General features: G+C 55.3%; 41 protein-coding genes and 1 pseudogene (1 of these 42 running past the window's edge). 19 read left to right on the top strand and 23 right to left on the bottom strand.

Annotated elements, in window-relative coordinates:
• Both PT279_RS00210 and mscL read right to left on the bottom strand, forming a co-directional pair.
• Window positions 1-246: the 5' end (the start) of a helix-turn-helix domain-containing protein gene (locus PT279_RS00210; RefSeq protein ID WP_277164326.1), read on the bottom strand. 747 nt of this gene lie to the left of the window's left edge; 246 of the gene's 993 nt are visible here — the first part of the coding sequence; its start codon is at window positions 244-246; its stop codon lies beyond the left edge, outside the window.
• Between the two features lie 130 nt (window positions 247-376).
• Window positions 377-847: a large conductance mechanosensitive channel protein MscL gene (gene mscL, locus PT279_RS00205; protein WP_277164324.1), complete on the bottom strand. Its 471-nt coding sequence runs from the start codon at window positions 845-847 to the stop codon at window positions 377-379.
• Between the two features lie 373 nt (window positions 848-1,220).
• Between mscL and gdhA the strand changes: the two genes are divergently transcribed.
• The 8 genes from gdhA (at window position 1,221) to PT279_RS00165 (ending at window position 8,014) form a co-directional block, all read left to right on the top strand.
• The gene (gene gdhA / locus PT279_RS00200; RefSeq protein ID WP_277164322.1) at window positions 1,221-2,567 is read left to right on the top strand and encodes an NADP-specific glutamate dehydrogenase; all 1,347 of its coding nucleotides are present in this window, start codon (window positions 1,221-1,223) and stop codon (window positions 2,565-2,567) included.
• Window positions 2,568-2,897: 330 nt separating this feature from the next.
• Window positions 2,898-3,380, top strand: a complete 483-nt coding sequence (locus tag PT279_RS00195; RefSeq protein WP_277164320.1) for a hypothetical protein — start codon at window positions 2,898-2,900, stop codon at window positions 3,378-3,380.
• Window positions 3,380-3,685, top strand: coding sequence for a hypothetical protein (locus PT279_RS00190; protein ID WP_277164318.1), 306 nt, complete (start codon window positions 3,380-3,382; stop codon window positions 3,683-3,685). The genes PT279_RS00195 and PT279_RS00190 overlap by 1 nt, the downstream gene beginning before the upstream one ends.
• Window positions 3,686-3,725: 40 nt before the next feature.
• Window positions 3,726-3,977: a hypothetical protein gene (locus tag PT279_RS00185; RefSeq protein WP_277164316.1), complete on the top strand. Its 252-nt coding sequence runs from the start codon at window positions 3,726-3,728 to the stop codon at window positions 3,975-3,977.
• Between the two features lie 76 nt (window positions 3,978-4,053).
• Window positions 4,054-5,235 (top strand): hypothetical protein, encoded by a 1,182-nt coding sequence (locus PT279_RS00180; RefSeq protein ID WP_277164314.1) that lies wholly within the window; start codon window positions 4,054-4,056, stop codon window positions 5,233-5,235.
• A gap of 153 nt (window positions 5,236-5,388) precedes the next feature.
• The gene (locus PT279_RS00175; RefSeq protein WP_277164312.1) at window positions 5,389-6,057 is read left to right on the top strand and encodes a hypothetical protein; all 669 of its coding nucleotides are present in this window, start codon (window positions 5,389-5,391) and stop codon (window positions 6,055-6,057) included.
• Window positions 6,058-6,092: 35 nt separating this feature from the next.
• Window positions 6,093-6,764 (top strand): hypothetical protein, encoded by a 672-nt coding sequence (locus PT279_RS00170; RefSeq protein ID WP_277164310.1) that lies wholly within the window; start codon window positions 6,093-6,095, stop codon window positions 6,762-6,764.
• A 455-nt stretch (window positions 6,765-7,219) separates the two neighbouring features.
• Window positions 7,220-8,014 (top strand): hypothetical protein, encoded by a 795-nt coding sequence (locus tag PT279_RS00165; RefSeq protein ID WP_277164308.1) that lies wholly within the window; start codon window positions 7,220-7,222, stop codon window positions 8,012-8,014.
• Window positions 8,015-8,090: 76 nt separating this feature from the next.
• Here the strand turns inward: PT279_RS00165 and PT279_RS00160 are convergent, their stop codons facing one another.
• The 9 genes from PT279_RS00160 to dnaA form a co-directional block, all read right to left on the bottom strand.
• On the bottom strand, window positions 8,091-9,197 hold the full coding sequence (locus PT279_RS00160) for a VanZ family protein (protein WP_277164306.1): 1,107 nt from the start codon (window positions 9,195-9,197) through the stop codon (window positions 8,091-8,093).
• A 52-nt stretch (window positions 9,198-9,249) separates the two neighbouring features.
• The gene (gene lepB, locus PT279_RS00155) at window positions 9,250-9,972 is read right to left on the bottom strand and encodes a signal peptidase I (protein WP_277164304.1); all 723 of its coding nucleotides are present in this window, start codon (window positions 9,970-9,972) and stop codon (window positions 9,250-9,252) included.
• Window positions 9,973-10,007: 35 nt separating this feature from the next.
• Complete coding sequence (locus PT279_RS00150; RefSeq protein WP_277165168.1) at window positions 10,008-10,565, bottom strand: DUF3566 domain-containing protein; 558 nt, start codon at window positions 10,563-10,565, stop codon at window positions 10,008-10,010.
• Window positions 10,566-10,788: 223 nt separating this feature from the next.
• Complete coding sequence (gyrA, locus tag PT279_RS00145; protein WP_277164302.1) at window positions 10,789-13,512, bottom strand: DNA gyrase subunit A; 2,724 nt, start codon at window positions 13,510-13,512, stop codon at window positions 10,789-10,791.
• A gap of 69 nt (window positions 13,513-13,581) precedes the next feature.
• The gene (gyrB, locus tag PT279_RS00140) at window positions 13,582-15,624 is read right to left on the bottom strand and encodes a DNA topoisomerase (ATP-hydrolyzing) subunit B (protein ID WP_277165166.1); all 2,043 of its coding nucleotides are present in this window, start codon (window positions 15,622-15,624) and stop codon (window positions 13,582-13,584) included.
• Window positions 15,625-16,092: 468 nt separating this feature from the next.
• On the bottom strand, window positions 16,093-16,596 hold the full coding sequence (locus tag PT279_RS00135; RefSeq protein WP_277164300.1) for a DUF721 domain-containing protein: 504 nt from the start codon (window positions 16,594-16,596) through the stop codon (window positions 16,093-16,095).
• Window positions 16,593-17,804 (bottom strand): DNA replication/repair protein RecF, encoded by a 1,212-nt coding sequence (locus PT279_RS00130; RefSeq protein ID WP_277164298.1) that lies wholly within the window; start codon window positions 17,802-17,804, stop codon window positions 16,593-16,595. Before PT279_RS00130 ends, PT279_RS00135 begins: the two co-directional genes overlap by 4 nt.
• A gap of 111 nt (window positions 17,805-17,915) precedes the next feature.
• Window positions 17,916-19,037: a DNA polymerase III subunit beta gene (gene dnaN / locus PT279_RS00125; protein WP_277164296.1), complete on the bottom strand. Its 1,122-nt coding sequence runs from the start codon at window positions 19,035-19,037 to the stop codon at window positions 17,916-17,918.
• Window positions 19,038-19,720: 683 nt separating this feature from the next.
• Window positions 19,721-21,790: a chromosomal replication initiator protein DnaA gene (gene dnaA, locus PT279_RS00120; protein WP_277164294.1), complete on the bottom strand. Its 2,070-nt coding sequence runs from the start codon at window positions 21,788-21,790 to the stop codon at window positions 19,721-19,723.
• A gap of 408 nt (window positions 21,791-22,198) precedes the next feature.
• On the opposite strand from dnaA, the gene rpmH reads away from it, so the two are divergent.
• The 8 genes from rpmH (at window position 22,199) to PT279_RS00080 (ending at window position 29,494) form a co-directional block, all read left to right on the top strand.
• The gene (gene rpmH, locus PT279_RS00115) at window positions 22,199-22,333 is read left to right on the top strand and encodes a 50S ribosomal protein L34 (RefSeq protein ID WP_277145976.1); all 135 of its coding nucleotides are present in this window, start codon (window positions 22,199-22,201) and stop codon (window positions 22,331-22,333) included.
• An 18-nt stretch (window positions 22,334-22,351) separates the two neighbouring features.
• Window positions 22,352-22,867: a ribonuclease P protein component gene (gene rnpA, locus PT279_RS00110; protein ID WP_277164292.1), complete on the top strand. Its 516-nt coding sequence runs from the start codon at window positions 22,352-22,354 to the stop codon at window positions 22,865-22,867.
• A 248-nt stretch (window positions 22,868-23,115) separates the two neighbouring features.
• Entirely contained in the window at window positions 23,116-23,406 is a 291-nt protein-coding gene (gene yidD / locus PT279_RS00105) for a membrane protein insertion efficiency factor YidD (protein ID WP_277165164.1), read from the top strand.
• Window positions 23,406-24,428 carry a membrane protein insertase YidC gene (gene yidC, locus PT279_RS00100; RefSeq protein ID WP_277164289.1) on the top strand — a complete coding sequence of 341 codons (1,023 nt, stop codon included), beginning with the start codon at window positions 23,406-23,408 and terminating at the stop codon, window positions 24,426-24,428. Before yidD ends, yidC begins: the two co-directional genes overlap by 1 nt.
• Before the next feature lie 99 nt (window positions 24,429-24,527).
• Window positions 24,528-25,166: a R3H domain-containing nucleic acid-binding protein gene (locus tag PT279_RS00095; RefSeq protein WP_277164287.1), complete on the top strand. Its 639-nt coding sequence runs from the start codon at window positions 24,528-24,530 to the stop codon at window positions 25,164-25,166.
• A gap of 463 nt (window positions 25,167-25,629) precedes the next feature.
• Window positions 25,630-26,316, top strand: a complete 687-nt coding sequence (gene rsmG, locus PT279_RS00090) for a 16S rRNA (guanine(527)-N(7))-methyltransferase RsmG (RefSeq protein ID WP_277164285.1) — start codon at window positions 25,630-25,632, stop codon at window positions 26,314-26,316.
• Window positions 26,317-27,024: 708 nt separating this feature from the next.
• Window positions 27,025-27,972, top strand: coding sequence for a ParA family protein (locus tag PT279_RS00085; RefSeq protein ID WP_277165162.1), 948 nt, complete (start codon window positions 27,025-27,027; stop codon window positions 27,970-27,972).
• A 1-nt stretch (window position 27,973) separates the two neighbouring features.
• A complete protein-coding gene (locus PT279_RS00080) occupies window positions 27,974-29,494 on the top strand; it encodes a ParB/RepB/Spo0J family partition protein (protein WP_277164283.1) in 1,521 nt (506 codons plus the stop codon).
• Window positions 29,495-30,022: 528 nt separating this feature from the next.
• Here PT279_RS00080 and trxB read toward each other — a convergent pair.
• The 3 genes from trxB to PT279_RS00065 all read right to left on the bottom strand — a co-directional run bounded on the left by trxB (window position 30,023) and on the right by PT279_RS00065 (window position 33,865).
• Window positions 30,023-31,066, bottom strand: coding sequence for a thioredoxin-disulfide reductase (gene trxB / locus PT279_RS00075; protein ID WP_277164281.1), 1,044 nt, complete (start codon window positions 31,064-31,066; stop codon window positions 30,023-30,025).
• A 357-nt stretch (window positions 31,067-31,423) separates the two neighbouring features.
• The gene (locus PT279_RS00070; protein WP_277165160.1) at window positions 31,424-32,494 is read right to left on the bottom strand and encodes a class E sortase; all 1,071 of its coding nucleotides are present in this window, start codon (window positions 32,492-32,494) and stop codon (window positions 31,424-31,426) included.
• 561 nt (window positions 32,495-33,055) lie between these two features.
• Window positions 33,056-33,865: a DUF881 domain-containing protein gene (locus PT279_RS00065; RefSeq protein WP_277164279.1), complete on the bottom strand. Its 810-nt coding sequence runs from the start codon at window positions 33,863-33,865 to the stop codon at window positions 33,056-33,058.
• A gap of 86 nt (window positions 33,866-33,951) precedes the next feature.
• Between PT279_RS00065 and crgA the strand changes: the two genes are divergently transcribed.
• On the top strand, window positions 33,952-34,470 hold the full coding sequence (crgA, locus tag PT279_RS00060; protein WP_277164277.1) for a cell division protein CrgA: 519 nt from the start codon (window positions 33,952-33,954) through the stop codon (window positions 34,468-34,470).
• A gap of 809 nt (window positions 34,471-35,279) precedes the next feature.
• Here crgA and PT279_RS00055 read toward each other — a convergent pair.
• The gene (locus PT279_RS00055) at window positions 35,280-41,081 is read right to left on the bottom strand and encodes a BspA family leucine-rich repeat surface protein (protein ID WP_277164275.1); all 5,802 of its coding nucleotides are present in this window, start codon (window positions 41,079-41,081) and stop codon (window positions 35,280-35,282) included.
• A 437-nt stretch (window positions 41,082-41,518) separates the two neighbouring features.
• Between PT279_RS00055 and PT279_RS00050 the strand changes: the two genes are divergently transcribed.
• Both PT279_RS00050 and PT279_RS00045 read left to right on the top strand, forming a co-directional pair.
• A complete protein-coding gene (locus tag PT279_RS00050) occupies window positions 41,519-43,552 on the top strand; it encodes a hypothetical protein (RefSeq protein WP_277164273.1) in 2,034 nt (677 codons plus the stop codon).
• A 185-nt stretch (window positions 43,553-43,737) separates the two neighbouring features.
• A complete protein-coding gene (locus PT279_RS00045) occupies window positions 43,738-44,847 on the top strand; it encodes a class C sortase (protein ID WP_277164271.1) in 1,110 nt (369 codons plus the stop codon).
• Between the two features lie 244 nt (window positions 44,848-45,091).
• Here PT279_RS00045 and pknB read toward each other — a convergent pair whose 3' ends face one another.
• The 8 genes and pseudogenes from pknB to PT279_RS00005 form a co-directional block, all read right to left on the bottom strand.
• Window positions 45,092-47,173 carry a Stk1 family PASTA domain-containing Ser/Thr kinase gene (pknB, locus tag PT279_RS00040; protein ID WP_277164269.1) on the bottom strand — a complete coding sequence of 694 codons (2,082 nt, stop codon included), beginning with the start codon at window positions 47,171-47,173 and terminating at the stop codon, window positions 45,092-45,094.
• 758 nt (window positions 47,174-47,931) lie between these two features.
• Window positions 47,932-48,831 (bottom strand): annotated as a pseudogene (locus tag PT279_RS00035) (serine/threonine-protein kinase); the annotation flags it as partial.
• Entirely contained in the window at window positions 48,828-50,297 is a 1,470-nt protein-coding gene (locus PT279_RS00030) for a penicillin-binding protein 2 (RefSeq protein WP_277164267.1), read from the bottom strand. The pseudogene PT279_RS00035 and the gene PT279_RS00030, both read right to left, overlap by 4 nt.
• Window positions 50,294-51,958, bottom strand: a complete 1,665-nt coding sequence (locus tag PT279_RS00025) for an FtsW/RodA/SpoVE family cell cycle protein (protein ID WP_277164266.1) — start codon at window positions 51,956-51,958, stop codon at window positions 50,294-50,296. Before PT279_RS00025 ends, PT279_RS00030 begins: the two co-directional genes overlap by 4 nt.
• Window positions 51,955-54,030 (bottom strand): PP2C family serine/threonine-protein phosphatase, encoded by a 2,076-nt coding sequence (locus PT279_RS00020; RefSeq protein ID WP_277164264.1) that lies wholly within the window; start codon window positions 54,028-54,030, stop codon window positions 51,955-51,957. The genes PT279_RS00025 and PT279_RS00020 overlap by 4 nt, the downstream gene beginning before the upstream one ends.
• 7 nt (window positions 54,031-54,037) lie before the next feature.
• A complete protein-coding gene (locus tag PT279_RS00015) occupies window positions 54,038-54,601 on the bottom strand; it encodes an FHA domain-containing protein (RefSeq protein ID WP_277164262.1) in 564 nt (187 codons plus the stop codon).
• Window positions 54,602-54,626: 25 nt separating this feature from the next.
• Entirely contained in the window at window positions 54,627-55,328 is a 702-nt protein-coding gene (locus tag PT279_RS00010) for a DUF3662 and FHA domain-containing protein (RefSeq protein ID WP_277164261.1), read from the bottom strand.
• A 229-nt stretch (window positions 55,329-55,557) separates the two neighbouring features.
• Window positions 55,558-57,671, bottom strand: a 2,114-nt coding sequence (locus tag PT279_RS00005) for a BspA family leucine-rich repeat surface protein (protein ID WP_277164259.1), incomplete at its 5' end; no start/stop codon positions are given.

The following is a 57,671-nucleotide window of genomic DNA, read 5'->3' as shown; positions in this document are numbered from 1 at the left end:
GGTGGTATGGGAGAAGGTGACTTCCGGAAAAACGGAGGAACGAGCCGGAACTTTTCCGCGTTCGCCGGCGATGCGGATATGCCCGCTACCCACGGAATCAGCGGTGTCGCCGTAATTAACAGGCTGACCTGAAGACGAGTAATCGGCGACATTCGCGGTATTGTTGCGCAACGCATCCGTACCTTGCCTCACGGAACGCACATTATCAGGCCTTCCGTTCATCAGCGAATCGTTACGAACAAACATACTTGAACCCTACCGTCCCTTACTCAATGACCAAGTCACACCCGTGCAACCAAGCATAGTAACAAATCGGGCTAATGTAACCCCCAGCGGCCAAAGATTATCGTATTACAAAAAATATCGTATCGCAAACCTACTGTTTTTCGGTTTCGGCCGCATCGCCCTTCTCGATCTGGTCTGTGCCATTGTTGCCAGCCTTGATATCCTTGAGCTCCGCGGAAATCTCCTTCAACAGGTCGACGGTCTGCTGGTCGGTACTGATCTCCTTCTTCTCTTCCTCGTCGTCTTTCTTCTTGAAGATCGACTCCGACATGTCACGGAACTTGTTAATCGGCACGAGGATGCAGAAATAGACGGCGACCGCAATCATCAGGAAGTTGAGAAGCGCGCCCAGAATTGCGCCGAACGAGATGGTGGAGTGGTTGAAGGTGACGGTCAGCAGGTTGTTCATGTTCGGCTTGCCGAAGATCATGGCGATCAGCGGATTGATGAGATTGTTGACGATCGAGTTGACCACGGCGGTCACCGCGGCGCCCATAACCACGCCGACCGCCATGTCGATCATGTTGCCGCGCGAGATGAATTTCTTGAACCCTTTGAACATGCTGCCCTCCCGGTATGTCGTAGCGTTCCTACTAAACCAAACAACCGGCAAAGCACTCCATACATTCCCGACACCCGCTCCTTCGCCCGGCGCCTCCACCACGAATCCGCGATAAATAAGCCACTGAGCACGGCTTACCGGCCCATTTATGGCACAATGAAATTTTCAGGCCACTCACCACCCATCAGCAGCTTTTTTATGGCGGATTCCCTGTTTCGCGCCCAGATGAGCGGGTTGGCAGTGGCCACATTATGTTTCCGTTTCGTAAACGACGCCTAAAAAAGATGCCCAGTTTTTTGAACATGCCCTTCCACCACTCCCGGCGGATTCTTACAATAAAAACCGGCAATATTCACTCAACAATGGAGTATCAATGCTGACCAATGACTATGTCAAGCGCGTATATGCGCAGGTTGAAAAGCGTGATGGCGACCAGCCCGAGTTCCTGCAGGCCGTCCGCGAGGTCTTCGAGACTTTGGAACCGGTTGTCGAAAAACACCCGGAATATGAGAAGAATGGTATCCTCGAGCGCTTGGTCGAGCCTGAGCGCGCCATCAAGTTCCGCGTCGCCTGGGTTGACGACGAGGGCAAGGTGCAGGTCAACCGTGGTTATCGCATCCAGTTCAACTCCGCCATCGGACCCTACAAGGGCGGCCTTCGCCTGCACCCGACTGTCACCGAATCCGTCATCAAGTTCCTCGGCTTCGAACAGGTGCTGAAGAACTCGCTGACCGGTCTGCCCATGGGCGGCGCCAAGGGCGGTTCCGACTTCGACCCGCGCGGCCGCAGCGACGGTGAGGTCATGCGCTTCTGCCAGGCCTTCATGACCGAGCTGCAGCGTCACATTGGCCAGTTCACCGACGTTCCCGCCGGCGATATCAACGTGGGCGCGCGCGAGATCGGCTACATGTTCGGCCAGTACAAGCGCATCCGCAACGAGTATTCTGGCGTCCTGACCGGCAAGGGTCTTGAGTTCGGCGGCTCGCTCGCCCGCACCGAAGCGACCGGTTACGGCCTCTGCTATTACACCGCCGCCGCGCTGCGCACCTTGAAGAATGATTCGTTCGAGGGCAAGACCGTCGTGATCTCCGGCTCCGGCAACGTCGCCATCTTCGCCATCGAAAAGGCGCAGGAAATGGGCGCGAAGGTCGTCACCTGCTCCGATTCCAACGGCTATGTCTACGATCCGAACGGCATTCAGCTCGACGTGGTCAAGGACATCAAGCTCGGCCACCGCGGCCGCATCAAGGAATATGCCGACCGTGTGGCCGGTGCCGAATACCACGAAGGCAGCAAGGGCGTCTGGACCGTTCCGTGCGACATCGCGCTGCCCTGCGCCACCCAGAACGAGGTCGACGGCGAATCCGCGGCCGCGCTGGTGAAGAACGGTTGCAAGGTCGTCTGCGAAGGTGCGAACATGCCATCCACGCCTGAAGCGATTTCGACGTACCAGAAGGCCGGCCTGCTCTACGGCCCCGCCAAGGCCTCCAATGCCGGCGGTGTCGCGGTTTCCGGCCTTGAGATGAGCCAGAACTCGTATCGTCTTTCCTGGACCTTCGAAGAGGTCGACAACAAGCTCAAGGACATCATGGAGAACATCGTCACCAACTCCCTGGCCGCCGCCAAGGAGTACGGCCACGAAGGTGACTTGATGCTCGGCGCCAACGCCGCCGGCTTCGTCAAGGTCGCCAACGCCATGGTCGCCCAAGGCGTTTGCTGAATCCATCCTCCTGTCAAACCGAACCACTCGGCTCGATGACTCTGAGCACATTCGCTCAAGCATAAATACGAAACCCGCCGCTGGCCTCACACCAGTCGACGGGTTTCATATTTTCACCGTCAAAGCAGTGCACCTAACGCGTCTCAAGATGCATCTTTCCGACGCCGCCGCCAGCAAAATGCACTTAAACATCAGCAAGGCGTATTTTCCCCGCACTACCATCGCTAAAGCGCCCTTTGTATAAATAATCATTAAGCAATATTTTCTATTTATATATGATATAAATATACCGAAGAGTTTCTTCTGGCGATTTAGTATCTGGGGAGCAACATGGCATATTCCGATACAATCAACGATAAACTGGCCACGCTCGAACGACGAGGCCAGAAGGTGGAGGCCCGACGCCGGCAAGCCGAACAAAGCCTGTCGGCTTGCCAAGACATCCGCAGCCATCTCCAACAACAACGGCAAGAGTTCGAAGACCGCCAAGATTACAGACGCGCGGCACTCTGCGGCTTGCGAGAGGATGCCCCGCAATGCCGCGGAACCGAGCTTTTCCTCGATATGATGACCAACCGGATTCAGGGAAGCCCCTACATCAATATCGCCGACAGCTACGACGAAACCCTGCGCCACGTCGATAGCCAAGTCGAAGAGCAGGAACTGCAAATCAAGGATTGCAATCGCCAGATGGACGATATCGAAGAAGACAAAACCTACTACAAGAAAAAGCTGAAACGAGCCAAAGAGGAGGAGCAGGAAATGGCGAGAGAGCAGCAAAGGCTTGAAACACCAAAGGAAGGAGACCGGTGATGGCAGAGGATCCGAATCTGGTAATTGACGATAGCTACGTCTACAAGGTCGGCAATTCATGCAAAAGCAATGGAGGATCCGTAGATGCTCTCTTCGGAAACTATTTGGATATTCTGCAATTAGTCGCTGATGAAGGCGTGCCCTCAGGCCAATTCCATGATGCAATCCTGGCCTTCAAGAACGTGGCCTCAAGCCTGCATGGCAACAGCCAATCTCCACGCCTGCAGTCTATTGGAGAGTCCTTCTCAACCACTATCGGCAATTTCATCGGTCAAGTCAAGAATGACGACCAGCCACTTTACTGATTATTGAACGCAAGGATGAAAAACGGGTAAACCAATATCGATGAGCATCAGCACTATGGATGATGCCATCAAACAACTTCGCATACTCGCCAACGATTGCACTCCTTACAACGCGGCTGGCAAACAGGGTGGAGGCGAGGTAATCGACACCATACACGGTGTAGACCAATCGTATAGCACCATGATTCAGCAAATGGGAAACCTGTTCTCGAGCACCGCCAACTTCCTGCAAAAAGCCCGAGACTCATACAAAAGCAGCGACGACAAAGCCTCCTGGCAGTTCAAAGGCTGACGCAGATCACCAATACAAGCGCGCTTAGCAGCCACGATAAAAACATCCGCAAAACGATATAACAGAGACGAGAACCATGGTAACCAGGGACTTTCGCGAAAGCACGAAACAAAAATATCTACAGGATGTCAGCAAGGTATGCTCCGACCAGGGAAGTAGATGGGACAACTTCTGGGATGGTGTCGATAAATTCTCTGCCATCGGCTGGCTTATCAACGAAGGCATCAAAGTCTTTCAAGGCCAAGACGCCTATGAACGCCAACTGATAGATATCAACAACACCACCCGCAAACAAATCCAACAGATTTGGACCCGCGTCAACAACGACGCCAGCGGCTACATGACGAAGTTCGCGGCAACAGGCGCTGACATCAACGGCTTCACCGCTCAGCTCAAGGCCCTTACCGACACCGTGAGTTCAGGAGGCTCATTCACAGCCGCCAACATCAACGGCAAACTCAAAGCCGGAATCGACGGATATCTCAGCATCGACAAATATCTCGCGGAAATAGCGGGAAACGGGCTTGATGTGAACGCCGCAACGAAAGATCCGCACGTAGCTGTCGAAGCATTCAAAGCCATCGCGCAGTTTGCGCTCGACCATTCGCCGAGCCTCAAAGCCAATGAAACATGGACCATGAATCTCGGCGGGGGACTGCTAATAATAATCGGCTTTCATGTTTCCGACTACAACGGAGGCAAAGGCACCATAACCCTCGATATCCCGGATGACGCTTTTGAAAACGAAAAACTCCAGCTTAAAGACATGCTCTCTTTCAGCAAAGATGGCATCAAAATCGATAAAGACGGCAACCTAGATACCAATGGGTGGGTGAGCGACAACAAAGGTGATAATCCTTACGATTTTAAAACAAAAATCATTACTGAATCATGGCACAAGACCGAGAATGGTCAGACCGAAAGCTTCACCCTCAAATTCAACACGGAAACACACGAACTCACTATAACTTCAGCCGTTGAAGACCAGCTACCCAATGGCACTGCCAGCACAGATATCACGAACCACCAAAGATTTCCAATGGCATATTCCGCCAAATACCCCTTCTGCACCCGTTACAGTAACCGACCCTGTAGTGATGAAAGCCCTGGATCGAATCAAAGCAGCATTGGCAAACTTACGCGTGCCTGCCCCAGTGGTAGTCTATGTCGTTTATCTTCTCAGCCATTTGTTGACTCCACAAATGGCAACGGTCATCATCAACATGTCCAAGGCCGCGCTCATGGCATATCTTCTTAAACTTCTCATCGAACTCGGCATACTCGCGTTCGCGAAATAAACACAAATTGATGTTCATTAGCATTCTGAAACATATCTATTTCATTGATAGAAGACAGCCAATTTTGTTATATCCATCGTTCCGAACGAAATGCAATTAGAAAGAACGGCATCATGCATACAAAAACACGACTTAAATCAACCATCATCTTGATGATTACGGTTTTGTGCTTATCTGTTTCTCTTGCCGGATGTGGCACCAGCACGCCAAGCACGAAAAACCCGACCACACAATCACAGAACACAACACCCAGGGACGAAGATGCCGGCAAAGGTAAAACCAAAACTATCACCTACGACAAATTCTTCGTCAAACACTACCTCTTCGACAATGCCAACGATTCCCCAACACACGTAGCCAAAGTATTCAAGGAGCAGCATGACGATTATACCGACGCATACGCCACACCGGACGGCGATGTCGTCACCACCGCGACCGAGAAACAGCTGGAAGCCAACATCAAGGAATACCAGAAAGAACGAAAAGAATTCGGGCAAGCCTTCAACAAAGACGCCAACAACAAGCACAACGGCTACCACTTCCAGATCAGCAAAGACGGCAGAACATTCTCCCTATGGTGCGACAACAAACTCACCCGCAACAACTATGTCATGACTCTCGGCAGCATACCCAAAATCAACGGAGGACTTTATTACCTGAACGGCGGCACTGGCCCTTGGGACATGCAGATCAACATCTACAACTGCCACAGCGGACAACTCATGCAGCAATACCCTTGGTCACAGAGCCCTGATTACCAACCCCAAGACTACGGAGCCTGAATCCCACAGATTCCATCTATAAAAGAGCAGCACACATGAACACCGAAACGGGCGTCACGCCCAAAGCAGATACCAATATAACCATCCTCGACGGAGCCATGGCGATACCACTGCCGGACAACTATGAACAACGCCCACCCATCCGGACCGGCGACAAGGGGGTGGCCGATTACCTAGCGATATACGACAAACTGGAAGCCAGCGGAGTGCCAAGCGAACCAAACGGCAAACCCGATGGCAAGACCATCCGACTCATGCTCGACGCACTATCGAAAATCACCATCCTGCGCTGCAAGACGGATACGGCCTACGTCATCGCCCAGCCAAGCGAACGGACTTGGCAAAAAGACACCGACGCCAGACTCGCCGCCCTGCGCCAGACACTCATCGAAAAGAACCCGGACGCATCAATCATCCAGTACGCCACCAAACACTACAGCAATCTCACAGAAGACGGCACATACCACGGCAACGACATCGGCATGCTTGGTTACCTTACCAATCCCGAAACAACTGATTCTCGATACAACGTCACGATTATCCTGCCCGCACACGGCAAAGAGGCGATAATCTCCATGACCTCCTCCACCGAACACCTGCTCGCCCGAGCCATGGAATTCAACCACATCGCCGACTCCATACAGCTCATCGAACCAGACCCGCCAGCCAACCCCGAACCGGAACCATCCGAGGACACCACGAAATGACAAGCAGACACCTCCGTACGCTTCGAATTGTGATAACTCCCATCACGACCGCACTCGCCGCCACCCTGCCACTGGCCGCCTGCGGCAAAGGGAAACGGCTGGCACAACCTATAAACCACCACATCTTTGGCGACTAAACACCGACCATCAGAAACGAGCGAAAACACCCAAAAATCACAGCTGTTGATTGCATATCGGTGCGCAGAGAGGAACGCAACGTGTATAGAACACCAGAAACCGAAGACGCTGAACACCCGAATGAGCACTACGGGAACGATCCAACTTCGTCTTATTTCGCATACCTAACTTCGATAACCAACAAAAGAGTCAACCGATTTCACAGTAACGCGGGGTGGATTCTACTCGTTGCCGGATGTCTCATATTCGTAACGAGTTTCTCTATATCGCTCACTGCAAGCCTCGCTCCCATTCTCGAGCTTTTGGCTTTTCTGTGCATGCTGGAAGCGATTCCTTTCGCATGTTTTGGAATAGTAGAGATAAGGCGGGCCGAGAAGAAAACCGAAAGAAACGCATTATGGCGCTCGATGATGGCCAACCTTGCTACCGCCCTCGGATGCGCATCATTTCTTTTATTGCCGCCGATCATATTCTATTTTCCTTTATATAGTTCGTGGCACTTTTTGGTCACGGCGATAGGGTTCATCCCTGCTCTTTTCGCGAAAATCTCGCAACGCAAAGTCGACGATAAGGCCGAACAATCTTTAAACGAAGAAAAGGCGCTGTTGCAAAACAACGCACCGACAATGCCAAAAATACCGGCAAAAGCTGAATCGGCTTCGTCAAGATTGCGTTTCAAAGATGAATCTGCGGGCGTTGGCCTTAGGCCTGATGAGCTGGATTCCAAAACACAACACAAACATTTCGGCCGCCGACGTTTGCTGCTTTACATCGTTATTTTTTCCTTATTGGCAATTTTTCTTGTGAGTGTTTGGGAAGCGATAGCAGAATTGCAATATTTTTCACCGGTACTATGGGTAGTCTCAATCACACAATGCATACTTATCATATTGACTTTTACTGGTTGTTTTCGAATATATCTGCGCCCAGATTATAGTTGGCTTCGTGCCATAAAAGGTACGATGTACCTTTCCGTCCTATTCAGCGTCCTGTCCATTCTGGTAGCCGTATTGCTGCGCAGGTTTGTTCCGCAAACAATATGTGCAACGGCATTGACACTATTTAGCATTTTTCTCTACGAATGGCTGGTAGCCAACACGGAACGGTACTAAAGCCAAGTACTAAAAACCACGGAGTCCCGCCACGACTGACCGAACCTGCGGTTCTCAACCAGAATCACGTTCACATTCACATCGGCATTTCGCGGTAATCGCCCTCATTCCAATCGCGACCGGGGATGAGGTCGTAGGGCATCTGACGGGCGAAAACCCAGAAGATGACGAGCACGATCAGGACGATGACGCCGAGCTGACGGGTGGGAGCCGCAAAAAGCATCGTGGTGAGCATCAATACCAGCAACCGGACGACATAAAAGGCAACGCGCGCACCACCGTGGCGCTCCTTGGTCTCGCAACTCATGTGCGTGAACATGCCGCCAAGCGTCTGCCCGCGGTGCGTCACCGGAATGAGCACCTCGAAAATGACGAACGAAAGCAGGGTGAAGAACTGCGCCAGCCCGTCAGATACGCCGGTGCCGAAAGCGTGGCCGAGGAACATATATGTGCCGTTGGGAAGGTATCTCGAGGATTTCTGGAAAAGATAGATCGAGCCCAGCGTCAGCGATCCATCGACAACGATGATAAATACCAGATCGAGCATCAGCGCAACGGCGCGGTGGACCAGCCCCGGCTTCTCGATGACCTCGCTCCGGTCCTCGATCTCGCGCACCGGCACCAGAGCCCCGTAAATCCAGGCGATGAAGCAACCGATAATCGCGCCCAGCGTGTTGGTCAGGAGGTCGTCAACGTCGAATTGCCTATAGGCGCACGGATAGATGCCCCAAACGCCTGTAAGCTGTGAGGTTTCGATAAACAGGGATACCAGGAATCCGACGGGAATCACCGCGTAGAACTTCCAGCGGGCCCAACGGGAAAGCGCGAAACCGAGCGGAATGAAGAAGATAACATTGAGCGCCAGTTGCAGCACCGCACCCTTGCCGCCTGTCGACAGGTCGGTCATGAATTGCATTACATGAAGTTGTGGCCTGTGCGCGTGGGTCAGGCAGTATTTCGCCGGGTCGTCGGGCATGGGGTAAAGCGTGAAGGTGACCAGCCCGAGCGCGTAGAGCACGCACAGATACGCCGCGAGCACCGCGCTGGAACGCAGGCGGTGGTAGCGGTGGTACATACCCGCCAGAATCGGCAGAGTCAGTACGGCCGAGAGAATCGGCCAAATGGTCATCGCGAGGATGAACGAGGTGCTGAAGGTCCTGATGTAGGCAATCACATCGGCCACTTTAGCGGAGGCGGCTTACGAAATCCTGCCAACTCGAAACGAATCCCGCAACTTACGAGTGCGCCGCCCCGCCTACTTTCGTGAAGACCTCATGATGCGCATGGACCACGCCGAACCTGCTAATAGGCATAAAGGTGAGCATGGCGACACCCCTTATCCGGTCTAGCGGAACGAGGCCATGGTTGCCGTCGTCGGCATGGTAGCGGGAATCCGCGGAGTTCGCACGGTTGTCGCCGAGCACGAAGACGTTGCCGGGTGTCACCTTTGTTTTGAAGGCGAAATTGCTTGGCGCAACCCCGGCCTTGAGGTACGAGGACTCGTTGATCGGCACGCCATTGACCGTCACCGGAGCCCCGCTGCCCTCGCAGGCCACAGTATCTCCGGGCAAACCAATCAATCTTTTGACCAGATCATTGGAAGCGAAAACATTTTTGGAATTCAGCCAATTCGCCGGGTCCTTGAATACCACGACGTCTCCACGCCTGAGTTTCAGCACGGGCTTGGCAAGACGGTTGGTGACGATATGATCGCCGATATTAAGTGACGTTTCCATGGAGCCGGAAGGCACGACGTAAAGGCCGATGACGAATATGCGCAGAAGGCTTACGATGATAACCGCGACAAGGCAGTATAAAAGAACCGAAATGATATCCTGAACCGTCAGGCGTCCGGAAGTGTCCTTCGCATGGGCTGGACCGACTTTCTTCTTGTCTTTGGAAGCATCATTGCCAGCTGCATGTCGTTTTGATTTGCTCGTTGACCGTGTTTTCCGCATTTGGTCTCGTCCCATAATCACTTCATTGCGCGTTGTCAGTCATCGCCGAGGGTAACGTGCACACCCCCCACGAGCTGGCTGATTACATTGTAAAGAGCCGCGATGATGACCGCGAACAACGTCGCGACCACGACTTCGACGATGGAGAGAATCGTGACCGCGCTCAGCACGGTACCCAGCGAAAAAATGCTGGCCAGGTTGAAGCCGCCGGTGTCAAGGCCGGTAGAAGAGACGATCTGTGTGACCTGGTCGAAGACGCCGACCACATTCAAAAGCCCCCAGATAAGCGCGACCGCAACGATTTGGATGATGCCGGCAGCCACGGAAAGCAGGAGCGTCACCTTGGCGACGGACCATGCGTCGACGCGGGTGAGCGAAAGGCTCATGCGGCGTGCGCGCGGGGTGCGCTTACGAGGAAGCCCGCTTTTGTTAGCCGCCTTGTTGTTCAACGGCCACGGAGCGCCTTCCGACTTGGGACCGGAGCCCTCTCCGAGAACGGAACGGGCAACGCGGGGTGAGCGTTCGGATTCTGCGGCACCGGTACTTGCGTTCCGTGCCTGACGAAGCTGATTATCGTCAACGTTTTCGTTCATCATTACTCCTTGACCCACCACGCAGAATGCTCAAAATCGCCTGTTTCCGCGCAAAAGAACCTGCTAAGAGGCTATCAGTCTTCGGGGACGAAAAACAGTGTGAATTTTCTTGACAAATTTATCATCATCACAACAAACGCTGCGGCCGCCAATACCTCATTGGTACCAGCGGCCGCAGCATTGTCTGTCGTCCTGTTGAACGACTCAGCTATTTACTTGAGCATCACTCGGTTGTCTCGTCACTGTTGTCGGCGGACGAAGCCGAATCATCGCTCGCTGGGGTGACGGTAGCGGAATCGGCGGAATCAGAAGCATTAGCGTTATCGGTGCCTTCGCTATTCTCCGCGTTGTCTTCGTCCTCGTCATCGTCCGTATCTGTATTACGTGCGATGGAGAGGATCTCGTCGCCCTTGTCGGGCTTGGCAAGCGTCACACCTTGCGTATTACGACCGGTGCGCTTGACCTCGTTGACATCGGAGCGAATGACCTTGCCGGACTTCATGATGGCAAGGACCTGGTCGGAGTCGGCCACGATGACCGCACCCACCAGTTCGCCGCGGCCCTCGTTCATCTGCAGCGCCTTGACGCCAAAGCCGTTGCGTCCCTGGAGGCGGTACTGACTGATGGAGGTGCGCTTGGCGAAGCCCTCGTTGGTGACCACCAGGAGGCTCAACTCGTCTTCCATGTCGGCGCGGACCACGTCCATCGCCAGAAGCTCGTCGCCCTCGCGGAACTTCATGCCCTGCACGCCGGCGGTCTGGCGGCCCATTGGGCGCAGCTGCTCGTCGTCGGCTTTGAATTTCAGGCTCATGCCGTGCTTGGAGACGAAGATGATGTCATCATCTGCGTTGCACAACGTTGCGCCAATCAGCTCATCGGCTGGTTCGCCGGTTTCCGGATCCTCCATCAGGCGCACGGCAATGAGGCCGCCCTGACGGGTGGAATCGTACTGTGCCAACGGAGTCTTCTTGACCTTGCCGGAGCGGGTCGCGAGCACCAGGTACTTGGCGACTTCGTAATCGGGGATGGAAAGCACGGCCTGGATGCTCTCGTCGGGGGAGAGCTGCAGCAGGTTGGCCACATGCTGGCCCTTGGAATCGCGGGAACCTTCTGGCAGCTCGTAGGCCTTGAGCCTGAAGACGCGGCCGCGGTTGGTGAAGAAGAGAATCCAGTTGTGCGTGGAGGTGAGGAAGAAGTGGTCGACCACATCATCCTGACGCAGCTTGGCACCCTTGATGCCCTTTCCACCGCGGTGCTGGGCGCGGTATTCGTCGGCCTTGGTGCGCTTGACGAAGCCGGAGTGCGTCACGGTGACGACCACGTTTTCGTCGGCGATAAGGTCCTCGTCGCTCATCTCGCCGGAGAACGGCAGGATCTTGGTGCGGCGTTCGTCGCCGTACTTGGCTACGATCTCGTCGAGCTCATCGCCCACGATCTTGCGTTCGCGTTCGGGGCTGGCGAGAATGTCGTTGTAATCAGCGATCTTCTTCATCAGCTCGTTGTGCTCGTCGACGATCTTCTGACGTTCCAGAGCGGCGAGACGACGCAGCTGCATGGCCAGAATCGCGTCGGCCTGCACGTCATCGACATCGAGCAGATCTTCGAGGCCTGTACGCGCGGTTTCGACGTCCTTAGAGGCGCGGATGAGAGCGATGACCTCGTCAATCATGTCGAGGGCTTTCAAGTAGCCCTGCAGGATGTGGTCGCGGTCTTCGGCCTCACGCTTCAAATAGCGGGTACGACGGTCGATGACTTCCATCTGGTGGTCGACCCAGTGGCTGACGAAAGCGTCGAGCGAAAGCGTGCGCGGCACATTGTCAACCAGCGCAAGCATGTTGGCGCCGAACGTCTCCTGCAGCTGGGTGTGTTTGTAGAGGTTGTTCAGCACCACCTTCGGAACGGCGTCGCGCTTCAGAATGAGAACGAGGCGCTGACCGGTACGGCCGGAAGTCTCGTCGCGCATGTCGGCGATGCCCTGAATCTTGCCGTCGCGCACGGCGTCACGAATCGAAGCGGCGAGGCGGTCGGGGTTGACCTGATACGGCAGCTCGGTGACCACGAGGCACATACGGCCCTTGATTTCTTCGGTGTTGACCACGGCGCGCATGGTGATGAGGCCGCGGCCGGTGCGATAGGCCTTCTCGATGCCCTTATGGCCGAGGATGGTGGCGCCAGTGGGGAAGTCCGGACCCTTGATGCGCTGCAGCAGCGCCTCGAGCAGTTCTTCCTTGGTGGCGTCCGGGTGATCAAGCGCCCAATGCACACCATCGGCAACCTCGCGCATATTGTGCGGCGGGATGTTGGTGGCCATGCCCACGGCAATGCCGGAGGAGCCATTGACCAGAAGGTTCGGGAAGCGGGCGGGGAGTACGGTCGGCTCCTGCGTCTTGCCATCGTAGTTCGGCACAAAATCGACAGTGTCTTTGTCGATGTCGCGCACCATTTCCATCGCGAGCGGCGCCATGCGGCACTCGGTGTAACGCATTGCAGCTGCTGGGTCGTCGCCGGGAGAACCAAAGTTGCCCTGTCCGTCGACCAGCATGTAGCGCATCGACCAGGACTGGGCCATACGCACCAAGGTGTCGTAAATGGCGGAATCGCCGTGCGGGTGATACTTGCCCATGACGTCGCCGACGACACGGGAGCACTTGTTGTAGCCGCGATCGGGACGATAGCCGCCGTCATACATCGCGTAGATCACGCGGCGGTGCACCGGCTTCATGCCGTCACGCACGTCGGGGAGCGCACGTTCGACAATCACGGAGAGGGAGTAGGCGAGGTAGGACTCGCGCATTTCCTGACCCAGGTCGATACGCTGGATGCGTTCGCCGGTCATCAGGCCGTAATCGGTGTTGTCGGCCTCCTGCGGGCTCAACGGTTCGAGCGCGCCACCGGGGATGTACTCGTCATCACCACTGTCATTGTTGTTATTGTTTTCGTCTGCCACTGTAAATCCTTATATTTTTAAAATTATTCAGTTAGATTGCTATTCGTTCATGTCGAATAACATCAGACGTTAAGCGTCGATGAACTTTGCACTCGGGGCGTTGCGCTGGATGAACTCGCGGCGCGGGCCCACCTCGTCGCCCATCAGCATGGAGAAGGTCTCATCGGCCTGGGCCGCGTCCTCGATCTCGACCTGCTTCAGGATGCGGTGCTCAGGATCCATGGTGGTGCCCCACAGCTCCTGGTAGCTCATCTCGCCCAGGCCCTTGTAGCGCTGGATGCCCTCGCCCTTCGGCAGCTGGCGTCCGGATTCCTTGCCCTCTTTCAAGACACGGTCGCGTTCGGCGTCGGTGTAGACGAAGCTGTGCGGACCCTTGGTCCACTTGATTCGGTAGAGCGGCGGCATGGCGACATAGACGTAGCCGGCATAGATCATCGGCCGCATATAGCGGAAGAAGAGCGTCAGGTTGAGCGTCGCGATGTGCGCACCGTCGACATCTGCATCGGCCATGATGATGACCTTGTGATAGCGCACTTTGTTGAGGTCGAAATCCTCGCCATATCCGCCGCCGACGGCCGTAATCAAGGCCTCGATGGTGTCGGACTTCATGATGCGGTCGATGGATGCACGCTCGGTGTTCAGAATCTTGCCACGAAGCGGCAGAATGGCCTGCGTAATCGGGTTACGCCCTTGGATGGCGGAGCCGCCTGCGGAATCGCCCTCGACGATGAACAGTTCGCATTCCTCGGGGTTGTTGGACTGGCAGTCCTTCAACTTGTCGGGCATGCCGGCAGTCTCGAAGACAGACTTGCGGCGCGTGTTCTCGCGAGCCTTCTTAGCGGCGATACGCGCGTGCGAGGCTTCGAGCGCCTTCTGAATGATGTTCTTGGCGTCACTTGGATGGGCATCGAACCAATCACCGAGGCGGTCGGTCATCACACGCTGCACGAAGGTCTTGGCTTCGGAATTGCCAAGCTTGGTCTTGGTCTGGCCTTCGAACTGCGGGTTGGTGAGTTTGACGGACACGACGGCCGTGAGACCTTCGCGGACGTCGTCGCCGGAAAGGTTGTCGTCCTTCTCTTTCAAGAGGTTCTTGTCACGCGCATAGCGGTTGACCAGGCTGGTCAGCGCAGCGCGGAAGCCCTCTTCGTGGGTGCCGCCTTCGGTGGTGGAAATCGTGTTGGCGAAGGTGTGCACAGCCTCGGAATAGGCGGTGGTCCACTGCAGCGCGATTTCGGCGGAAATACCGAGGTTCAGATCCTCGGCTTCGAGATCGATGACCTCTTCTTCGATCGGCGTGGCCTTGCGGGACTTGACCAGATAGGCGACGTAATCCTTGATGCCGTTCTGGTAGCAATAGGAGACGGTTTCGGGCTTTTCTTCGGTCGCATCGTCCTCGCCGGCGACTTCATCGCCAGCGACGTTGTGCTTGCGCTCGTCGGTCAACGAGATACGCAGGCCTTTGTTGAGGAACGCCATCTGCTGGAAGCGAGAGCGGAGGGTCTCGAAATCGTATTCGGTAGTCTCGAAAATCTTCGGGTCGGCCCAGAAGGTAACGGACGTGCCGGTGGATTCGCCTTCGGCCATCGGCGCACCCTGCTTCAGCGGGGCAGTGGCCTTCTGATCCTTGAAGCTTTGCGTCCAGTGATAGCCCTGACGGCGCACCTCCACATCGATTTCGGTGGAAAGCGCGTTGACTACGGAGATGCCGACGCCGTGCAGGCCGCCGGAGACCGCGTAACCGCCGCCGCCGAACTTGCCGCCTGCGTGCAGCTTGGTCATCACCGTCTCAACACCGGAGACGCCTTCGCCGGGCACTTCATCGACGGGGATGCCACGGCCGTTGTCGACCACACGTACACCATTATCCGGCAGGATGGTTACTTCGATATGCGTCGCATAGCCGGCGAGCGCCTCGTCGACGGAATTATCGACGATCTCATAAACCAGGTGATGTAGGCCACGCGGACCGGTGGAGCCGATATACATACCCGGGCGGATACGCACGGCCTCCAGGCCTTCCAAAACCCTCAGATCACTGGCGTCATAATGCTCAGGGGCGAGTGAGTCATCAAGCTGGGCGTCTTCCAAAGCATCGGTTTCCGCCTCAATCTGTGCTTCGGTTTTGGGCTCGTTGTCACCTTCATCGGCGACATTGGTATTCTCGTTATTCACTTCAGAGTCTGCCACAAGGTTCCTTCCTGCATTTTCCCTCGCACGAAAGACTCCCCGCGGGGGCGATACACTCTAGAAAGCAAATAATGGGGTCTTCTAGAGGTTTAACCATATAGTGGCTATTTTACTCGGATATGGCGACTTTAAAGGCATTGCCCCCAAAAGATGAAATTTTTGTCACGCAATGGAATCAAACCGACAATTTTGTCCCTTTCGCCACAATCAGGTGTTCCAACGCGAATACCACACGCTGTACGACCACTGCACCATCGATCATCTACATGGACATCATTCAGCACTATTGCTGAGTCGATGATTTTCAGCATTCCTTATTTAACATAATTTTGCAATAGCCAGAAAACAGCGACAAGCGATGAAGCCGGATGGCTGTTTTTTAAGAATATCCTACGAATAACGACGGCCAGCGCCACCGACCCGACCGGCGAACCGACCTCCACGCCGGAAGTTGTGCGATTGTGGCCCGGTGACGCGAATTTCGCGAATTTCCAAGCCGTTGAGACGCTGACGGATGGTCGCGGTGAGCTGAGGGATGAGATAGGTCAGCTGCGTGGCCCAAGTGTTGGATTCGGTGTTGATGGTGAGCACGCCGTCGCGGAAATCGGTGACCACAGAATGACTGGCAATGGCCGGGCCGACCACCTGATCCCAGTGGTTGCGCAGTTGCGCGAGCTTTAGATGTGGGGTCCAGTCGCCGTCGGCGGCGATAACGGACATGACACCGCCGAGCTTGCCCGGGTCACGTCCTGGCTTGCCGAAGTTGTTCCATGCGCTTTCCTCACGTGCTTTCCATTCTTTTCTTGCTCCGGCTCGTGAGGAAAGCCGGTTGAAGACTTCGGCCGGTAGCTTGCGCTGATCAAGATGTAGTTGTTCGGCAATCGGCGGCTTCATGATTGTGCTCCGTCGCCGTCAGTGTTGTTTTCCCGCGCGGCCTGCAATTGTGCCACGAGACTCGCGTTCTCGTCTTCCGCACCTGCCTTGAGTTCGGCGACATCGATGATGGCGGCATCACCACCACGAGTGGCATCGGGCGGAATATCGCCGGCCGCGGCCACAGTGATGAGCACCTGATCTTGCTGCATCGCGAATTCGAGAATCTGCCTGCGCCGGGTCTCATCGAGCTGCGCGAAAACATCATCCAGGATGACAATCGGCTTGATCTGTTGAGCCTGTGCGATCTCATTGAACAGCGCCATTTTCAAAGCGAGCGCCATGGTCCACATCTCGCCGTTCGAGGCGAATTCGCGGGCCGGCATCCCGTCAAGCGTCAATACCATATCGTCGCGGTGCGGGCCGATCAGGTTGCGTCCACGTGCGATTTCACCCGCATATAAACGCTGATAATGCTTGCTGATTTCCGGTTCGGGCTGTTCGAAATCCAACACTTCCTCATATGAGGGTACATATTCAAGGCCCGCATGCTGCGGCTTGCCGGCGAGCTCGTCATAAATGCGTGAAAACGGCCCGGCCAAGCGTTCAATCAATCTGGCGCGTGCGCGGGTCAGTGTGACGCCGACGGCAATGAATTGTCCGGTCCATATTTCCAAGCCGTTGAGCGCGGCATTCTGCGCATTCGCGGGTTCGCTGCGTTGCCCGAGCTGCTTCAACAGTGCCGCCCTTTGCTTGGCGATCTTGTTGGCGTTGGAAAGATTAGCAGCATAACCTGGAATCAGCAGCGACCCGGCCTGATCAAGAAATCCACGCCGTCCAGCCGGATCACCAGCCACTAACCGCTGGTCATCCGGCGTGAACGAAACACTCGGCACTTTGCCCACGATATCGCGCATATACAGCGAATTTCCGCCGTTGATGCGCCCACGATTAGCTCCCCTTGCCGCGATGGTCACCTCGTAGGTGGTCTCATCATCATCTTCACCGACATTGGCACGGATGGTCGCCTTGGCTTCGCCGCGTTCGATCAACGGCAGTGAGCTGGAGACGCGATGGCTGGAGCCGGTGGAAAGTACCTCGACAGCTTCGACGATATTGGTTTTCCCCAGTCCGTTCGCGCCTTTGAGAATGGTGACCCCCGGAGCAAAATCCACGACAAGGTGCGGCCATGAACGAAAATGGTCAAGCGCCAGCCGCGAGATATACACGCGAACTCCTTACTTTAAATATTCGGATAATGACAAACCAGAAAAGAAAAATATCTTACGGTGTATAACTAAATTAGTAAACACCGTAAGATAAATTCCGTACCTTAAGAATCAGTTGAAACGCATCGGCACGAGCAGATAACGATAATCCATCGATTCGTCGGAATCGGCTTCCTGCTGCCCGTTGAATTCTACCGGTTTAACGGCAGTGGTCATCTTCATGCGCACGAACGGCTCGGTAATCGCGCTCAAACCTTCAATCAGATACGACGGGTTGAAGGCGACCGTGATGTTTTCGCCGTCCATATCGATGTCGAGCACCTCCTTGGCCTGGGATTCGTCGGCGGTTCCGGCGGAAAGCGTCAGGGTCTGGCCTTCAAAGACCATGCGAATCGGTGCATTACGTTCCGCGACCAGCGCCACACGCTTGATGGCACCGAGCAGAGCCTCTTTGGAAATCACGGCCTCGATCGGATATTCGTCGGCGAAAAGCCTGTCGACCGCGGGGAATTCGCCATCGATCAGCTGCGAGGTCGACACGCGTCCGGCGTTCTCAAAACCAAGCAATGACGGGCTTTCCGGATCAAAATCAATGACCACGTTCTGGTGTTCATCGACGGCGCGGGCCACATCGCGCAGCAGGGAGCCACGAACCAATGTTTCAGTCTCTAGATTGCTGTCCTGCGGGGTCCAAGTGAAGCTGGAACGCGAAAGACGGAAGCGATCGGTCGAGGTCATCACGACTTTTTCGCCGTTGAACTGGATACGCACGCCGGTCAGAACCGGACGGTTTTCCTCGTGAGAGACCGCAACGGAAGCCTGCGAAACCGCCTGAACGAAAGTCGGCGCATCGACCTGACCAAGCATAGCCGGGGCCTCGGGCAGATCCGGGTATTCCGATTCCGGCATGAGTTGCAGATTGAACGTCGACTTGCCCGAAGTAATCGTCAGCGTGGTGTCGGTGGTGGAAAGATAGGTCTTTTCCTGCGGCAGGGCTTTGGTGATGTCAGCTAGCAATTTGCCTTGAACGAGCACTTTTCCGGCCTCATCCACGCCGGCTTCGATGTGATGGCGGGCGGAAATCTCATAATTGAAGGCGGAAAGCTGCAATGTTCCATCGGCTGCTTCGAGCTTGATGCCGGCAAGAATCGGGTTGGCTGGCCGCGCATCGATGACACGGGTAGTCCAGGCAACTGCGTCCGCAAGTGCGGTGGAGTTGATTTCGACTTTCATAATGCTCCTACTTTGGTTGATAACTGGGTTCTATTCTAGTTGCTTCTTTTAATCGTGAGATACAGATTCAACTTGTTCGCAATGCTGACAATGATGAAACGTAAGTTTGCTCTAGTAATCAGGGTAATAAGCACGGTGAATATGTGGATAACTCTTAAAATCGCTTACGAACAGCGTTATCCACACGCAGAGACTATGTGGATAACTAAGCGAAGAATTGTGGATAAAACATCGAGTTATCCACCGTTACGGCTTTGTTCTTTTTCTGTCCACACGTTTCGCGCGATCATCCACGACTTTTCCACCGCTTTTATCGGGGGTATCCACGGTTTATCCGCCGAGTTTACCCCCATTTGTGAATAACTATGTGGATAAATTTTGTGGAATTTCTTTCCACAGACGGTGTGTCGCAGGGTGGATAAGCCGAAAAACAGCCAAAATCGTCGGTGAAAAGCATCGTAATGAAACTGAATAAACCCGTCTTTATCACATATATGCATGACGAGGCGCCTACGCCGCGTATGGCCACAGCATGAGAATTGATGTCCCATCGGGGATACGGTCTCGCAATCCGACACGTTCTATCGTTGCAACCATCATCACTGTCCGGTTCGTTCCGCCAACGTATGGAATGGCCTCGTTCATTGTTCAGCGTGCCGAATGAGCCGATTCGGACAAGCCGATCAGCCTTCCGGGTGCTGCTTCAGCCGCACCGTCAGCTCCATGACGTAGTTGTAGATTTCCTGTTTCTCCTGCATTTCGTTGGAAATGCGGGTGTAGGCGTGCATCACGGTGGTGTGGTCGCGTCCGCCGAAGACCTCGCCGATGTCCACGAGGCTCATGCTGGTCATCTCGCGGGCCAGATACATGGCAATCTGCCGCGCCAAAGCGACGTTTTTGGTGCGCGCGCGGCCGACCAAGTCGTCGAACGTGAGGTGGAAGTACTTGGCCACCTGCCCGATGATGTCCGTCGGCTTGATCTCCACGTCGGTGGTGAAGAAGTCCTGCAGCGTCTGCTCGGCCAAGGCGCGCGAAACCGGCTGGTTGCTGAGCGACGCCACGGCAGTGACGCGCGTCAACGCCCCTTCGAGCTCGCGGATGTTCTCGGTGAAACGTTCGGCGATAAGATCGAGCACGTCGTTGGGGATGTTGGAATGGTTCATCGAGGCCATCATGCGCAGGATGGCGATGCGGGTCTCGAGATCCGGCGGCTTGACGTCGACGGTGAGGCCGGATTCGAAGCGCGAGATCAGGCGCGCCTCGAAGCCCTTGAGGTTCTTGGGCGCCACGTCGGAGGCGATGACGATGCGCTTGCCGGCCTGGTAGAGCGCGTTGAAGGTGTGGAAGAACTGCTCGAGCGTGGCCTCTTTGCCCCCCAAGAACTGGATGTCGTCGATTAGGAGCACGTCGACCTCGCGGTAGCGGCGGTTGAACGCGGCGATCTGGCCTTGGCTCTGATTCGGGGTCTGCAGTGCCTCGATGAACTCGTTGGTGAACTCCTCGCTGGTGACGTAGCGCACCTTGAGCGTGCTGTCTTTAACCAGCGCGTAGTTGCCGATGGCGTTCAGAAGGTGGGTCTTGCCCAGCCCCGAGCCGCCGTAGATACACAGCGGGTTGAAGTCCTTGCCGCTGCCCTCGGCCACCGCGAGCGCCACGGTGCGAGCGAACCGGTTGGAATCGCCGGGCACGAAGGTGTCAAAAGTCGCGTTCTTGTTGAGGTGCGTCTGTGGGTCGCGCGCGGTCTTCTGATCATCTACCTCAAAAGATGTGACCGGCTGGGAAACGGGTTGCGTAACCGGTTGTGCCGCCGAAGACTGGAGGCCAACGGTCTGGGTCGTCGGGAATGGTGATGGCTGCGCGGTTGGTTTGGCCGCGCCCGCCCGATTGACAGGGTTGCCCAGGCCGCCGGCGAACTCCGGGTTGTTTTGAACGCCCCGTGATTCAGGCGTGGGCTTGGAAGCGGGGAACCCGGTTTCGGCCGCGTAGGTCTTTTCGTTGCTGAACGGCTGGCCTTGCGATTCGTTGTCGCGCTTGCCGTTGTCGGTGTGCTGCGCATTGAAATTATGATCCGTATATTGGCGCGGATAGGAAGGTTGTGCATACAGCTGTCCGGTTTCGCCGTTCGCTGGCCGCCCGGCCTGATTGGTGAAAGAACCGCCGCCATGATTCTCATTGCCGCTGGAAGATTGGTGCCCTGCAAGATCCGATTCATCGAATGAAAGCTGCGATGCCTGCGGAGCGCTGCTTTTTTGGGCCTGGGGGGCACCGGTATTGGGGCGGTATTGAGGGTAGGCGATTTGGTCGCCTTGCCCTGACGCTACGTTTTCGTAACCGTTTCCGTTGGTCGCATTGGCTTCGTGGTGGCTTTCGTCTGCCTGATTGGGCTCAGAGGATCCGTTCGTAAGGTTTTGCGGGGCGGAATAAGTCGTATTCTGGGTGTTTTCCGGGTTTACCTCCGAACCATTCGTTCCACTCCCTGGTTCCGCGATTTTAAAGGCCGGGAACATTTCGTGACCGGTCGCGAGCTTCAGCGCGCCGAGCAGCGCATGGTTGAGCTCGCCTTGAAGTGCTTGCTGGGTCGCGCCATTGGCGACGCAAAGCACGATGGTCGGGCCGAACACACCTTCGGGCTTGACTCCCTCGAGCCAGCCTTTGCTGCGCGGGGTAATCGAAGTATCCTGACGCAAGACCGCAAGTGCGTCGTCCCAAATCCGTATGGCTTGGGTTAAGGGGTCGTTCGACTCGTTTGCCATAGTGGTTCTTTCCTATTGTTCTTTTCTATGTTTCCGGCAGCGATGCCAAGGCGATCGCGTCAGTCCCGGCTCAATCTGGCACCACACTGCTGACTTCAGCGATGCAATAATCTATATGTACTCTGACGTCTCGAAGTTATCCACCGTCTTGCGTGTTGGAAACATTGAATTGTGAATAACATCAATGTAATTTGTGGATAACTTTCGCGCGATAACGGCGCAACTCCGGCCTTTTAAGCATGGCATCGGCGATGTGAGTAATTGTGAAGAACGCCGAAAAGTTATCCACATTTTAACTGGTGAAATTCGCTTGGTTTGACTTGAGACTAGGGGTAAGAGTATTTTGGTAGAGCTTGACTCATGAGGAGCCGTGCCTTTGCATGGCTAAAAACAACCGGGAGCAATATTATGAAGAGGACATTCCAACCGAACAACCGCCGTCGCCACATGAAGCACGGATTCCGCGCTCGTATGCGTACCCGCGCCGGCCGCGCGGTCCTGAACCGCCGTCGTGCCAAGGGCCGCAAGAACCTGGCTGTCTGATCAATCGGCGGCAGGGGCATGGATCGGCTGAAAAGCCATCGTGATTTTGTCCGGGTGCTGAAGCGTCGCAGAAAAGTCACTGAAAAGGATATCGTCGTGCATTTTTTGGTGTGCGACGATTCTTGTTGCGCTCATGCCGATGGCCGTCAGACCGCCGCAGCACAAGCAGAAACGACTGGCAAGGCTATGGAACCCACAAGTGGTTGCCTATCCCCAGACGCTCTCCGACAGCAGATGCCGGAGCGGCGCCTTGGGCTTGCCGTGTCAAAAAACGTCGGCAACGCCGTGACTCGCAATCACGTTAAGCGCCGGTTCCGCGTCTTGGCAAAAGCCCACGAAAGTCGTCTGCCGCAACATTGCGATATCGTCATGCGCGCTAAGCCTAGTGCAGCCCGTGCTGATTTCTCCTCTTTGGATGCCCAGGTCAGCGAGCTGTTTGATGCGGTCAGTCGCAAGGCCTGCCAAAACGGCAAGTTGCGCAAAGACCGGAATAAGGAGCAGCCGATAACCAATCGCCAAGGCGGCCAATCATGACTGCGGCGAGTATATCGAAAATCTGGTTGGCATCAGATGCCTGCACTCCTTCAAAGACGCCGGATCGAACAGTGTGGGCCGCAAAGACGGGTGAAACAGGCCAGGCGGCTTTAAATGCCGGCCGGACCGCCTCTTCGTATGTTCCGCAAGTTTCGGAAGTTACAGAAACTGGAAACACACTTGTTGTCGCGGGTACAAGAGTACCGGCAACTCCCGGCGACCAATCGCATTCCGCGTTCGCCCGCGCGATGCTTTCCGTCGTTCGTTGGTATCAGGTTCATATCTCCGCCGGAAACCCGCCCTGCTGCAAGTATTATCCTTCCTGCTCCAACTATGCCATCCAGGCCGTGACCCGATACGGCGCTGTACGCGGCGGATTGCTTGCCGTACTGCGGCTCTTGCGTTGCCGGCCCTGGAGTAACGGCGGCATCGACGACGTGCCCCAACGCTATTCGATTTTCTATAGATTTTCCTGGTCCAAAGCTCATGAAGAGCCGCGACTGACCCCATTGGCCTCAGACGTGAAGGAGACGGCCTGATGAACTTTAGCAATCCTGATTACAACCACTTCCTTCTGGACAGTGGCTTGTTCGGCTGGGTCTACAAGATCCTCACACCCGTCGAATGGGTGATGACCGAGATCATGTACTGGTTCCACAAGTTCCTGACCATTATCGGCTTGCCCTCAAGGGGACTTTCGTGGATTCTCGCCATCGTCTTCCTCGTGCTCGTGGTCCATGCCATCATCCTGCCGATGTATGTCAAGCAGATAAAGGCCATGACCAAGATGCAGGCCCTGCAGCCCAAGATGATTCACATCCAGAAGAAGTACAAGGGCAAAACGGACCAGGCCAGCAAAGAGGCCATGAGCCGTGAGACCATGAAGCTTTACCAGGACAACAAGGTCAACCCGATGGGTTCCTGCCTGCCTATGGTCATTCAGGGCCCGGTCTTCATGTGCATGTTCTACATGCTTTCGGCCATTCCTTATATCGCGCATGGTTCTCGTGCAGCTTTGGGCGCCTTCGACAAGGCGACCGCTGCGGAATTCGCGGATACCCACCTCTTCGGCCTGAAGATTTCCAACACCTTCGGCATGGCCGACGTCTCCGGCAAGGTCGTCATCGGTATTTTTACCGTCCTGATGTGCCTGGCGATGTGGTACATGCAGTTCAACAACATGCGCAAGAACCTGCCGCCTTCCGCCATGGAAGGCCAGCAGTACAAAATGCAGCAGATGATGACCTGGGTCTTCCCGCTCATGTACATCTTCTCCGCAATCTCCATGCCGTTCGCCGTGCTGGTTTACTGGCTCACCAACAACATCTGCAACATGCTGCGTTCGCTCTGGCAGGTGCGTGAATTCCCGACGCCGGGATCTCGCGCCGACGACGAGAAGAAGAAGCGCGACCACACCAGAGAGAACAAGCGCCGCGAAAAGGCCGGCGAGATGTCGCTTGAGGAAGAGGCATTGAAGAAGGCCGAGGAGGAAGCGAAAATGCGCGAGGAGCACGGTTACCAGCGTGAACAGCCGAAGCGCAAACGCAAAAAGAAGAAGTAAGGCGGAGACCCGATCTTGTAAGATTATGTAATACATATATCGTACAGGGTCGGGTGTGGTTTAAAATTAAGGACAATAAGTCGGGTAAAGGAGTTGAATATGTCGCGTGATGAAGAAAAGACGGTCGAGCAGCTCAATGACGAAGCTGACATTGCCGCTGACTATCTTGAAGGGCTTTTGGATATCGCGGATTATGAAGGCGATATCGAGATGGGGGTACGTAATGGACGCCCAACGGTTCAGATTGTTGCAGATGACGATGAGGACATCAAGAATCTCATAGGGCACAAGGGCGAGGTTGTTGATGCATTACAATTGCTGACCCGTTTGGCCGTACAACAGAAGACCGGTGATAGGTCCCGGCTAATTCTTGACGTCGACGGTTACCTCAGGAAGCGCCGTCAGCATCTGCGTGATTTGGCTTTGGATGTCATCGACGAGGTCCGTGAGACCGGAGAACCGACGAATCTTGATCCGATGAATTCCTTTGAGCGTAAGGTCGTCCATGATCTAGTACGTGAAGAGGGACTCAAGTCGCGTTCCCACGGGGAGGAACCGCATCGTTATGTTACGATCTATCTGAAGTCTCGTTCCGCTGAAGACGACCTTGACGATGATGAGGAGCTTGAGGATACTGTTGTCGAGAATGTTTCACGTGAAACAATCGTTGATGACGATGATCGCGAGCCCGTTGAGGATCATGAGGATCTGGATGATGATGCTGAAGAGGAGCGTTGATTCCGCCAGTTCGCTATTCTGATTGAACGCATCCCATGTATGTCGCATAATAGCAAGGCCACGGTTGATACAGCCGTGGCCTTGCTGATTTCTTGGTTATTCTTGGTTTATAGGCATTTAGTTGTTTCGGAATTGTAATCACACTTAATTCGATTTGAGAGCTTTTCCTTTTTTGTAACCTGGGAGACGAGGGAAGGGGCTTCTCTCGCCGTTGGCGGTTCATTGTTTCTATCTTCGGACGTGCCTAATCGTTCCAAAATCATTAAGAGTTACACTGAGTCGTTGATAATTTCTAGTGAAAACTTTAGTCGAGATTTTATTTATTAACCGGGCCAATTCGTGTCTTAAGTTACGCTCAGTCTGGTTTTAGAATAGGGAAGTGAAGCGAGCTCTACAGTCACACGACAACATGTGCAAAGTCTCTGATAGATTTAGTAGTTGTTCTTGATAGATAAGGGTTGAAATGGACGCAGAGATACATATTGATGAAGAGCTAGAGAAGTCTACGCTATTGCAGGATTTGTTTGGCGATGTTTTCCCTAGGATGCAGGCTTTTAAAGATAAACTCGCCAAAGAAGGCGAGGAACGCGGCATCATCGGTCCCAGAGATGTCGATATTATCTGGGAACGTCATATTCTGAATTCTGCCGCCATCGTACCGTTCATTGAGTCTTCTACCGATGGTGAACGGTTCAAGACGGTTGCCGATATCGGCAGTGGCGGCGGGTTCCCGGGGATTGTTGTAGCAGCCTGTTTGCCAGACCATGAAATCACTCTTATAGAACCTATGGAGCGTAGGGTTGAATGGCTTGACGAATGTGTCGACGAACTTGAACTTGGAAACGTGAAAGTAGTCCGTGCCAGGGCAGAGGAATATAGTAAGGAACTCAAACACGATAAAGGCATGCACCCCTTTGCTGTGGTAACCTGCAGGGCCGTTGCGCCAATGACCAAGCTTAGTGGTTGGACCCTGCCTCTCCTAAAGCATGGAGGGCAGCTCATTGCCCTTAAGGGTCGCTCGGCTCCTGCAGAAGTGCGTAAGGCTACTAAAGAGATTCAAAAAAATGGAGGACGTAATCCGCAAGTGTTGGAAGCTCCAATAGCCGATGGTTTTGAACCTACGCACGCAGTAATCGTCGATAAAAAATAAACCGAATCTATGTATTGATGGCGAAAGGAATGTTTCACGTGAAACATTCCTTTTTTATTTAAGTTCTCCAATTTTCCAGCAGATTTACTTTTTCATAGATTTTGGAAATATTTATATCAGGCTCAGGGATTTGATAGATCGCTATCAAAAGTTTTAATGATTTCATATGTCAAAATTACACTGTTGTTGTAATTTATAACTTGTGAAGAGGCACAAGTATTGTTTCACGTGAAACAATACTGGGTGAGATTGCACGCACACGTTTTGTTGGAATTTACTGGGTATGAAATTTGTCGAGTGTTTTTGAACATCATACTTTTACAAATTCCATTCGTTCATATAGCTGGATATATTTGTCAGAGTTTCTTCTTTTTTGCATCGAATCATTTGTAATTTGTTTCACGTGAAACATCGCGTAGAAACGAAGTTATCCACAATTTTGAGATTTTCGAAAGTTATCCACATTTTCGAATGTATTTCATTCAATTCGTCGTATTCCTTAAATTCCAACGCTTAAACGAACAAATTTTCGATTCAACGGACTTGTGCACAAAAGTTACGCACACTTATCCACATCGCTGTGGATAAGTGTGTAGATGCCGAATCTGTCCATACGAATGACCAAACTAGAAGAATTAGAACAAGAATTTGCTGTGCTGATCCCACAGTCTGTGATTTACGGCGGATCGTCGTAGGGAGTTGATGGATATGGAATCTGCCTCGGAAACAATCAGACGTATCTTCGGCAGTAACAGTGGTTCCCTTGGCTCAGAGATGGCTGAGGTTACATCACGTTATGACGCTCTGAACAAGGTTCGTTTTCCGAAGCCCAAGGCAACTCGTTACATTGCGGTAGCCAACCAAAAAGGTGGGGTGGGGAAGACCACCACAACAGTTAATCTGGCTGCTTCTATGGCTCAGGCTAAACAGCGGGTTCTGGTCATCGACATGGACCCTCAGGGCAATGCATCCACTGCGTTAGGGGTGAACCATAATACGGGTGAGCCTTCTGTCTACGATGTACTTGAATCCAGAAAATCTATCGATGAAGTGAAAAAGACTTCTGAGATATTTCCCACGTTGGACGTTATTCCTTCATCGATTGACTTGAGTGGGGCTGAGCTCGAAGTGGCCGATTTGAGCAATCGGAACGATTTGCTCAAAGAGGCACTGGAAGAGTCCGCTCAGGCATCGAAAAAACGTTATGACTATGTCATCATTGACTGTCCTCCCAGCCTTGGTCTTTTGGTGATCAATGCCATGTGTGCAGTTAATGAGGTATTGATCCCGATTCAGGCCGAATATTATGCGCTTGAAGGCTTGAAGCAATTGATTCAGACCATAGGTCTGGTGCAGGAACACTACAATTCGACTTTGCTGGTTTCGACGATGCTTGTCACTATGTTCGACAAACGTACGTTGCTCAGCAAAGAAGTATATGACCAAGTCAAAGAGCATTATCCAGATATCGTTCTGCAGACAACCATTCCCAGGTCAGTGAAGATTTCGGAAGCCCCGAGCTTCGGCAAAACGGTCATCGAATATGATCCTCGTGGTTCGGGAGCAGTCTCGTACCGAGAGGCGGCATTGGAAATAGCGAGACGGTCGCCACAAGTCTTGAAGACATTAGAGAAAAGAAAGCAGAGGAGTAACTGATATGGCATCAAAGTCGCGATTAGGAAAAGGCCTCGGTGCTCTGTTCCCCACTCTGCCAGGAGAGTCGGAAAAGGCAGCTTCGGTTTCCGCTTCGGTTTCCGAACCCTCTCAGCAATCTTCCAAGCTTGATTCTTCGGATAATGTTTCACGTGAAACATCTGTTCGGAAGAAAGCATCTTTAACCAACAAGGCTGCAAGTCCTTCCTCAAAAACTTCAAGTAAGCACGAAAACAAGAATGTTTCACGTGAAACATCCAACAAAAAGGTTTCGAATAGTTCGAAGTCGGCCAAAACATCATCAAAAGCCTCGGCTAGGAAGAACAGCACGCAAAAAAAGAACGAGTCAAAGAGAAATAATGTTTCACGTGAAACATCATCAAACTCATCCAGAAGACGTGTTGCTATGCCTTCGTTAAGCGAAGGAATGGCGCATCCGAGTGATTTGTTCTTCGGTGCGACTGTCGGCACTGGGGAAACCGATGAAACAGACAAATCCGTGACCGATAAAAAAACAGATCGTTCCGAAAAATTGACGGACAACGATAAAGGGATCAAGTCTTCCGCCAAGAAGCCCACCGAAAGCAAAGAGGTAAACCAGACTGATACCAATGAGTTGAGACCCGTCGAAGGTGGATACTTGGTAGAACTTGACCTTGACAAGATAGGTCCCAATGCCAATCAGCCGAGAACCATCTTTGATGAGGACGAGCTGAAAGAGCTCGCAGCTTCGTTGAAGGAAGTCGGGGTGTTGCAGCCGGTTGTGGTGCGCAAACGTCCGGCAAATCAAAAAGTCTCGAATTCTGTTGAGCCCGGCAATAGGGTGATCAACAGGCATTCGCAGCAGAACATGGATAGCGAATATGAGCTGATCATGGGGGAGAGGCGCTGGCGTGCGGCTCATCTTGCCGGTTTGAAATCGATTCCAGCGATTGTGAAGACCACCTCCGATAATCAGATGCTTCGTGACGCTCTTCTTGAAAATCTGCATCGTGTGGCTTTAAATCCGCTGGAAGAGTCCGCGGCATATCAGCAGATGATGCAAGATTTCGGACTTACACAGGAACAGCTTTCCAAGTCCGTTTCCAAGTCGCGGTCCCAAATCGCCAATACCCTGCGTCTGCTCAATCTGCCGCTCTCGGTACAAAAGAAGGTTGCTGCCGGTGTGCTTTCTGCTGGACACGCGAGGGCGCTGCTTGGCCTTCCTAATGAGGAGGAAATGGAAAAGCTGGCGAATCGTATCATTGCCGAGGGCCTTTCCGTACGAAGCACCGAAGAAATCGTCGCAATGAAAACCAGTGGTAAAGACGGTAGCGCGAAGCAGAAGATCAAGCAGAACAATCCATGGGCCCAGTCACCTATTCAGCACACTTTGGAGGACCGTTTCGATACCAAAGTTGCCATCAAGGGCAATAAAAAGCGTGGACGTATTGAAATAGTCTTCTCCTCTCCGGAAGACATGGAACGTATTGTCAAGTTGCTGGTCCCGCAGCGAAACAACAGCACGCAAAATGGGTGGGTATAAAAGCCTATCAATAGCCAATCCTGCCAGGTTACCAATCGTGAAAACGATGAGTGTCGCTTGGCGGGATTTTTTTATTCAGGTCCTTCTAACAGCGCATAGATGGCAGAAGGTGTAGGCCGAATATATAGAGGCATAAAGAGGCGTCAAGGTTTTGAATCAGAGGTGCAATGTGAGGAAGGACTTGACACTCCCTAGACGAATTATGATAGTCTGCATTGCATTTAACCAAGTAAAATTGGCCTAAGTGTGTGCACAGGAAATTGCTCGGATATTGTGATCATGCCATGAAGGCTGTGCCTGTTGTCTTCAGGTGTCGGAAATTTGTGTTGTCGGGTATCGTGAATCGCGGTAAAGTCAGGCTATTATTTCAGCAGTGAAACCCATACATGCCGAAACCTTGACTTAAGACGCAAGGCACTCGACTATCAAACAGAACGAAAATATCCGGCATGCATGGTTCAACCTGTAAAATCAGTAATTAAGCAAATAACTATATAATTGACTAATTACTGAATGAGGGTCTTCATATTATTTGAGACCGTCCAGATACTCCTGAGCATCCAGCGCGGCACGGCAACCCATGCCGGCAGCGGAAACAGCCTGGCGATAAACGCTGTCAACCACGTCTCCGGCGGCGAAGACTCCGGGTACCGAAGTGCGGGTAGAGGCTCCGTCAACCTCGATATAGCCCTTTTCGTCAAGCTTTAATATGCCGCCCAGGAAGCCGGTGGCCGGAGTGTTCCCGATGGCCACAAACACGCCTGAAGCAGGCACTTCAGTGGTTTCACCGGTTTTGACGTTGCGCACGGTGACGGACTTGGCGCTGCCGTCTTCACCGTTGACCTTGTCGACCACGGAATCGAGGATGAACGACATTTTGTCGTTGGCCTTGGCACGGTCGACCATGATTTTTGCCGCGCGGAATTCACTGCGACGATGGATCAACGTCACCGAGGAACCGAAGCGGGTCAGGAACTCGGCATCGGTGAAGGCGCTGTCGCCGCCGCCGACCACCACAATCGGCTTGCCACGGAAGAAGAAACCGTCGCAGGTCGCGCAGTAGGAGACACCTTTGCCGGAGTATTCCTTCTCACCAGGAACGCCGAGCTTGCGCACGTTGGAGCCAGTCGTCACCACGATGGCCGGAGCCTGGTAGACGTCGCCTTGGTCGCAGGTTACTCTTTTCATCGCGCCAGCATTTGACCGGTCGCCGAAATCTACGGAAACCACGTCGTCGAAGACGATTTCAGCCCTGAATTTCTTGGCTTGCTTCTGCATGCTGTCCATCAGATCGGGGCCCATCACGCCGTCGGGGAAGCCAGGATAGTTCTCCACTTCGGTGGTGTTGACGAGCTGCCCGCCGGGGGTCAGGGCTCCCGCAATGACCAACGGCTTGTAACCGGCGCGACCGAGGTAAATGGCTGCGGTGTAGCCGGCGGGGCCTGAACCGATGATGATCACGTCTCGCACCTTGTTCTCAGCACCATTCTGGGCATTGTTTTGAGCGCTGTTTGCAATGTTCTTTCCTGTTATATTCAGAAAATCGATTTGCTGTGTATTCTCTTGAGTCATAAAATCACTTTAACATTGTGTGGGGCTTATCGGAACCTTCGGCAGTCGGCATTGATTCCAAGGCAGAAAATCGTGCTACGAGCCGCAAACAACGTATCAGCAAATGCAAAAGGCAGCAAAGAAAAACCCGTGAAAGCGAATAGAAACTCAGGAGAGACCCAAAAAGGGGACGGTAAGGTTCATCTTGGGTGAACCATAGATATTTGGACAAATAACTTCCATGGTCGCCCCATGCCCGTCTTTTTGTAACCTTTTATGTGCTTACTGCCCGGTCTATGCAATAGCGACAAACAGACGAAGTGAATGTCTCTTATTATTACAACGCATAAGGCACTTGACTGCCGTCCGTGAATCGCGTCAGCTGGTTACGGCAGTATAGTTTGACATCTGATGCAGAATCGGAATGTTGCTGGCCGCCCAAGGGCAGACCCATTGCATGATGGCGAGGGCGGCGGCCAGAAGCAGCAGCAGCACCAACAATATGCGTATTCCCTTGATTCCAGGCTGAAGCCTTGTCAATCCGCCGTAAATGCTCAGATCTGGCTTCTTGACGTCCCCTGCCTTGATGGCGCGGCGAAGCGGCCAGCGCCAGGCGATTGCGGCCGCGATGAACAGCACAAGATAGATGACAAGCAAAGCGATGATGGCAGGAATCAGCGAGGGAAGTTTGGCGAAAGGCGATTCCTTCTGGTTGTTGATGAACTGGACCTTACCGTCCTGCCCAGTGTGGGTGAGTTCCTGCGGCACGCCGTCAGAGACCTTGGCCCAGTACTTGAATTTCCCGTAACTGATCCAGCGATGTGTCGGTGTGGAATATTTGGGTTCGCAGGTCGTGAGCGTGATCATGCGTTCCGTCGGCGGTGCGGTTGGGTTTTCCGGGTTCGGTGCGACCACGTCCACCTGGTCCGGTGTCACAATCTTGAAGTCGGTATAGGTATAGACGTACCAATAATCCTTGGTACGCAGCACTATTGGATCACCGACCTTGAACTTGTCGACGTCGCCCAAAGGCTGTCCGTAACCATTGCGGTGGCCTGCAGCGGCGAAATTGCCGATTTCACCAGGCATCTGCGATTGGGTGTAGTGCCCCATGCCATGCTTGTTCAGAGAGACCATGTCGGTGCCCTGCACGATGTTGCGCTGCCATTGGTCGCCGAAACGTGGGATATAAATCTGAGCGACCATGTCGCCGGTATTCGCGCTTTGGGGCTGGATCGGGGGAGTGCCGTCTTGGGCTTTTGCGATATTGACGCCTTTGGAGGAGTTCGCGGATTTGCTCGGGTCACTCCATGAAACGGATTGGCGCTGATTGTATTGCGTATGTTCGGACTGCACCCCGGTCCACCACATCTGCCAGACGATGTATAGCGCACAAACCACCGCGATGGTCAAGAGGATTTCGGCGAAGATTCCCAGTACGGTCCACAGGCGCCGTGATTTCGAGCGCGATTTGGTATCGCCGCCGTTGCCGGTGTGCCGACCATGTTTCCCGCTCTCGGAATTATCGCTTTGCCCCGCGAGCCAGGGTTGTCCCGTGTTCTGTCCCGGCTGGGAAGGCTGGAGGGGCTGGAACACCTGCGTTTGCTCGTTTGCACCCGCAGTGTTGGCGGCAGCTTGGTTGGCGGCAGGCCCGTTCATTGCGGATTGGTTGGCGAAACCCTGATTGCCAACCCCTGGATTGCCCCCAGGCTGCGCGAAAGATGGCTGAGCGCCCTGCGAAGCCCAAGTCGGAGCCTGGGGGGCCGAAGGCGGGTCAGGAATGCCGAAATCATCGAAGGCTTCGTCCAAGTCAGTCGGTTCGATGGCGTCTTCGCGTCGGCCGCCGCCGTCGTACCTGTCGTTATCAGCCATGAAATCCATCTCTCGTTTCATATTGATCCGTCATTGCTGCGCAATGGTTGAGGGTTCGAAATTGCCGCATCACCCTATCGGTCAGTAACGTGTCAATTGTATCCGCCTGTGTGGCCCTTTTTCACTCTTGGTCTTTATTCAATGACCCTGTTGATTATCGTTATCGGCCGTTTTCCCGTCATTGCCCTTATTGTCGGTTTTCATCACGCTGGCATACTTGAGTGTCTGTAAGACCGGAGCCTCCGGGAAACGCAGGTTGTCCTTGTCTTCGACCTTCCAGCCCAAGCCGAACGCGCTGACATATTCCTGATATGTCTGGATCGCTTTCGAATCATTCAGGGCGTCGCGCATTTTCCCGCTGGGGCCGATGGCGGAGATGGTGTAAGGCGGGGAATATTGCTTACCTTGCAGCATGAGGATATTACCCTTGCAGATGATCGCGGAATTGTAGAGCACGCGCTGGTCCTGGATCATCATCGCCTCGGCGCCGCCTCGCCACAGCGCATTGACCACGGATTCGATGTCCTGCTGGTGGATGACGTAATCGTTGATATTCGAAGCGGATCCGCTGCCAGAGTCCGAGACCATGTGCTGCCAGAGCGGAGAGTCGTTGAGTGTGACGGATATGCCCGGCCCGGTGACTGCCGGAAGCATGGTCCCCGCGCCCGGGTCTTCGCTGGAATTGTTGGTTTTCGAGCTGTCCTTGCCCGCGTACTTGTTGAGGGTATTGATTTGCGAGCCCAGGGATTTGACCTGTGTCTGCAGTTTGTCGACCTGGGCGACCCGTTGCTCCACCAATTGTGCGGTATCGGAACTCACGACGCTGGTCTTGTTGACACGGATATTGGTCATCAAGAGGAATCCCGTAAGCGCCACCACAAGAAAGACGGCGACCCCACCAAGCCTCGATCGTTTCGCCTTGTGTTTGCCCTCCGGATTTTCCTTCATGCTATTCCAAATTCCTTGACTTACTCAATCTCTTGCTTCGAGTGTACACTAAAATATGTTTAGGCTATTGAATGGAGACTACGCTTATGGCTGACGAAAAGCTGGACAGTGGCATGGATGCCGATGTTGCGCAGGATGAGGCGCAAAAGACATGGGACGAGCCTGAAACGCAGGCGGATGACGTTGCTGACGAACAAGACGCTGACCGTAAGTCGGATGGTGCGGATGGTGACGATTCTTCTGACTCGGAGGAAGGCGAGCAGAAAGATATCGACGATGACGACCTCGACCTACCAATGGACAAGATCGATGCGTTGCTGAGTGCCACGAATGTCGACAAGAAGTCGATGACCCCGCAGTTGCGCCGCGTCGCCCAGCGTCAGGCAGAAAACAGCAAGCGCGTTGAGGAGACCATCAAGGGCACCAAGGCGAACCCGGGCTGGTTCGTGCCGCTGTTCTGCTTCCTCATGATTCTGGGGCTTGCGTGGGCTGTGGTCTATTACCTCACCAGCAAGTACCCGATTCCCGGCATCGGCGCGTGGAACCTGCTCATTGCCTTCTGCATCGTGATGGTCGGCTTCATTATGACCATGTGGTGGCGTTAACCAATCGCCCGCTTTGCCGCTAATACGAATCTGGTTTTTGCAGCTCGCAAATTAATTGGCCGTTGAAGCTGGTGCGAAATCGTTAGGCGTGTCTTCTGATTGCTGGAGACACGCTTTTTTGTTGTCCTCGGGGTTTTCTTAGCTTGTCCAGTTTTTGACGGTGAGTGTGCAGAGAATTGTGCTTGTTGGCCTGAGGTTGCTGAGGTTGACCGGATTAAATATCTGAAGTAGGCAAACCTAAATGGTTGACTGCAGAGTTACCCACAAATGTGAATAAGTATGGTGGCTAAGTGTGGATAACTGGATATAGAATCCAGTATTTTGCCGTGGCTTATGGTCATGTGCACAACTGTTATCCACATATCCCACATCGAATAATCGTTGGAAAAACAAGCATTCTGTATATAGTCGTGGATAAGTATGTGAGTTTTCCTCAGGTAATGCCCAAGTTATCCACAAGATTTTCCACAGCGGTGGAAAACTACAGCGGTGTAATTTCTATTTTCATTGTTTTCGGACTTGGTCGATCTTGTGTCTATCGGGTTATCCGGTCGACATGACGATGAAGCCGAAGAGGCCGATACAGCATCTCAGATATGTGCATTGAGCGCTACCTCAGTAAGCCAATGAACATAGATGGGTTCAACGGAATCGGAGAGCTGTATGAGTAATCCCGGCCAAGCATCTGCCGCGCGTCGCCGGGATTTTGAATAAAAGTGGGTGAATATAAAAATTGGGATTCACCGACCAAAACATCGGTGAATCCCAATTTCAGGTTCCGGCTATTGTACCGGAATTAAGGCCGGACTTTACTCCTCATTGTTCGTGTGTTTGCGGCTGAAGTGGTAGCCTACGCCACCGGCGGCCAGCAACAGCACAGCGGTGAGTGCGATCATTGCCACATCAGCGCCGCTGTTCGCCAGCTCGCCTTGCGGCTTTGCGGCAGGCTTCGGCTGTGCCGGTTGCGCAGCAGGCTGGGGCTTCGGAGTGACGAAGGTGCCGAGCTTCAGAATCTGCTTGGTGGATGAATTACCATCAACATCAAGGCTCTGAATCTCAACCTGATCGCCGCTACGAACGTCCGCGGGCCAGGCGACGGTGAATGTGCCGTCGGCATTGGTCGTAGCGGATGTGCCCGTGAAGCTCTTCAGCAACGACTGTGCATGCTGCAACGGCTTGCCGTCCGCATTCAGCCAAGTCAGCTGCACCGTGGCTCCACCTTCAACCTTGCGGTTGGGCTGTGCGCTCGCGCTCGCGGATGAGACGACCTTACCGGTTACCGTGCCGCCGTTCTCGCCGTTCTGGCCGACTGTTGTGTAACTGAGTGATTGCGCTTGAGGAGCCACCATATCAATCAGCGTATCGGTGAAGACGAAGGCCGAATACTTCGTGGTGCCAGGCTGCACAAGACTGCGGCGAGCACGGAAGACGAAGTTCTGACCGATGCCGACGGAATCCGGGAAGTCGGAAACCGGGAATGTCGCTTCCCAATCGCCGTTGGTCCTGTTGATGGTCACATTGCTCGCGGTGGTTCCCTCAGTCGGAACTTCAGAGGAGGAGCCGGCGGGAAGGGTTACGACCTGGACCTCATCATTGGCGTGAGGTGCTGGGATATTGCCCTTTACTGTGACGACAGAGCCGGACATCGTGCCGTTGATCATCTTCGGAGCTTCGACGTCAGCGACGATAGGCGCATCGGGATCGAAGGACTTGGTGAGCACGCTTGCGGTGTTGCCCACGGCATCCTTGGACTGCATGGTTACCTGATCGGCACTCGCCGCAGCAGCAGGAGGGGTGGCGCTGAACGAGCCATTGACCCCGCTGGTTACGTTGTCGGTCGCGAGCACATGACTGCCCCTCATCCACTGAATCATGATCGTATCGCCGCTTTCGGGATGATGCCCGGTGTGCGTTGAAGGATACATGGTCGTCTCTTCGACACCGGAGAGGCTGGCTGTCAGTTGCAGGCTGGAGACATCAACGCCAGGAGCCACCATATCGACCTTCTGAGCCTTGGGGGCAGCGTAGGCGGAATCGGTGGTGTCACGGGTCAAGCGGGCGTAGAACGTGAAGTCTTGGCCGCAACCGACATTGTCGGGCAGGTCCGACGGATTGAATTCGGCGCTCCATGTGCCGTCTGGTTCAATGGTCTCGCTGGCAGCGCTTCTTCCGCCCATCGGCGTCGGGGCAGCAGTCGATCCCGATACCACCACAGCTTCAATCGCATCTCCATCGACATACGTATAACCCGGCAGCGTTCCGCTGACCTTGACACGGCTGGTGACAGTCACGCCATTGGTCATCTTCGGAGCTGTGACCGACGTAATCGTAGGCGCATAGGTGAGGGTGAAATCGACATCGGTCGCGGCGGACGTATTGCCGGCAGCATCCTCGGCGTAGACCGAGACCTTGGTTGCCGCAGCTGCGTAGTCTGGAGGCGTCGCGGTGAACTTGCCGATAGGTGCCGACGTATTGCTGCGCACGGTGGTGGATGTGCCAAGTGGCGTTCCATCGTGCTTCTTCCAAGTGAGGTGCAGCAGGACATCGCCTTCATCGACAGCTACGGAGCCGCCAGATCTCGTCGTTCCAGTGACGCTGCCGGTCGGCTGCGGCGTGGCGACGCCAGGAGTCGGCGCGATCATATCGACGGCCTGTGGCTTCGGCGTGCCATAAGCCGAGTCATGGCCCGAGCGAGTGCGGTAGGCATAGAACGTGAAGTTGCTGCCTTTGCCCACGGTGTCCGAGAAATCAGATTGCGGGAAGGTGGCGGTCCATGTGCGTGCGGAGCCGTTGACGGCAGTTGACGTTGCTACAGTGCCACTGACTGGTGTTGCGACCGAGCTGGTATCTTCGCGCACTACTTCGACGTGGACATCATCGCCTACAGCATAGTCAGGAAGGGTGCCGTGCACGACGATATCACCGACAGCAGCGGCACCGTTAGTCATCTTCGGCACTACGACATTGGTGATGTCGGGTGCCTCCGAATCGAACTGCACAGTGACCGTGCCGGATTCGTTGGTGTCGGTGTCCTTCGCCTGAACGTCAACCTGGCTGATGCGTCCGGCCCAGGTATCGCTCGGGAAGGCGAAGTCCACGGCCCCGTCTGCGCCGCTAGTCGTGGTTGACGTGCCGAGCGTAGTACCGGCATTATCCTTCCAGGTAAGCGTAAGGGTTACACCAGTTTCCTTGGTGCGGCTGGATTGTACGGAGCTGTTGCCCGAAGACCAGACGGTGCCGACCAGATGACCGCGGGATTGCGTGGTCCCCGTAGGTTCAAATGCAGGAGCTACCTCATCGACTGATTGGTTGGTAAGGTCCTTGGTGGCTGCCGTTCCGCTGGAAACGCTACGCGATGCGGTGAATGTGTATGCATTGCCTGTGCCGATTGGATCAGCGGTGCCGCTAGCGAAGTCGGTTGCGTGGAACTTGACGGACCAGTTATTGCCGCTCCAGGAGGTAACCCCGTAGGAGTTGATGGTCACGCCGCCGCGGGTCGCCGTTGCGGTGATGACATCATCGTTGGCGACATGGTGCGGAACGGTGCCCGTGAGCACGATATCACCGCTCAAGGTGCCGTTGGTCACATGTACAAGCGGTGTCTGAAGCGCCAGATCAGCCGGAGCATCTGGAGTCTGACGTGTCAATATCTGCTTGTGGCTGAAGGTGTTGCCATCGCTATCGGTAACCTTCACGTTTACTGCCTTGAGGTTACTGCCGCTGACTCCGGAAGAGGGCCAGAGCACGTTGAACTTGCCTGCGCTCGCGCCGGTCTCGGAAGTGGCGGTTGTGGCAGCAGCCACATCCGACCCAGGGGTGCACGCGATATCGCCGCACCACTGCACTTCAATGGACACGCCACCTTCAGCGATGCTGGAGGTACGGGTATTGCTGTTGAACGCAGTCTTCACCTTACCCTTCACCACGCCGCGGGCGCCGCCGTCGGCGGTTCCGGGCTCGTAGACTTCCCACTGCTCGCCGTCGAAACCAGGCGCTACCAGATCAATGGTCTTATCAACGGTTTCGTCGGCCGTATCATTGTCGGAGTTCACGTGGGTAATGGTGAACGTGTAGGTTGCGCCGTTGCCGACAGTGTCCAGATTGGCAAGCGCCCGGAGTTCGGCACCGGAGAACGTAGCCGTTACAGTCTTTTCGTCGCTACCAGGTGTAGGTGGATCCCAAACGACGGAGGTAGCAGACACAGCCGTGCCGCTGCCGATCTTTCCGGTGACGGTGATCGGGGTCGAGTTGTCGCCCGTCTGGTGCTTGACCGTGGCCGTCACTTTGAGGTCTTGGTCGAAGGTCGGATTAGATCCGCTGACACCGGTCATTTTCGGAACAGGCGTCACCACAGCGGCACCGGTAGGTGCCTCTGGAGGCGCTGCGCCGCGGGTGCTCAGCGTCAGCACCGTGGAATAACTGTTGCCGGCAGCATCGGCAGGGATGCTTACCTGGACTTTGTCATTTTCCACAACACCGGCCGGCCAATTGATGGTGAACTTGCCGTTCGCATCTGTCGTAGCGGTGTCGATGGGAAGGGACAATGCCGCTCCAGTGGAATCGAGCCATTTCAGAGTGATGGCCTCCGAAGCCAGCTTGTTGCGGTCAGGCTGTGCGTTGGCGCTGCCGTCGCCGGAGGTATATACGGTTCCGGAAACAATGCCCGTGCCGCCGTTCTCGGCAGGTGTCTTGTAATCCAACTTGTCGGCGCCGGAGCCGAAGCCAGGAGCGACAATATCGAGATTGTTGTTGTGCTTGAACTGGTAATTCGTCTTGGTACCATCATGGCTTACACGACGTGCCCGGAACGAGTAATCGGTGCCGGTTCCGACTTTATCGAGCTTGAGATCGGTGAAATCGGAAGCGTGGAACGTTGCGGTCCAGTTGCCGCTGGCATCGAGCGTTACGGAAGTGGCATTTACGGCATCGCCACTTGCGGTGGACGTGCTGCCGGCAGTCTTCATCAGGCCGACTTCGATGGTGTCCCTGTTCGGATCGGAGATGCCGGTGCCGAGGTCAGCGCCGGGAGCGGCGCCGGAAACGGTGATGGTGTCGTCCGGGGTGTAGCTGCCGTCAACGCTAGTCGGCCTGGCAGTGATGCCGTCGATGAGTGGCTCGGTGGCATCACGTGGTAGCCAATGTGCCTTGAGAAGGGCGTTGTTATCAGATTTAGGCGGATTGCCAGGCGTTGGATCAACCCATTCATTCCAGGTGTCCCACCGATGCCAGTTGAAATCGATGGAATCCCCCGGTTGATAGGTTTTGCCCGGATTTTCGTCATCCGTCCATCCCTTGAAGATAAAGCCAGTTCGTTGCGGCGCTGTAGTGGGAATTGACAATCCGCAAGGCGTGTCTGGCCAGCAATTGCTTTGGGTTGGCAGGTCACTGGGCATATCGGTGACGGTTGCCGGTGTGTTTTTGTCGAATTTCACGCTCATGTTCGGCGGATTGCCGTACCATGCCGGTGCCGAGGGAGCGGGAATGCCGTTACTTGGGTCAAAACCCGGAGTGACGGCTCCTTCCTTGTTCCATGTTCCAGGCGTAGGGTCCTCTTCCCACTCCCAGTGTTCTGGTGTAGGTGCTGGGGCGCCGGTTGCATCCTTGTGAACCATATTGAAAGGTCCGGGCTTCAAACCGCTGCCGGACGAGACCTGTGAATTCGGCCCTAGACGCAGCAAGCGAATCGGGGATCCCCGGAACATATACATCATGTTGCTTCCGGTGGTGTCGAAACCGGAGATGTCGAGTTTCTGCAGATTCGTGCAGCCGTCGAACATTTGCTGCATGTTCGGATGCTGGCTCGTATTGAAATTGGAAAGATCAAGGGACGAGACCCAGCTTCCCGCGAACATTCCGCTCATGTCTGTTACCTGGCTGGTGTCCCAGGTGCTGAAGTCAGGGGTAACCAGGGAATATGTGTTGTTGAACATGTTGTTCATGTCCGTGACACGTGCGGTGCTCCATCCAGGGCCGAACGTGATGGTTTGCAGGTCTTTACAGGCTTCGAACATGGACGCCATGTTGGTGACGCCTGATGTGTCGAACCCAGAGAGATCTATCGATTTCAATGAATAGTCGTCACGGAACATATATTCCGTACCAGTCAGACCGGTTATGGTGGCATTGGAAAAATCTATGCTCGTGACATTATGCAACCATTGGAATACATAGCTGAAATCGCCGGACATTTCAATCGGATCCGCAATGACGACTTTCTGAATGGAATCTGGATTTACACCGGTTTTCCAAGGATAACGATTCGAATCTTCTACGGTAGGCGTTGCCAGCGCCCATTTATTCCAGCTAGGCTTTGACGAGTTCCAAAGCTCGATCTTCAAGGTACATTGTCCGCCGACGTCCGCTACTTCCCAGGCGATATTCCTTTGACGTGTGGGTACGAGGGCCCCCAGGATTATTTTGCTCTTTGCATGAGATACGCAAGCCGGCACATCTTGGGGCCCGACCTGTGGGCCGCCGCGGGTCAACGATGAACCTTGCGTTTGCACCGGGCTGCTGACCTGCGGCAATGCGCTTGCCATCTGCGGCGCAGCACCTATGGCGAGTGAGGCCAGTAACGCCACACCACCAGTGAAAATTTTGCGTAGCTTCACGATACGCGTTCCTTTCTTCTTTGAGTGGGCACACCATCAGCCACTGTTAAAGTGTATGACTATACTGACACCAGTCTACAGGATAATGTGACAAATATTATTGTAAGCGCTCATTCTTTTGCTATTTCGCTGTGATATGTCGAGGTATATAAGGTATTTCTGTCGAGATAATCAGTATTTTTTTACAAATATGTATTGTATTTCACGAAAGTCCTGAAGAGGTGTACAATAAGTAAGACAACTCCTTGTTGTATATGTACCGTTTGTAACGGATGAGAAGAATATGCTGGAATAGTTGTTGGAGTCACAGCGGATTTCCTTATCAGTTCCAATGGCGCGTAATAAGGACGAAATTGGTATAGCGGTCAATGAAGTGCTGCTTCTGAAATCGTTAGCCAAATCTGTTGTGCTGCTCAAAAGAGTAAGGATACGAGAACATGAAATTAGGGAAACAGATACGTTCGGCGGTGGGAATAGTACTCTCGGCTGCCACGTTGCTGGCTCTCGGTATAACCGGAGTCGGTACAGCGAACGCTGACGACACCATTGCCGATCTTGCCACAAGTGGCGACGACGGCCAGATTACCATCAAGAAGGGTGATGGCGGATACTACGACGAAGGTGGCGGGTCCGTTTTCTACGCTTTGCGTATTGGGGATTACGGGAAGGCCGCCACGAGAACTACCTCAGCTCCTGAAACCACTATCGAAGGCGTGGAAATCAAGGGAACGGCTGATAAGGTCACCCCTTACTCTGGCGATCCGGTGGCAGCGGGTACCCCGACAGAGATTAATCCTATTATGGCCACTGAAGTGCAGGCTGTGTTGGATGAGGCAAACCCGGGAACTTCGCATCAGCTGACAGATGACGAGAAGGCCAACCCCATTGGCTATGTTGCTCGGCATTGGTTGGGCTACGAGAAGACGGATACCAGTGAGGGCGCAACCAACGACGATGAGCAATCCAAAGACATGCATAAAACCGGTTTGCTGCGTAAGTTCGCGACAAGGTTGCAGACCAATGCCACGTTGAAGTCGGCTTTTGTGAATGATGCTCCGGAGCTGCAAGCTGCCGATTGGGATGCAACATCCAAGACTTACAAGCTGACAGGCATTAAAGAAGGTATCTACCTTATTGAGGATGTAACAGGCGGTACCAATGCCATGTCCATTCCGATGATTGTCGGTTCCACTGTCGGACCAAACCACCTTCAGAAGTTCACCGGTGGAAACACCAATTTGGGCACGGTCGAAGTAAAGGCTGAAATTCCTTCTGTCGACAAGGAATTAATGAAGGTAGACGGTACGGAAGTCCACGGAGTCGCTTCCGGAATCCATATCGGTTCCATTCTTACCTATAAGGTAACGGCGAAGGTACCTAACTACACGGGCTTCAGCTCTTATATGTACAAACTCATTGATAAGCCTTCAAACATGGAGCTTGTTGACCACACTACTACCGGCGGTTCGGATATGACGGTAACCGTTGGCGGCGATTCGAAGACACTGACTACAGTTGATGATGTCGACGGAGCAGCTCCACCGAATCCCACCACAGGTATTCTGTATCAGGCCCCTGTTACGACCGGCCCGAACCAGACTCCGAACTTCACGCTCAAATTCCTCGATATCATGACCTACACGATTAACGATGACATTGTCGTCAACTACACCATGAAGGTCAATGGCACTGGTGCTGCGAACAATATCGATGAGCAATGGTCGAACAATCCGAATGATCCTGGCAGCAGTGGCGACCACGAAGAAACTGGGCATGATCATGGCAGCAACGATCCTGGCCATCATTACGCCACTTCGTTCACCATTGACATGTCGAACCGTTTGAGGGATTCTGAAGGCACCTTGCTTGCCGGAGCGACTTTCACTGTCACCAAGCATGGTACAACGGATAAGCTGTACTTCGTCAGTGATGGCGATGGATCCTATGGTGTTGCGGCTCAAGGTGTAAGCGGTGCGACTGACACAGTCACAGTCGGTACGGTCACTACAGGTGCCAATCCTACAGTAGGTAAGTTGGTGCTGAAGGACGTTCCCGAGGGAACATACGATATTGAGCAGAAGAGTGATGCAACCGATCACCACATGGTGGCCGGGAAGCCGAAGTTCACTTTAAGTGTTGCGAACGCACGATACGACGCTGGAGATACAGGTATTGGTGGTCCTAACCCTGTCTACGACACAAGTCATGATAAGCAGGTCAAGGCAAAGATTACCGATGCTGGTTTGTGGGGCTTGGTAACTGCTACTGCGGTTGATGGCGTCATTACACCGACTGGTACTGATTACAACACTGCGCCGCTGACAGTGGCTAACGTTGATTCCTTGGCACAGCTTCCGTTAACTGGTGGCGCTGGCGTTATTCTCATCGCTGCCTTGGTTGTGGTGTGCGGTGCGATTGCAGCCGGTACTTCGGTGCTTCGTCGCAAGAATGCGATGAGGAGTCAAAAGTAGTAAGTGCTGTTTCTACTCAAGTAACATCTGAGAATCGAAAGAATCAATGAGGTTACTTAAGTAGGTGAGGGAGAGGCTCTCTTGAAGCAATGCTCCAAGAGAGCCTCTCGCTCTTTGTATACTTAGTTGGAAATACTTGTTGTTGCTGACTGATAACTGTGAATGATTCGATAGGTACTGGGGACATGGGTGCTGGAAATAAAAGCAAGGACTTGGACGTTAAAAAGTCGAGTGCGCCTCAAACAGGTTTTTCCGCACCTGAGTTCGATGAAATATTACGTCCCGTTCATCATTGGAAGCAACTCTTTACCCGCATACTTATTGAGGTGATTCACGATTTCTTCGTCCTTTTGACTATTGCGTTAGTGCTGTGGGTGCCGCTCAATCGTGCGGTGCATGCACGCCAAGAGTCGATTGCCTCCATCAATGCAGCAAGGGAAATGGCGAAATGGCCTCGCGGGCGTACCATCAAGGAATACAAGGATGCCCAGATTTATAATGACGGGATTTATAAATCAGGGCAATTCACATTAGGCGAGCTTGTCGATCCGTTCCAGAACGATATCAATGACGATACTTCTTCGGCTTCGGACAAGCAGTATCAATCCATGCTGAAGTCAAGTAACGGAGTAATGGGAACCGTTCGAATCCCTGCGATTTCATTGAGATTGCCCATTTATCACGGAACGTCGGCCAAGACACTGAATGATGGCGTCGGGCATCTTCATGGCTCGAGTCTGCCAGTCGGAGGGAAGTCAACCAACTCGGTCCTTACCGGCCACCGCGGCTTGCCCGAAGCGACGCTTTTTACTAGGCTTGATGAGCTGAATGAGGGCGACAGCATTTACATTCAGACGTTGAACCGAACTATGGGCTACAAAGTCATCGATATCAACGTGGTCAGTCCTGATGATGTCCATCTTTATAAGGTTGTACCGGGGAAAGATTATCTCACGTTGATGACTTGCACGCCTTACGGCGTTAATACACAGCGGTTGGTTATCACCGCAGAGCGCGGCAATATCCCCAAAGACGTGCCCGAATTGAGCGATCGTCCTGACGCCAGATTGGTGGCAGGGTTTGCTGCCGCCGGTACGCTGATATTGGGCATAGCTATTTGCCTGACCCGTAACTATCGGTTGCTGGTGCCGCCGCCGTGGCACTACGATGGCACCCCGATTCCTCGTTGGCGTCTGCTGCCTCACCGCCCGGATCGCCGTGGCCTGCCGCCTATGGGCGAAGTGCCTGCTCATCCCAAGCACATCAGTCAGACACGTACTGGTCCAAAGCACTGAATGTCGGTACGCACTGATGAATCCCGGTAAATGCCGGTTAAACGCCGGTATGCACCGGTAAATGCCAGCTGAACACGGTTAAACACAGGGTTAAGCACAGGTAAGTACGGTATAAGCACGGTAAGCATAAGAATGGCCTTTCCTGAAATCATCACGTTTCAGGAAAGGCCATTACATTAATTCAGAGCGACTGTCAGCTCAATCTCGTCAGCTGCTGGTCTTCTGGTGATACCCGGATCTGTAACTATTGCTTGCTGGCACCTCCGGTTTGGCCGTTGCCGCCAGCATTGCCGGTCCCCGAGGAGTTGCCGGTGCTGGGGGCGGGTTGCTGGGCCGGGGCCTGCGTGCTCAGGGTGATGGTGTCGCCCTTGGTGGCTTGCGATCCTGCGGTCGGAGAGATGCCGATGACCATCAGGTCATCATTCCCTTCACCGGGATTGACGTTGAATCCGGCGGCTTTGAGCTGTTCCCTGACTTGCGCCACCGTTGACTTACCGCTGGTATCGACGTTAGGCACGCTCACCTTCGGCTTGCCGGAGGAGACGTAGACCGTGATGTTGCTGCGTTGGGCGAGGCTGGCACCGGCGGCGGGGTCGGTACGGGTGACGAGGCCTTGGGCCACGTTGTCGGAAGTCTCCTGCTGGACGATGACCGTGAACGCCTTGAGCTGGTTGAGCGCCTGATCCTGCTGCTGGCCGGCGACGTCTGGCACCTTGGCGATGCCGGAGGAGACATAAAGCATCAGCGATATGCCCTTGTCGGTGGCCGTTCCGGCGCCGGGGTCGGTGCGTGTGACCATGCCTTGGGGCACGTCGGAGCTGTCTTCGGTCTGGGTGGCCGGAGACACCTTGAAACCTGCCTTTTTGAGAACAGCCCTGGCGTCATCCACCGATTTGCCTTTGACATCCGGCACCTGACCGGCCTGCGGGCCGGCGGAGAACCAGACCTTGACGGTCGATCCCTTTGGAGCTTTGGCGTTGCCTGCAGGATTCTGCTTGGTAAACGTGCCCTTGGGCTCGCTCGAATCGGTATCCTGCTCCACCTTCATCTTGAGCCCCACTTCATCGAGCTGTTCCTCGGCGCGGGCCTGGGTGGTGGTGGAATTGAAGGCGGGAACGGTGACCATTTCGGCCTTCTTCATGTGGGTGACGCCGAAAACGATGCCCGTGATGGCGAGAATGGCGACGACGGCACCGATGACCGAGCCGATGATGATCTTCTTTTTCTTTTTCGCCTTCTCTTCCGCGGCCTTTTCGGCACGGGACTTCAACGCGGTATTGCCGCCTTGCGAAAGTTCGCCGGCCGCCCCGTTGCCGTAAGTGCCTGTCAGGGGGTCGAAGGCCTGCGTCGCGGTGGTTTCGACGGGGTTCATCGCCTCGGTAGCCGCCGTTTGCTCGGCCTGCTTGCGCTCCTTCATATTGGCGAGGTCCGTGAGCGGGTTAAACGCCGCCGCCACCGGGATGCCGCCGTTCATATAGGTGAGGATATCGTTACGGAACTCGGCGGCTGTAGCGTAACGGTTCTGCCGATCCTTGGCCATGGCCTTGGCGCAGATCTGGTCCCACATCTTGGGCAAGCCCGGTACGATGGCGCTGGGCGGTGTGGCGACTTCCGAAACGTGCTGGTAGGCGATGGCCACGGCCGAATCGCCGGTGAACGGAGCGCGTCCGGTGAGCATTTCGTAGAGCACGCAGCCGGCGGAATAGAGGTCGGAACGCATGTCGACGGTTTCGCCGCGGGCCTGCTCGGGAGAAAGGTATTGCGCGGTGCCGACCACACCCTGCGACTGAGTCATCGTGGCCACGGAATCGTCGAGCGCGCGGGCGATGCCGAAGTCCATGACCTTGACCATGCCCTGCTCGCTGATCATGATGTTGCCGGGCTTGATGTCGCGGTGGATGATGCCCATCCGATGCGAATAGTCGAGCGCGTTCAGCACGCCCAGCATCACTTGTTCGGCGTCGCGCTGGCTCAACGGCCCGTTCGCCTTGATGATGTCGCGCAGGGTCTGGCCCTTGACGTACTCCATGACGATGTACGGCACGCGTTCGGTGTTGCCGTCTTCGGTGGTAATGGTCTCTTCGCCGGAATCGTAGATGTTGACGATGTTGATGTTGTTCATCTGCGCGACAGAGTGCGCTTCACGCGCGAACCGCTTGAGGAAGATATCGTCGTTGGCGAGGTCGGAGCGCATGATCTTCACCGCGACAACGCGTCCCAGACGGGTGTCTTGGGCGATATGGACCTCGGCCATGCCGCCGCGTCCTATTAGTTGCCCCAGCTGATAACGGCCATCCGCCAGTGATGTTGGCATATTGGTGCTCATTGCTGCTCCTTCCGGTTTTCAGTGTTCGCTGCCCGGTCATTGGCTTCGGTGGCCAGAATGCCGTTCCCGGCAGCGTCTGAAGAGGATTTTGGCGAATCGATGACGGCGGGTTTCTTGACGGTTTCGCGGTCAGGATTCGTTTTATTGGTGTCTGAAGTTATAGATGAGGAAATCGGTTCGCCGCTGGCGCTCGCGTCTGTATCCGCGTTTGCAGTTTCGGTTCGTGGAGGTGATTGAGGCGGCTTGTCATCGACAGGTACGCTACCATCGGTCTTTATGGCTGGAATCTGATAGTTCGTAATCGCCTGCAGCGTCTGCGTCATCGTCTGTATCGCTGCCCGTGCGGCCGGTGAAAATTCTTCATTGACATCGTCGTCGGCTTCGCTGGCTTCGGTTTCGGTAGCGTTGCCGGTTTCGCCGGATGAATTCTGACTGGTCGCCTCAGCGACATCGCTTGTGGAAGCGGCATTCGAAGCGTTGCCATTGGAGACATCGCTTTCGTCGACTTTGCTGACATCGTCGGTCTGCGTCTCAACCTGATTGCCGTTTTCGCTGTTTTCTTCAACGTTCGCGGTGTCACTGATGATGGCATTGCGGGTTTCGCTGCCCAAAGTGTTGTCATCTATTTCAGGGTCTGCAATGTCGTTGTTGACTTTGCTTTCAACGGCCCGGCCTTCGTTGTCGCCGTTTTCCGAGACCGGCGGTTCGTGCTTCGGTGTGACGGCAGGGCGGCCCGATACCGAACCGTCGGAAGCATACGGGGCGCTGACCACGCGGCGCGCGATGCGTCCGTCGCGGGAGACCATCGTGGTCTCACTGAACGATGCTTCCTGATCGAAAAGGCGACGTTCGATATGTGAAAGCGTGCGGGAGACGACCAGCGCGTCCTTCGGCCTGTCGCGCGGGTCTTTGGCAAGCATCGACATGACGAACTGGGCCAGCTGCACGTCGACGGTGTCCGGTAGGGGCGGCACCGCGTCATTGACATGCGCGGCGGCGATATCAACGGGGGTTGCGCCGGTAAACGGACGGTGCCCGCACAAACCTTCGTAAGCCACCACTCCCAGCGAGTAGATGTCGGACTGTGGCGTCGCCTTCTTGCCCTGCGCCTGCTCAGGAGAAATGTATTGTGCGGTGCCCACGACCATGCCGTCCTGCGTGATCTGTGCTTGGTTGGTGGAATAGGAGACACCGAAATCGGTGATCTTGACCTGGCCGTCTTTGGAGACCATGATATTGGCGGGTTTCACATCGCGGTGTATTACACCATGGGAATGTGCGACGTAAAGGCCGCGTGCCACCTGCACCAGGATCGGCAGCAGTTCAAGCGGATCCATCGCGCCTTTTTCACGGTACAGGTCAGCCAGCGACTCGCTGTCGACGAACTCCATAATCAAGAAGCCGATGCCGTCGTGCTCGTAATAATCGAACAATGCAGCGATATTCGGGTGGGCCAGATCGGCGGAATTATGCGCTTCGATGCGCAGCCTGCGCCGCTTGGCCTCCACGTCGGTGAGGTCTCCGCGCAACGCCTTGATGGCGACGACGCGTCCCAGCTGGATATCGTAGCCCTTCCAGACCTCGCCCATTCCGCCTTGTGCGAGCCGGCGATCGAGGCGGTACCGATTGTGAATCAGTTGACCTTCAACGAGCTTCATTTGCCCAGTGCCTCCCTCATTATCGCCTTCATGATTGGTCCTGCCGCGTCACTGCCTGCCCTATCTGTATTATGAACGACCACGGCGACCGCGATTTTCGGGTCATCCGCAGGTGCGAAGCCCATGATCCAGCCGTCGTTGCTCTGGTTGCCCACACCGATTTGTGCGGTGCCGGTTTTGGCCGCGATGGAGACCCCGGGAATCGCGAGCTGTGGGTTCTCCTTGGTGATGACGGCCTTCATCATCTCGGTGAGTTTGTTGGCCGTATCCTTGCTCATCGGCTGGCTCATCACGCTCGGGTTGGTCTGCGAAATCACCGTCAGATCGCTGGAACGTACGCGGTCGACCAGCGTCGGGCGCATCAGCGTGCCACCGTTGGCGATGGCCGAGGCGATCATGGCGTTTTGCAACGGGGTCTCCTGGGTATCGCCCTGACCGATGGATGCCAGCGCAAGGCGATCGGGGGTTGGGTTGTCCGGGAATTTCGAGGCGATGGCCTGCATGGGGTCACCGGTCGAATTGGAGCCGTCGATGGGAATCGAGGAGCCGAAGCCGAATTTCTTGGCCGTGTCCTGGATGGTCTGCGCACCAAGCGTGCCACCGAGCTGGGCGAAAGCGGTATTGGACGAATAGGCCAACGCGTCCTCGAACGTAATCTGGCCGTCGGCGCCGCCATTTGCAGCGCTGCCCTGATTGGTCAGTTTCGTATTGGTATTGGGCAACGTATAGCTTACGCCGGCCGGAATGCGCGTATCCAGCTGGTATTTGCCGCTTTCCAGCGCGGCCGTGGCCACGACCGTCTTGAAGCTGGACCCAGGCGGGTAGAGCTCGGAAACCGCCCGGTTGAGCATCGGGTTCGCTTTGTCGCTGGTGAGATGCGAATAAGCCTGATTGACCTTCGTCGTATCGTGGCTGGCGAGCACGTTCGGGTCGTAACTTGGGGTGGAAACCATCGCCAGGATACGGTTGGTCTTCGGCTCGAGAACCACCACGGAACCGCTTTTGTTGCCCATTTGCTCGTAGGCCTTGGCCTGCAGCTTCGGGTCGATGGAGGTTTCGATGGAAGCGCCCTTGTTGGCCGAGCCGGTGAACAGTGACTTGAACTGCTGCCAGAACAGCTGGTTGGATTCGCCGGTCAAAAGCTTGTTGCGCGAGTCCTCGATGCCGCGGTCGGCGCGCTGGCTGATGGAGAAATAGCCGGTTATGGGCGCGTATAGCGGGCCGTTGGAGTATGTGCGTTGGTAGGCAAACGGGTCATTGACCGGGTCGGATTTGGCCATCACCGTGCCGTCGGAGGCAAGAATCGAGCCGCGCGGGGCGTTGAATTCGTGATAGAGGCCGCGCTGGTTTCGAGGATCGTTGTTGAGCTTGTTGGCACTGATAGCTGTGATCATGGTGCTCGAAAGTCCTAAAATCGCGAAGAGGACGACCACAGCGGTGAAAAGCTGACGGAGGTATTTGTTCATCGTGTGCCTCCCATCAAGTCGTCAAAGCTCAGGTTTTGGATTCCCGGATCATCGTCAAAACCGCCGGGATTCGCGGGTTTGGCAATGTCGGAATCCTGGGTTTCCGTCGGTGTCGATATGACATTGGATCCGGGGGATTGTTGCGATGCCGCCGATGACGAAGCCGATCTTGGCTGCTCGGAGGCCTGGTCTGCCGACTGTTTTGTCGCCCCGTTCGCACGGACGGAAGCGACTGGGAACGTTGAGGTCTGGATGGCCGGCGAAGAATGAGAATGTTTGGCTTCGCTGCGCTTTTTCTGCGCATTGCGTTTGTTGAGGGCTTCCATCGCCTCGTATTGCATCGTGTTGGAAAGTTCTCCCTCGGGTTCCGGTTTGTTGGCCTCGTTGGAAATGACGATCAGAAGCGCGGCAAGCAGATAATTGGCAACCAGCGACGAACCGCCGGCTGCCATATACGGCATGGTCAGCCCCGTCATCGGAATGACCAGCGTCAGGCCGCCGACCACGGTGAATACCTGGAACGCCATGGTGAAAACGAGGCCGGAGGCCAGAAGCTTGCCGAAACCGTCCTTGATTTTCATGGCTGTGAGCAGGCCGGAGGTGATGATGATCAGGTAAAGCATCAGAATCGCCATCAGGCCGGTCAAACCGAGTTCCTCGCCAAGCGAGGAATAGATGAAATCGGAATTGCCCAAAGGGGTCAGCCCCGGGTGCCCTTGCCCGATGCCGGTGCCGAGCAAGCCGCCGGAAGCCAAGCCGAAGAGGCCGGTGACCAGCTGGTATGAACTGCCGTATCGGCGGTTATAGACGGCAGCGTCGAAGGGATGCAGCCAGCCGTCGACGCGATAGCCGACGTGCGCGAAGACCTTGACCGAGAATACCGCTGCGACAACGAAGGCGATGCCGCCGATGATGAGCCAGCTGCCGCGTCCGGTGGCCACGTATAGCATCGAGACGAACATAGCGAAGAACATCAGCGAGGTGCCAAGGTCGTGCTGAACGACCAAAACGCCGATGGAGGCGAACCAGACCAGAATCAACGGGCCCATGTCACGCATGCGGGGAAGCTGCAGGCCGGCGACTTTCTTGCCTCCGACCGCGAGCTGGTCGCGGTGGTTGAAGAGGTAGGCGGCGAAGAAGAAGGCGAGGAACAGCTTGGCGAATTCACCAGGCTGCAAGGTGTGCGAGCCGAATCCGATCCAGATGCGGGCGCCGCCGATTTCCTTGCCGAGGCCCGGAATCATGGGGGAGAGCAGCAGTACCAGACCGACGACCATGCTCACGTACGAAAATCGACGTAATACGCGGTAATCGCGTAGAGCGATGATGAAAATGCAGGTCAGCACCAATGCCACGCAGGCCCAAATCAGCTGGCGGTAGGCTACAGACGTGTTTTTCGCGTAATCGATGCGGGCGATCATCATGGTGCCGATTGCCGTCAGCAGCATTACGCACGGCAGGATTTCCTGGCTGGCGTAGGGCTGGAATTTCAGCAGCAGCGCCCATAGCACGATGAACAGTATCGCCACTACCACGAGGACTGTGACGAGGTTGGCCGGGAAGCCGTTGTAGACGCGTGCAAAGAGCTGGAAAAAGGCGATGCCGCTGATCGCGATGGCGAACAGCAGCAGACCAATTTGACGGAAACGAGTGGCAATCATGCGCTCGCCGCCTTCTGAGGCGTGTCTTCTATCGTTGCCGGCGTTGCGTCGGGGCCGGGGCTGCTGGATGTGGATCCGCTTGATTCGGAACTACCGGAAGCTTCGGTTGACCAAGGCCAGGGGGCGTCCTTGCTCTTGGACTTGTCGAGGTTTTTGGCTTCTTTCTTGATGATCGCAACGTGGCTTTCAGCCTCTTCGAACGAGTCCACGGTGATGCCTTGGTTGAGTTCGTCGTTCCAGGATTGCGGCAGTTCGTCGGTTTCGATGTTGGTGGATTCGACCTTGTGGGAAAGTGCCCAGCCGAAGATATTGGTATTGACGCCTTGGTAAATGGCAACGGCCCCCTCACTGGTACCAATGTAATACTTCGTCTGGCTCCAGCGATACGCGCTGAACCCTACGCCGAGTAATGCGCATAGCGCAATCACAAAAGCGAGGATCACCGCTATACGGCCTCGATTGCGCTTGCGTCGTTCTTCCTTGCGTTCGCGCAAATGTTCGCGGCGGATGGCACGGGCCACTTCCGGATCGTTGGGATCGGCGGAAACGCGGCCGTTCTTTTTCTTGACCACGGGGATTTCACCGGTGTCCATGTTGCCTTTGTCATCATTTTCGTCTCGGACGGCCGAGGGCTGCGCGACGTGGACGATATTACCGTTATCGCCTTCGGCGCCGACTTGAGAGGCATCGTCGAGACGCCTGCTCCTATGATGATGGGTCTTTTCAGCGGATTGGTCACCTTGAGCGTCTGCGGCGGAAGGCTTGTGGCCGGTCCCGCGGGAAGTGTCGGTATCGGCGGAAACCGAGTTTTGAGCGTTCGGAGGGTATTGGTCTTCAGCGCCTTCGGCGTCGCCGTTATTGTCATCGGTGTCATCGTATCCGCTGTGTGTCAAAGCGGCCGCACGTTGTGCAGGGGACTGCTTGCCGAGCCGCAAAACGGGGGAGGAGGCGACCGGTTCTTTGATGATGTCGGCGATGGCTTCAAGATTCGAACTCGCTGCGCCGCCGATAAGCGGGGTTTGGTGGGGCAGGTCGAAGGAATCGGCGTCGAGCGCGAGCGTGGCGTCGGCGATGACCGCCGTGACGTTGTCGGTACTCCCGGCCTTCAGCGCCATCGCAACGAGCTGCTGGGCGCATTCCTCTTCGTCGGAAACCGTGGCGAGCATGGTCTCGAGTGTGCCGTCTTCCAGCACACCGGAAAGGCCGTCGGAACAAAGCAGCCAGCGGTCGGTGGGCTTCGCGGTCAATATCGCGATATCGGGATGCGGGTCGATATCGAAATCGCCCAAAACGCGCATGACCACGTTGCGTTGCGGATGGTTGCGGGCCTCGGCTTCGCTGATACGTCCGGTGTCGATCAGGTGCTGAACGTAGCTGTGGTCCTGCGTCATACGGCGGATCTTGCCGTCACGCAGCAGGTAGGCGCGCGAATCGCCGATATGGGTGATAACCCAATGTCCCGAAACGAGGGCGACGGCCGTCACCGTGGTGCCCATGCCGGCCAGACCGCGCTCGCGTTTGGCCTTGCCGACGATGGCGTCGTGCGCGGCCATCACGCTGGTTTCCATCATCGAGGCGATGGAGGCCACGTCGCTTTTGACGTCGCTCTGCTCGATATGGGCAAGGGAGCGGATGGCGATGGTGGAGGCGGTGTCTCCGCCCGCATGGCCGCCCATGCCGTCGCAGATGGCGATGAGACGCTCGCCGGCGAACGACGAATCCTGGTTATTGCTGCGTACCGTGCCCACGTCGGAAACGGTGGTGGAATAAAGGAAAAGCTGTTGGTTGTTGGTTCCGGCGACCTGGTCTGTGGCCGACGGACCGACTTGAGCAATCTCTCCTGTGCTCGCTTCCGGATTGACGACGATGTGTTGCGTGTTCGGCGTGCTTTCGGCATTTCTGTCGCTGTTACCGTTACCGCTGGGTCGGGTCACAGGAATTGAAGGCGGCATCGTGGAATCGGAATTATCCTGATTGATTGAAAGATGCTGTGTTGAAGGACGCTGTATGGAGTAATCCTCTTCTGAAGGGCGCTGTGCTTGGGAGTTTGAAGGATTTGAGGTATCTGGCATATGGCGGTCACCTCAATTCGAACGTTGTGGCGCCGATGCGCACGGGGACGCGCGCGGGCAGAACTACCGGCGAAGTAATGCGACGGTGATTGACGATGGTCCCGTTCGTGCTGCCGAGGTCTTCGATGGCCCACGAGCCCGAAGCAGGGTCAGCATAGACGCGGGCATGCTGGGAGGAGACGAATTCGTCGTCGAGGACCACGGTGTTGGAACTGGAACGGCCGAGGGTGATGGTGCCGCTGCTCAACGGGACGGAAGAGCCGGCAAGAGGACCGTCGATGATCGTCAGGAGCGTGGGTTTTGCGTTGGTGCCCGCTCCGCCGGCGTTGCCCATCTGCATACCGGGGTTTCCGCGATGCGAGGTCGCCACAGGCGCGTTGGCCATGGCCGGCATCGGGTTGGATTCGGCTGCCTTGCGCGCGCGGCGGGCACTCTTGCGGTGCGACCACGATTTGTGCGGGCTCAGCGTCTCGACGTCGCGTTTGAGCGAACGGACGGCAAGCCATACGAAAACCCAGAGCAGGGCGAGAAACCCGTACTTGAGAATCGCAAAGGTAAGTTCGGTGATCATAAAGGATGTACCTGGCGTCTGGCCGTTAGTCCTGATCCTGCGGTGAAGCCCAATAGAGGATGCGGGTATGGCCGATGGTGATGGTGTTGCCGTCGAGCAAGGTCGCTGCCGGAACTTGGTGGCCTTCCACGTAGGTTCCGTTGGTGGAACCCAGATCGCGGGCGATGGTGCCGTTCGGCGTGATATCGATTTCGAGGTGGTTGCGCGAGATACCGGGGTCGTCGATGACGATGTCGCAGCCGGAGCCGCGGCCGACGATGGTCTTCTCTTTGGTCAGCAGGTATTGGTTGCCGTTGATCTCGAGCATCGGGCTGTCTTGCGACTGGTTTTCGGTGGTCACCGGGACGGCGTTGCCTTGCACGGATTCCGAAGTGAGCTTGAAGTTGCCCTTGCTTAAGTCGAGATCCTCTTCGAAAATGACCACGACGGGGCCGACGAAGGCGTAATGCTGGCTTTTGGCGTATTGGGTGAGGTTGTCTGCAAGTTCGTTGGCAAGCGTTTCACTGCCCCATTGCTCGATGCGGTCGAAATCAGGTGTGCTCAGCTTGAAGCGGTATTCGTTCGGGGCGACGGTGCGGTCGCGTCCGACCGGCATGGCCTCGTTATCGATTTCGCGTTCAAGCGCGCTTGAGAGATCAACTGGTTGAAGGTCTTTCGAGCCGAATTTCGAGAAGACACCGTTCACGGCTCCCTCAACGCTTTTCTCAAAACGATCAAAAACGCTCATCGTAGCCCCTTTCTTATCAGACACCATCTTACGCGAAACCGCAAACGAGTTGCAATATTCGCCTTAATCCGTGCAATTTCTTCATTGTGGAGTGATTGACGTGTGTGCTGCTTTATGCGGCTGCGATTGGGGGTTTGCGGATTTGCTTGATGCCGAATGCGTACCCGGAATGCCTGCTGGGGCCATGGGGCGGCATGGTCTATTGAACGTTGTGCCGCCCCACGTGTGGCTATCTGTGGTGGTCGGCCTGACGCTTCCGGTTGCGCAGATCGGTGACTGCTGCAAGAAGGGTGAGGACGATGACAAGAGCGGCAACCAGTAGTATGACGAACCGCCACGACCTGCTTCCTGTCAAGGGCAGGTCGACGAAGCCGGGTCCCATGACCCAGAGATTCGTGATGCTACCGGTGTTGCTGATGGTGCTGTTGGCTGGCAGTCTCCATGTATCGCTGGTCGTGATAGTGGCCGTCAGATCATAGTGGCCGGCAGATGGCATATCGTCCTTGTCGATTATATGGCTGGATTTGTAGTCTGTGGTGCCGTTCCAAGAGCCGGCGGGAACCGTGTCATTCCAGCAAGTGGCAGGGAAGCTGCCGCCAGCAACAGCGGAGGGGCTGATGCAGTAGCGGATGGTGTCGCCGGCGGCCAATGGCTTACTGGTGGCAGTCACTGCGACTTTGTTGCCCTTGGCAGGCTCACGGATGGCAGTGATGGTGGGCTTGGCGAGCGTGTGCCATACGGCGTAGAGGGTGGTGCTCTTGTCAGCCTCGGTGGTGCCTGGCAGAGGCTTGCCAGGATTGTAGGTGTCGTCCGCCTGCGTGGCGCTGCTGCTGGTGGACCAACCGGCGAACACGTCGTAGTCGCCCTTGGTGGGGATGGTGTCCCTTGGAATCTTCACGACGGTCTGGTGGGTTGAGGAGTCGGCGAACGCGCTGATGGCGGCGGGCACGTCCACGGTTGCGCCGTTGCCGTCGAACGTGGCCTTCGCGTATTCCAAGTAGCCGTGCTTGACGGTGGTGCCGCCAGCCACGGGGTTCTGCGTGATCGGGTCGATAAAGCCCGGGGACGTTGCCGTCAGCGTATATTGTGCGCCGGGCGTGGCTTCCAGATATGCAACCGGGTTCCCGATCACCGTGCAGGTGTTGTCCATGCAGGTCCAACTATGGGTGGGGTTGGTACTGTCCGTGCCACTGGTCAGGGTTGTTGCCCCCGTGGCGGTTACATCGAATGTCGCGTCGCCATTGCCGGCCACGTGTGTGGCCGCGTCGCCAATGAATGGCTTGGAGGTCTTCCATTGCGCATGCACGACCATGATGCGGCATGGCGTGTATTGGCCTTGGGCGAGGTGGATCACGGTGCCTTCGGTAACAGGATTGCCTTCATCGTCGTACCACCCTTTGAACAGGCTGGCTGCTTTGTTGTTGGTCAGTACAGTGGCCATCGGTACCGTTGCATCGCCGGGGCCGTCGGTCGTGTTGGTCAGGGCAGGTTGGAAGTCGGTGTTGCCGCCGTTGGCGTCCACCTCGATCTGCAGGCCGGAGAGGGTGGCGTCGACGTACACACCCTGCGGGTTCGCGGCCACGCGCGCCGACAGGGCGGCCTTGGTCGGGAAGGTGTCGGTCACCGAGGCGTTGACGCCGTAGCCGCTCAGTCGCTTCCATGACGGGGCTTGCACCAGATTGAACGCGTTGGCGTTCTTAAGCTTGGTGTTCGGCCCCAGTACGAGCACGCGCAGCGCCTCTGGCATCATGTTGGTCATGCTGTCGTAGGTGGTGACACTTCTGGTGTCCCAGCCCAACAGGTCGAGGCTGGTGAGGCCGGTGCAGCCGGCGAACATGCTGTTGGTGTTGGTCAGGCTGTGGGTGTCCCAGGTGTGCAGGTCGAGGGTGGTGAGTTTGGTCTGGTCCTGGAACATGCCGTTCATGGTGGTGGCGCTGTGGGTGTCCCAGGTGTCGAGGCCGGTGATGGTGGCGAGGTTGGTGGTGTCGTTGGTGCCGCCGGTGTTGCGGAAGAGGTTGCTGAGGTCGGTGACGTTGGCGGTCTTCCAGCCGGTGACGTCGACGCTGGCGAGCTTGGTGCCGCTCAGGAGGCCTTGGGCGCTGGTGCCCCTGCTGGCGCCGGTCGTGGCGGCGAACTTCCAGTCGGTGGCGTTGAGGGTGGTGAGGTTCGTGAGGTTGGAGAACCAGGCGCCGATGGTGTCGCGGCCGTTGTAGTTGCCGGGGGCGCCGGTCTTGGAGAGGTCCCAGCCGGTGGCGTCGAGGGTGGCCAGGTTGGGGATGCGGGCGAGCACGCCGTTGATGCCGAGGGTGATGTTGTTGTGGTCGCCGTCGGCGGCCCAGTCCT

The sequence above is a fragment of the Bifidobacterium sp. ESL0784 genome (genome assembly GCF_029433295.1).
Classification (GTDB): domain Bacteria; phylum Actinomycetota; class Actinomycetes; order Actinomycetales; family Bifidobacteriaceae; genus Bifidobacterium.
The sequence above is the reverse complement of the archived record's forward strand: the minus strand, read 5'-3'. Positions and strand labels throughout refer to the sequence as shown.

What these genes read in the sequence shown, in the direction of transcription:
- mscL (WP_277164324.1), bottom strand. Translation starts at nt 847, where the DNA reads ATGTTCAAAGGGTTCAAGAAATTCATCTCGCGCGGCAACATGATCGAC.
- gdhA (WP_277164322.1), top strand. Translation starts at nt 1,221, where the DNA reads ATGCTGACCAATGACTATGTCAAGCGCGTATATGCGCAGGTTGAAAAG.
- PT279_RS00195 (WP_277164320.1), top strand. Translation starts at nt 2,898, where the DNA reads ATGGCATATTCCGATACAATCAACGATAAACTGGCCACGCTCGAACGA.
- PT279_RS00190 (WP_277164318.1), top strand. Translation starts at nt 3,380, where the DNA reads ATGGCAGAGGATCCGAATCTGGTAATTGACGATAGCTACGTCTACAAG.
- PT279_RS00185 (WP_277164316.1), top strand. Translation starts at nt 3,726, where the DNA reads ATGAGCATCAGCACTATGGATGATGCCATCAAACAACTTCGCATACTC.
- PT279_RS00180 (WP_277164314.1), top strand. Translation starts at nt 4,054, where the DNA reads ATGGTAACCAGGGACTTTCGCGAAAGCACGAAACAAAAATATCTACAG.
- PT279_RS00175 (WP_277164312.1), top strand. Translation starts at nt 5,389, where the DNA reads ATGCATACAAAAACACGACTTAAATCAACCATCATCTTGATGATTACG.
- PT279_RS00170 (WP_277164310.1), top strand. Translation starts at nt 6,093, where the DNA reads ATGAACACCGAAACGGGCGTCACGCCCAAAGCAGATACCAATATAACC.
- PT279_RS00165 (WP_277164308.1), top strand. Translation starts at nt 7,220, where the DNA reads ATGCTGGAAGCGATTCCTTTCGCATGTTTTGGAATAGTAGAGATAAGG.
- lepB (WP_277164304.1), bottom strand. Translation starts at nt 9,972, where the DNA reads ATGCGGAAAACACGGTCAACGAGCAAATCAAAACGACATGCAGCTGGC.
- PT279_RS00150 (WP_277165168.1), bottom strand. Translation starts at nt 10,565, where the DNA reads ATGAACGAAAACGTTGACGATAATCAGCTTCGTCAGGCACGGAACGCA.
- PT279_RS00135 (WP_277164300.1), bottom strand. Translation starts at nt 16,596, where the DNA reads ATGAAGCCGCCGATTGCCGAACAACTACATCTTGATCAGCGCAAGCTA.
- dnaN (WP_277164296.1), bottom strand. Translation starts at nt 19,037, where the DNA reads ATGAAAGTCGAAATCAACTCCACCGCACTTGCGGACGCAGTTGCCTGG.
- dnaA (WP_277164294.1), bottom strand. Translation starts at nt 21,790, where the DNA reads ATGGCAAACGAGTCGAACGACCCCTTAACCCAAGCCATACGGATTTGG.
- rpmH (WP_277145976.1), top strand. Translation starts at nt 22,199, where the DNA reads ATGAAGAGGACATTCCAACCGAACAACCGCCGTCGCCACATGAAGCAC.
- rnpA (WP_277164292.1), top strand. Translation starts at nt 22,352, where the DNA reads ATGGATCGGCTGAAAAGCCATCGTGATTTTGTCCGGGTGCTGAAGCGT.
- yidD (WP_277165164.1), top strand. Translation starts at nt 23,116, where the DNA reads ATGCTTTCCGTCGTTCGTTGGTATCAGGTTCATATCTCCGCCGGAAAC.
- yidC (WP_277164289.1), top strand. Translation starts at nt 23,406, where the DNA reads ATGAACTTTAGCAATCCTGATTACAACCACTTCCTTCTGGACAGTGGC.
- PT279_RS00095 (WP_277164287.1), top strand. Translation starts at nt 24,528, where the DNA reads ATGTCGCGTGATGAAGAAAAGACGGTCGAGCAGCTCAATGACGAAGCT.
- rsmG (WP_277164285.1), top strand. Translation starts at nt 25,630, where the DNA reads ATGGACGCAGAGATACATATTGATGAAGAGCTAGAGAAGTCTACGCTA.
- PT279_RS00085 (WP_277165162.1), top strand. Translation starts at nt 27,025, where the DNA reads ATGGAATCTGCCTCGGAAACAATCAGACGTATCTTCGGCAGTAACAGT.
- PT279_RS00080 (WP_277164283.1), top strand. Translation starts at nt 27,974, where the DNA reads ATGGCATCAAAGTCGCGATTAGGAAAAGGCCTCGGTGCTCTGTTCCCC.
- trxB (WP_277164281.1), bottom strand. Translation starts at nt 31,066, where the DNA reads ATGACTCAAGAGAATACACAGCAAATCGATTTTCTGAATATAACAGGA.
- PT279_RS00065 (WP_277164279.1), bottom strand. Translation starts at nt 33,865, where the DNA reads ATGAAGGAAAATCCGGAGGGCAAACACAAGGCGAAACGATCGAGGCTT.
- crgA (WP_277164277.1), top strand. Translation starts at nt 33,952, where the DNA reads ATGGCTGACGAAAAGCTGGACAGTGGCATGGATGCCGATGTTGCGCAG.
- PT279_RS00050 (WP_277164273.1), top strand. Translation starts at nt 41,519, where the DNA reads ATGAAATTAGGGAAACAGATACGTTCGGCGGTGGGAATAGTACTCTCG.
- PT279_RS00045 (WP_277164271.1), top strand. Translation starts at nt 43,738, where the DNA reads ATGGGTGCTGGAAATAAAAGCAAGGACTTGGACGTTAAAAAGTCGAGT.
- pknB (WP_277164269.1), bottom strand. Translation starts at nt 47,173, where the DNA reads ATGAGCACCAATATGCCAACATCACTGGCGGATGGCCGTTATCAGCTG.
- PT279_RS00030 (WP_277164267.1), bottom strand. Translation starts at nt 50,297, where the DNA reads ATGAACAAATACCTCCGTCAGCTTTTCACCGCTGTGGTCGTCCTCTTC.
- PT279_RS00025 (WP_277164266.1), bottom strand. Translation starts at nt 51,958, where the DNA reads ATGATTGCCACTCGTTTCCGTCAAATTGGTCTGCTGCTGTTCGCCATC.
- PT279_RS00020 (WP_277164264.1), bottom strand. Translation starts at nt 54,030, where the DNA reads ATGCCAGATACCTCAAATCCTTCAAACTCCCAAGCACAGCGCCCTTCA.
- PT279_RS00015 (WP_277164262.1), bottom strand. Translation starts at nt 54,601, where the DNA reads ATGATCACCGAACTTACCTTTGCGATTCTCAAGTACGGGTTTCTCGCC.
- PT279_RS00010 (WP_277164261.1), bottom strand. Translation starts at nt 55,328, where the DNA reads ATGAGCGTTTTTGATCGTTTTGAGAAAAGCGTTGAGGGAGCCGTGAAC.